Annotated in this window: 52 protein-coding genes, 1 tRNA gene and 1 pseudogene (1 of these 54 running past the window's edge); 24 read left to right on the top strand and 30 right to left on the bottom strand. The window is 60.1% G+C overall.

Annotation, left to right across the window (positions count from 1 at the left end):
- The 5 genes from HU755_RS17040 to HU755_RS17020 all read left to right on the top strand — a co-directional run.
- Nucleotides 1-988, top strand: the 3' end of a protein-coding gene (locus HU755_RS17040; protein ID WP_186634699.1) for a TonB-dependent receptor. Its footprint begins 1598 nt before the window's first position; the window shows 988 of its 2586 coding nt (coding positions 1599-2586); its start codon lies off the left edge, out of view; the stop codon is at nt 986-988.
- A 113-nt stretch (nt 989-1101) separates the two neighbouring features.
- Nucleotides 1102-1698, top strand: a complete 597-nt coding sequence (locus HU755_RS17035; RefSeq protein ID WP_186634696.1) for a biliverdin-producing heme oxygenase — start codon at nt 1102-1104, stop codon at nt 1696-1698.
- 166 nt (nt 1699-1864) lie between these two features.
- On the top strand, nt 1865-2254 hold the full coding sequence (locus HU755_RS17030) for a YbaN family protein (RefSeq protein WP_186634693.1): 390 nt from the start codon (nt 1865-1867) through the stop codon (nt 2252-2254).
- Between the two features lie 345 nt (nt 2255-2599).
- Nucleotides 2600-4738, top strand: a complete 2139-nt coding sequence (locus HU755_RS17025; RefSeq protein ID WP_186634690.1) for a methyl-accepting chemotaxis protein — start codon at nt 2600-2602, stop codon at nt 4736-4738.
- Nucleotides 4739-4939: 201 nt separating this feature from the next.
- The gene (locus HU755_RS17020; RefSeq protein WP_186634687.1) at nt 4940-6286 is read left to right on the top strand and encodes a CoA transferase; all 1347 of its coding nucleotides are present in this window, start codon (nt 4940-4942) and stop codon (nt 6284-6286) included.
- Between the two features lie 106 nt (nt 6287-6392).
- On the opposite strand, the gene arcD (HU755_RS17015) is transcribed toward HU755_RS17020, so the two are convergent.
- Nucleotides 6393-7820: an arginine-ornithine antiporter gene (arcD, locus tag HU755_RS17015; protein ID WP_186620631.1), complete on the bottom strand. Its 1428-nt coding sequence runs from the start codon at nt 7818-7820 to the stop codon at nt 6393-6395.
- 437 nt (nt 7821-8257) lie between these two features.
- On the opposite strand from arcD (HU755_RS17015), the gene arcD (HU755_RS17010) reads away from it, so the two are divergent.
- The 12 genes from arcD (HU755_RS17010) to HU755_RS16955 all read left to right on the top strand — a co-directional run bounded on the left by arcD (HU755_RS17010) (nt 8258) and on the right by HU755_RS16955 (nt 22969).
- Complete coding sequence (arcD, locus tag HU755_RS17010) at nt 8258-9685, top strand: arginine-ornithine antiporter (RefSeq protein ID WP_186547187.1); 1428 nt, start codon at nt 8258-8260, stop codon at nt 9683-9685.
- 35 nt (nt 9686-9720) lie between these two features.
- Nucleotides 9721-10977 (top strand): arginine deiminase, encoded by a 1257-nt coding sequence (gene arcA / locus HU755_RS17005; RefSeq protein WP_186634684.1) that lies wholly within the window; start codon nt 9721-9723, stop codon nt 10975-10977.
- 68 nt (nt 10978-11045) lie between these two features.
- Nucleotides 11046-12056 carry an ornithine carbamoyltransferase gene (locus HU755_RS17000; protein WP_186620630.1) on the top strand — a complete coding sequence of 337 codons (1011 nt, stop codon included), beginning with the start codon at nt 11046-11048 and terminating at the stop codon, nt 12054-12056.
- 192 nt (nt 12057-12248) lie between these two features.
- Nucleotides 12249-13178 carry a carbamate kinase gene (arcC, locus tag HU755_RS16995; RefSeq protein WP_186547184.1) on the top strand — a complete coding sequence of 310 codons (930 nt, stop codon included), beginning with the start codon at nt 12249-12251 and terminating at the stop codon, nt 13176-13178.
- A gap of 62 nt (nt 13179-13240) precedes the next feature.
- On the top strand, nt 13241-13603 hold the full coding sequence (locus HU755_RS16990; RefSeq protein WP_186634681.1) for a DUF5064 family protein: 363 nt from the start codon (nt 13241-13243) through the stop codon (nt 13601-13603).
- A gap of 210 nt (nt 13604-13813) precedes the next feature.
- Complete coding sequence (locus HU755_RS16985; RefSeq protein ID WP_186634678.1) at nt 13814-15322, top strand: sigma-54-dependent transcriptional regulator; 1509 nt, start codon at nt 13814-13816, stop codon at nt 15320-15322.
- A gap of 449 nt (nt 15323-15771) precedes the next feature.
- Nucleotides 15772-16155, top strand: coding sequence for a glycine cleavage system protein GcvH (gene gcvH / locus HU755_RS16980; protein ID WP_186634674.1), 384 nt, complete (start codon nt 15772-15774; stop codon nt 16153-16155).
- Between the two features lie 12 nt (nt 16156-16167).
- Entirely contained in the window at nt 16168-19020 is a 2853-nt protein-coding gene (gene gcvP, locus HU755_RS16975) for an aminomethyl-transferring glycine dehydrogenase (RefSeq protein ID WP_186634670.1), read from the top strand.
- Nucleotides 19021-19224: 204 nt separating this feature from the next.
- Nucleotides 19225-20601 carry an L-serine ammonia-lyase gene (locus tag HU755_RS16970; protein WP_186634667.1) on the top strand — a complete coding sequence of 459 codons (1377 nt, stop codon included), beginning with the start codon at nt 19225-19227 and terminating at the stop codon, nt 20599-20601.
- A gap of 41 nt (nt 20602-20642) precedes the next feature.
- Complete coding sequence (gene gcvT, locus HU755_RS16965; RefSeq protein ID WP_186634664.1) at nt 20643-21767, top strand: glycine cleavage system aminomethyltransferase GcvT; 1125 nt, start codon at nt 20643-20645, stop codon at nt 21765-21767.
- Nucleotides 21768-22171: 404 nt separating this feature from the next.
- The gene (locus HU755_RS16960) at nt 22172-22384 is read left to right on the top strand and encodes a cold-shock protein (protein ID WP_003175786.1); all 213 of its coding nucleotides are present in this window, start codon (nt 22172-22174) and stop codon (nt 22382-22384) included.
- 96 nt (nt 22385-22480) lie between these two features.
- Entirely contained in the window at nt 22481-22969 is a 489-nt protein-coding gene (locus tag HU755_RS16955) for an RDD family protein (RefSeq protein WP_186634661.1), read from the top strand.
- 138 nt (nt 22970-23107) lie between these two features.
- On the opposite strand, the gene nadA is transcribed toward HU755_RS16955, so the two are convergent.
- From nadA to HU755_RS16860, 19 genes are all read right to left on the bottom strand, one after another.
- The gene (gene nadA, locus HU755_RS16950; protein ID WP_186550570.1) at nt 23108-24166 is read right to left on the bottom strand and encodes a quinolinate synthase NadA; all 1059 of its coding nucleotides are present in this window, start codon (nt 24164-24166) and stop codon (nt 23108-23110) included.
- 271 nt (nt 24167-24437) lie between these two features.
- A tRNA-Lys gene (locus tag HU755_RS16945) sits at nt 24438-24513 on the bottom strand.
- Nucleotides 24514-24575: 62 nt separating this feature from the next.
- The gene (gene queC / locus HU755_RS16940; protein ID WP_186634658.1) at nt 24576-25268 is read right to left on the bottom strand and encodes a 7-cyano-7-deazaguanine synthase QueC; all 693 of its coding nucleotides are present in this window, start codon (nt 25266-25268) and stop codon (nt 24576-24578) included.
- 1 nt (nt 25269) lies between these two features.
- A complete protein-coding gene (queE, locus tag HU755_RS16935; protein WP_186634655.1) occupies nt 25270-25917 on the bottom strand; it encodes a 7-carboxy-7-deazaguanine synthase QueE in 648 nt (215 codons plus the stop codon).
- A gap of 166 nt (nt 25918-26083) precedes the next feature.
- Nucleotides 26084-26917, bottom strand: coding sequence for a tol-pal system protein YbgF (gene ybgF, locus HU755_RS16930; protein WP_186634652.1), 834 nt, complete (start codon nt 26915-26917; stop codon nt 26084-26086).
- A gap of 6 nt (nt 26918-26923) precedes the next feature.
- Nucleotides 26924-27421, bottom strand: a complete 498-nt coding sequence (gene pal / locus HU755_RS16925; RefSeq protein ID WP_003178634.1) for a peptidoglycan-associated lipoprotein Pal — start codon at nt 27419-27421, stop codon at nt 26924-26926.
- Nucleotides 27422-27473: 52 nt separating this feature from the next.
- Nucleotides 27474-28754: a Tol-Pal system beta propeller repeat protein TolB gene (tolB, locus tag HU755_RS16920; RefSeq protein WP_186621582.1), complete on the bottom strand. Its 1281-nt coding sequence runs from the start codon at nt 28752-28754 to the stop codon at nt 27474-27476.
- Nucleotides 28755-28771: 17 nt separating this feature from the next.
- Complete coding sequence (gene tolA / locus HU755_RS16915; protein WP_186621568.1) at nt 28772-29848, bottom strand: cell envelope integrity protein TolA; 1077 nt, start codon at nt 29846-29848, stop codon at nt 28772-28774.
- Complete coding sequence (gene tolR / locus HU755_RS16910; protein WP_160767866.1) at nt 29848-30300, bottom strand: protein TolR; 453 nt, start codon at nt 30298-30300, stop codon at nt 29848-29850. The genes tolA and tolR overlap by 1 nt, the downstream gene beginning before the upstream one ends.
- A gap of 23 nt (nt 30301-30323) precedes the next feature.
- Complete coding sequence (gene tolQ, locus HU755_RS16905; RefSeq protein ID WP_008080223.1) at nt 30324-31019, bottom strand: protein TolQ; 696 nt, start codon at nt 31017-31019, stop codon at nt 30324-30326.
- Nucleotides 31009-31476: a tol-pal system-associated acyl-CoA thioesterase gene (gene ybgC / locus HU755_RS16900; protein WP_090285611.1), complete on the bottom strand. Its 468-nt coding sequence runs from the start codon at nt 31474-31476 to the stop codon at nt 31009-31011. Before ybgC ends, tolQ begins: the two co-directional genes overlap by 11 nt.
- A gap of 127 nt (nt 31477-31603) precedes the next feature.
- Nucleotides 31604-32665, bottom strand: a complete 1062-nt coding sequence (gene ruvB / locus HU755_RS16895; protein WP_186621565.1) for a Holliday junction branch migration DNA helicase RuvB — start codon at nt 32663-32665, stop codon at nt 31604-31606.
- Nucleotides 32666-33274 carry a Holliday junction branch migration protein RuvA gene (gene ruvA, locus HU755_RS16890; RefSeq protein ID WP_186550556.1) on the bottom strand — a complete coding sequence of 203 codons (609 nt, stop codon included), beginning with the start codon at nt 33272-33274 and terminating at the stop codon, nt 32666-32668.
- Nucleotides 33275-33388: 114 nt separating this feature from the next.
- Nucleotides 33389-33916: a crossover junction endodeoxyribonuclease RuvC gene (gene ruvC / locus HU755_RS16885; protein WP_016773501.1), complete on the bottom strand. Its 528-nt coding sequence runs from the start codon at nt 33914-33916 to the stop codon at nt 33389-33391.
- A 152-nt stretch (nt 33917-34068) separates the two neighbouring features.
- A complete protein-coding gene (locus HU755_RS16880; RefSeq protein ID WP_034153419.1) occupies nt 34069-34815 on the bottom strand; it encodes a YebC/PmpR family DNA-binding transcriptional regulator in 747 nt (248 codons plus the stop codon).
- A 119-nt stretch (nt 34816-34934) separates the two neighbouring features.
- A complete protein-coding gene (gene aspS, locus HU755_RS16875; RefSeq protein ID WP_186550554.1) occupies nt 34935-36710 on the bottom strand; it encodes an aspartate--tRNA ligase in 1776 nt (591 codons plus the stop codon).
- A 99-nt stretch (nt 36711-36809) separates the two neighbouring features.
- Complete coding sequence (locus HU755_RS16870; protein ID WP_016773499.1) at nt 36810-37031, bottom strand: FmdB family zinc ribbon protein; 222 nt, start codon at nt 37029-37031, stop codon at nt 36810-36812.
- A gap of 129 nt (nt 37032-37160) precedes the next feature.
- Nucleotides 37161-37499 (bottom strand): ribbon-helix-helix domain-containing protein, encoded by a 339-nt coding sequence (locus HU755_RS16865; RefSeq protein ID WP_186634650.1) that lies wholly within the window; start codon nt 37497-37499, stop codon nt 37161-37163.
- 183 nt (nt 37500-37682) lie between these two features.
- On the bottom strand, nt 37683-38153 hold the full coding sequence (locus HU755_RS16860) for a Dps family protein (protein WP_007951212.1): 471 nt from the start codon (nt 38151-38153) through the stop codon (nt 37683-37685).
- A 311-nt stretch (nt 38154-38464) separates the two neighbouring features.
- Here HU755_RS16860 and HU755_RS27695 point away from each other — a divergent pair, with 311 nt between their 5' ends.
- Complete coding sequence (locus HU755_RS27695; RefSeq protein WP_186550550.1) at nt 38465-39067, top strand: cold-shock protein; 603 nt, start codon at nt 38465-38467, stop codon at nt 39065-39067.
- Between the two features lie 64 nt (nt 39068-39131).
- On the opposite strand, the gene HU755_RS16850 is transcribed toward HU755_RS27695, so the two are convergent.
- Both HU755_RS16850 and HU755_RS16845 read right to left on the bottom strand, forming a co-directional pair.
- Entirely contained in the window at nt 39132-39338 is a 207-nt protein-coding gene (locus HU755_RS16850) for a SlyX family protein (protein ID WP_186634648.1), read from the bottom strand.
- Nucleotides 39339-39341: 3 nt separating this feature from the next.
- Nucleotides 39342-39767: an HIT domain-containing protein gene (locus tag HU755_RS16845; RefSeq protein WP_186550546.1), complete on the bottom strand. Its 426-nt coding sequence runs from the start codon at nt 39765-39767 to the stop codon at nt 39342-39344.
- An 890-nt stretch (nt 39768-40657) separates the two neighbouring features.
- On the opposite strand from HU755_RS16845, the gene HU755_RS16840 reads away from it, so the two are divergent.
- Nucleotides 40658-41986 (top strand): OprD family porin, encoded by a 1329-nt coding sequence (locus HU755_RS16840; protein ID WP_186550544.1) that lies wholly within the window; start codon nt 40658-40660, stop codon nt 41984-41986.
- Nucleotides 41987-42104: 118 nt separating this feature from the next.
- On the opposite strand, the gene HU755_RS16835 is transcribed toward HU755_RS16840, so the two are convergent.
- Nucleotides 42105-42947 (bottom strand): mechanosensitive ion channel family protein, encoded by an 843-nt coding sequence (locus tag HU755_RS16835; protein WP_186621555.1) that lies wholly within the window; start codon nt 42945-42947, stop codon nt 42105-42107.
- A 164-nt stretch (nt 42948-43111) separates the two neighbouring features.
- Nucleotides 43112-43597 carry a YajQ family cyclic di-GMP-binding protein gene (locus tag HU755_RS16830; protein ID WP_008080210.1) on the bottom strand — a complete coding sequence of 162 codons (486 nt, stop codon included), beginning with the start codon at nt 43595-43597 and terminating at the stop codon, nt 43112-43114.
- Between the two features lie 139 nt (nt 43598-43736).
- Between HU755_RS16830 and HU755_RS16825 the strand changes: the two genes are divergently transcribed.
- Genes HU755_RS16825 through HU755_RS16815 form a run of 3 tightly spaced genes read left to right on the top strand, consistent with a single transcriptional unit; the run spans nt 43737 to nt 47315 of the window.
- On the top strand, nt 43737-44654 hold the full coding sequence (locus HU755_RS16825; protein ID WP_186634646.1) for a putative 2-dehydropantoate 2-reductase: 918 nt from the start codon (nt 43737-43739) through the stop codon (nt 44652-44654).
- A gap of 45 nt (nt 44655-44699) precedes the next feature.
- Complete coding sequence (locus HU755_RS16820) at nt 44700-46736, top strand: ATP-binding protein (RefSeq protein WP_186550536.1); 2037 nt, start codon at nt 44700-44702, stop codon at nt 46734-46736.
- A gap of 3 nt (nt 46737-46739) precedes the next feature.
- Nucleotides 46740-47315 carry a cob(I)yrinic acid a,c-diamide adenosyltransferase gene (locus HU755_RS16815; RefSeq protein WP_186634644.1) on the top strand — a complete coding sequence of 192 codons (576 nt, stop codon included), beginning with the start codon at nt 46740-46742 and terminating at the stop codon, nt 47313-47315.
- A gap of 121 nt (nt 47316-47436) precedes the next feature.
- Here HU755_RS16815 and HU755_RS16810 read toward each other — a convergent pair whose 3' ends face one another.
- The 4 genes from HU755_RS16810 to secA all read right to left on the bottom strand — a co-directional run bounded on the left by HU755_RS16810 (nt 47437) and on the right by secA (nt 53313).
- Nucleotides 47437-48384 (bottom strand): Nudix family hydrolase, encoded by a 948-nt coding sequence (locus HU755_RS16810; RefSeq protein ID WP_186634641.1) that lies wholly within the window; start codon nt 48382-48384, stop codon nt 47437-47439.
- Nucleotides 48381-49013, bottom strand: a complete 633-nt coding sequence (locus HU755_RS16805; RefSeq protein WP_186634639.1) for a glutathione S-transferase family protein — start codon at nt 49011-49013, stop codon at nt 48381-48383. Before HU755_RS16805 ends, HU755_RS16810 begins: the two co-directional genes overlap by 4 nt.
- Nucleotides 49014-49236: 223 nt before the next feature.
- Nucleotides 49237-50454, bottom strand: coding sequence for a bifunctional glutamate N-acetyltransferase/amino-acid acetyltransferase ArgJ (argJ, locus tag HU755_RS16800; protein ID WP_186634637.1), 1218 nt, complete (start codon nt 50452-50454; stop codon nt 49237-49239).
- Nucleotides 50455-50574: 120 nt separating this feature from the next.
- Nucleotides 50575-53313 (bottom strand): preprotein translocase subunit SecA, encoded by a 2739-nt coding sequence (secA, locus tag HU755_RS16795; protein ID WP_186634634.1) that lies wholly within the window; start codon nt 53311-53313, stop codon nt 50575-50577.
- A gap of 307 nt (nt 53314-53620) precedes the next feature.
- On the opposite strand from secA, the gene HU755_RS16790 reads away from it, so the two are divergent.
- Nucleotides 53621-54076: a DUF721 domain-containing protein gene (locus HU755_RS16790; protein ID WP_186550524.1), complete on the top strand. Its 456-nt coding sequence runs from the start codon at nt 53621-53623 to the stop codon at nt 54074-54076.
- A 25-nt stretch (nt 54077-54101) separates the two neighbouring features.
- On the opposite strand, the pseudogene HU755_RS27500 reads toward HU755_RS16790, so the two are convergent.
- Nucleotides 54102-54221, bottom strand: a pseudogene (locus HU755_RS27500) (metal ABC transporter ATP-binding protein); the annotation flags it as partial.
- Nucleotides 54218-55696, bottom strand: a complete 1479-nt coding sequence (locus HU755_RS16785; RefSeq protein ID WP_186550522.1) for a helicase HerA-like domain-containing protein — start codon at nt 55694-55696, stop codon at nt 54218-54220. The gene HU755_RS16785 and the pseudogene HU755_RS27500, both read right to left, overlap by 4 nt.
- Before the next feature lie 186 nt (nt 55697-55882).
- Between HU755_RS16785 and HU755_RS16780 the strand changes: the two genes are divergently transcribed.
- On the top strand, nt 55883-57671 hold a 1789-nt coding region (locus tag HU755_RS16780), incomplete at its 3' end, for a methyl-accepting chemotaxis protein (RefSeq protein ID WP_186634631.1).

The raw sequence follows: 57671 nt of genomic DNA, 5'->3' as shown, positions 1-57671 counted from the left end.
CCTGTTCGCCCAGGACCAGATCAGTTGGAACGACTGGACCTTCGTGCCGGGCCTGCGTTACGACTACACCCAGCTCAAGCCGCACATCACCGAGGAATTCCTCAACACCGTAAATGCCGACGGCAAAGGCACGGTCAGCGACAAGAACAAGACCTGGCACAAGGTGTCGCCGAAGTTCGGCCTGACCTACGCGCTGACGGAAAACTACACCTGGTACGGCCAGTACGCCGAAGGCTTCCGCACCCCGACCGCAAAGGCGCTGTATGGCCGTTTCGAGAACAACACCACCGGCTACACCGTCGCGCCTAATTCCGACCTTGAGCCGGAGAAAAGCAAAGGCTTCGAAACCGGTCTGCGCGGCAACTTCGAGCAAGGCTCGTTCGACATCGCGGTGTTCTATAACAAGTACCGCGACTTCATTAACGAAGATGCGGTCAAGCCCGGCGACGACCAACTGACCTTCCAGAGCAACAACATCAAGCGCGCCACGATCAAGGGTGCGGAAGTCAAAGGCCGCTTGAATCTGGATGCGTTCGGCGCGCCGCAAGGCCTCTACACCCAAGGCTCGATCGCCTACGCCTACGGTCGCAACAACGACAACGGCGAGCCGATCAACAGCGTCAATCCACTCACCGGCGTGTTCGGTCTCGGTTATGACCAGGACACCTATGGCGGCCTGCTGAGCTGGACCGTGGTGAAGAAAAAGGACCGCGTCGACGACAGCAATTTCAAGTCGCCGGACGGCGTCAGCAGCCAGTTCAAGACGCCGGGCTTCGGCATTCTCGATCTGGCCGGGTATTACAAAGTCAGCGACGACGTCACCGTCAGTGGCGGCATTTACAACCTGACCGACAAGAAATACTGGCTGTGGGATGACGTGCGCGGCTACGACAGCGTTGGCGAAGCCTCGGTAACGCAACCGGCCAACCTCGATCGCCTGACTCAACCGGGACGCAACTTCGCAATCAACCTGATCTGGGACATCTGATCCGGCCGGCCTCACTGCGCGTGTTCAGTTATTGCGCAGTGAGGTTTTTTTACGCTCCGGCGTCTACCCGTACGTCTTGTTATCAAGCGCCTCATCTATCAAGGACACCCCCCATGACTGCCTCGGAAAAAGCCCTGCGTTCGCAACGCCTGAACCAGATCACCCATGAGCCGCACAGCAAGCTCGATGCGTTGGTCAAGGCCCACGCGCCATTCGAAACCCGCGCCAGCTTCGCCCGTTTCGTCGTCGCGCAATACCTGTTCCAGTCGGAACTGGTCGAGCTGTACAACGACGCCGAACTGACCGCGATTATCCCGGACCTGCCGGCCCGCTGCCGCGCCGAAGCGGCCAGGGCCGACCTTGCCGACCTCGACACCGAAGTTCCGGCGCCCGTGGCCGGCGCGGTGAAAAACCCGAGCAAGGCGCGGGCGCTGGGCTGGCTCTTCGTGTCCGAAGGTTCGAAGCTCGGCGCAGCGTTCCTGATCAAACGCGCGGTGGCGCTGGAGCTGAGCGAAACCTTCGGTGCCCGTCATTTGGGTGAGCCGGAAGGCGGCCGGGCCGAGGGCTGGAAAAGCTTCGTGCGCACCCTCGACGCCTTGCCATTCACGGCTGAGGAAGAGGCCGAAGTGGAGCAAGGTGCGCTGGAGGCGTTCAACCGCTTTACCGTGCTGCTGGAACAGGCATACGCAACCGAAGCCGAACCTGCCTGACACACCGCAGTTTTCCTCTGTAGGAGTGAGCCTGCTCGCGATAGCGTCTTTTCATTCAACATCGATGTCGACTGATACACCGCTATCGCGAGCAGGCTCACTCCTACAGGGGGATTGCGCAAAGTCTGTAAGATCTCCGTTCCGCTTCAGAAGCCACCGCTGAGCCATGCCCGCACCCGCCACCTCAAAACTCGCCCGTCTGCTGTTCGGTCTGCTCGCCTATGTCAGCCTTGGCATCGGCCTGATCGCGATTGTCGTGCCCGGCCTGCCGACCACCGAGTTCATCCTCCTCGCTGCGTGGGCGGCGACCCGCAGTTCGCCGCGCCTGAGTGCCTTGCTGGAAAACCACCGCCTGTTCGGACCGATCCTCAGTAACTGGCGCAACGGCAGAATCATCGCGCGCAAGGCCAAGATCAGCGCCACCGCGAGCATGCTGCTGTGCGCGACGCTGATGCTGGTGACACTCGATCACGGCTGGCCGATCTACCTGGCGATTGCCGGGATGAGCCTGGGCAATCTGTGGATCTGGTCACGCCCGGAATGCATCACCCACTAGTTCAGCCAATTCCCTGTGGCGAGGGAGCTTGCTCCCGCTGGAGAGCGAAGCACTCCCCGGCATTTTGCCTGACAGACTTGGATTGCAGGTTTTGCGACGGCTGCGCAGTCGAGCGGGAGCAAGCTCCCTCGCCACAAAAAAGCCGTCAGAGCCCAGCGAAATCTCCCTGAATTTTTAATCGTTTTCAGCACTTTCCCCTGCGCAAACGTTTAGCGGCGACCGTCCGTCGGCAAGCGCCTCATGCCGTCTCGCTCGACGCCGATGAGCATTGAATGGCGCTGAATGGATTTGGCAAACCGGGCTCCTGGCCCAGGCCACCTGTTTATTCCATTCGTGAGATCGCCCATGTTCGACGCCGTTTCCATTCGCCTGAAAATTGTCCTGCTCTCCGGCCTGTGCCTGCTCGGTGTGGTGGCGCTGATTGTCGGCATGAACATTTACCAGACCAACCAGAACGACGCGCTGGTCAGCACCTCGAGCAGCAAGATGCTCACCGCCAGCGTACAGAACCTGCTGCAAGCCAAGGCCGCCGAGCAAGCGGTGCGGGTGCAGAAAACCTTTGGCGAAAGCCTGCTGGTGGTCACTGCCCTCGCCGACCAGATCAAAGATCTGCGGACGATGGCGGCCAAGCGTTCACTGGATGCTGGCGCCGTGCGTGAAGAGTTGAACCAGAGCCTGAAAACCGCCTTCGAGCGCAACGATAAAGTGCTCGGCATCTGGCTCGCCTTCGAACCCGACGGCCTCGACGGCAAGGACAGCGAGTTCGCCAACGATGCCGCGCGTCAGTCCAACGAAGCCGGGCGTTTCGCCTCGTACTGGAGCCGTGCCGGCGGCGCCGCGCTGAACACGATCATGGTCGAAGATGACCTGACCAAGACCACCCTCAGCGTCAGCGGTACGCCCTACAACAGTTGGTACACCTGCCCTCGCGACAACAAGCGCACCTGCCTGCTCGACCCGTATGCCGACACCGTCGGTGGCAAGGAAATGCTCATGACGACCATTTCCGTGCCGCTGCTGGTCGACGGCAAAGCCATCGGCGTGGTCGGTGTCGACATCGCCCTCGACGCCCTGCAAGCCGCCGCCGTCGATTCGCAACGCAGCCTGTTCAACAACGCCGGGCATATGTTGATCGTTTCCGGCAGTGGCGTGCTCGCTGCCGACAGCGCTGACGCCAGCCGGGTCGGCAAAAAAATCAGCGACACCCTCGGTGCCGATGGCAAGGATGTCCTGCAATTGGTTGGCAGCGGCACCGCGAAAATCCTTGAACAGGGCGAGTTGATTCGCGCCGTGTACCCGGTCGATCCGATCGGCAACTCGCGCGCCTGGGGCGTGGTCATCGACCTGCCCAAGCAAGTGTTGCTGGCTGACTCGGTCAAGCTGCAAGCGGTGCTCGACGACACGCAAGAGACCGGCGTGATCACCGCCCTGCTGGTTGCCGTCGCCGCCGGTGTGGTCGGTTTGTTGCTGATCTGGCTCACCGCCTCCGGCGTTACCCGCCCGATCAACAGCGTTGCCGACATGCTGAAAAACATCGCCAGCGGCGAAGGCGACCTGACCCAGCGCCTGAACTACAGCAAGAAAGACGAACTGGGCGAACTGGTGAACTGGTTCAACCGCTTCCTCGACAAACTGCAACCGACCATCGCCCAGATCAAGCAGAGCATCACCGAAGCGCGCGGCACCGCCGACCAGTCCTCGGAAATCGCCCGGCAGACCAGCGAAGGCATGCAGGTGCAGTTCCGCGAAATCGACCAGGTCGCCACCGCATCCAACGAAATGAGCGCCACTGCTCACGATGTCGCCAACAGCGCCTCGAACGCCGCCAACGCCGCCAAGGGTGCCGACCAGTCGGCCAAGGACGGCATGGCGATCATCGAGCGCAGCACCCGCGACATCAATCAACTGGCCGATGAAGTCAGCAAAGCGGTGAGCGAAGTCGAAGCACTGGCGGTCAACAGCGAGCAGATCGGCTCGGTGCTGGAAGTGATCCGCAGCATCGCCGAACAGACCAACCTGCTGGCGCTCAACGCGGCGATTGAAGCGGCCCGTGCCGGCGAAAGCGGCCGAGGGTTTGCGGTGGTGGCGGACGAAGTGCGCAATCTGGCCAAGCGCACGCAGGATTCGGTAGAGGAGATTCGTCTGGTGATCGAACGCATCCAGACCGGCACCCGTGGCGTGGTCGCGACCATGCATTCGAGCCAGACCCAGGCGCACAACAACGCCGGACAGATCCGCCACGCCGTCGATGCGCTGGGCAAGATCAGCGATGCGGTAACGGTGATCAGCGACATGAACCTGCAAATTGCCAGCGCTGCTGAACAGCAAAGCGCGGTGGCCGAAGAGGTCAACCGCAACGTCTCGGCGATTCGCACCGTGACGGAAACGCTCACCGGGCAAGCCACCGAATCGGCGGCGATCAGCAGCCAGCTCAACAGCCTGGCGAGCCAGCAGATGAAGTTGATGGATCAGTTCCGCGTCTGATTGCCAGAGCTGAAACACTACAAATCCCCTGTGGGAGGGGGCTTGCTCCCGAAGGCGGTTAGTCAGTGAAATGTGAAGTGACTGACACTCCGCCTTCGCGAGCAGGCTCGCTCCCACAGGGGAAAGGGTTCACATACCGGGTTTCATCTAAACCGCGGTTCTTTTGCACTATCATCGCCCTCTCGCTCCGGAGGGCCTTCGATGTCTGATCTGCTCACGTCCATTCAAGCCGCACTCGGCTTGTCGCGCACACCAATTCCTTTCAACGGTCACGGCGCCCTGCCCTCGGCCTTCGCCGTCACCGAACTGGCTTGCGCAAGTATTGCCGCTGCCGGGCAAGCCGTCAGCGAACTGCTTCATCAGCAGGTCGGCCACTTGCCGAGCGTGGAAGTCGACCGGCGGCTGGCCTCGTTCTGGTTCTCCACCTCGCTTCGCCCGATCGGCTGGCAAGTGCCGCCGCTGTGGGACCCGATCGCCGGCGACTATGCGACCCGGGACGGCTGGATCCGCCTGCACACCAACGCACCCCATCATCGCGCCGCCGCTGAACGCGTGCTCGGCGCCTGTGCCGACCGTGCGGCAATGGCGACGAAAGTGGCGCAATGGGCGAGCAAGGATCTGGAGCAAGCGGTGGTCGGGGCCAAGGGCTGCGCCGCCGAAATGCGCAGCTGGGCGCAGTGGCAGCAACATCCACAGGGACTGGCGGTGAATGCCGAACCGCTGGTGCACTTCATCGAGCAGCCGAACGAGACGCGCGCCGCGTGGCACGGTTCGAACGAACGACCTCTGGCCGGGATCAAGGTGCTCGACCTGACCCGCGTGCTCGCCGGCCCCACCGCCAGCCGTTTTCTTGCAGGGCTGGGCGCCGACGTGCTGCGCATCGATCCGCCGAGCTGGAACGAGCCCGGCGTCGTCCCGGAAATGACCGTCGGCAAACGCTGTGCGCGGCTGGATCTGCAAGTATCCGCGGATCGAGCCGTGTTCGAAGGTTTATTGAAAGACGCCGATATTTTGCTGCACGGCTACCGCGCCGATGCTCTGGAACACCTCGGTTTTGGTGTTGAGCGCCGCCAGCAACTGGCACCGGGGCTGATCGACGTCTGCCTCAACGCCTACGGCTGGAGCGGCCCGTGGCAGAACCGCCGGGGCTTCGACAGTCTGGTACAGATGAGCAGCGGCATCGCCGAGGCCGGCCAGCATTGGAAGCAAAGCGATAAGCCAACGCCGTTGCCGGTGCAGGCGCTGGATCACGCGACGGGGTATCTGATGGCGGCGAGTGCACTCAAGTTGCTGACGGAGCGCCTGGCTGAGGGTCGCGGAGGTTCGGCGCGGTTGTCGTTGGCGCGCACGGCGAAGTTGTTGATCGAGCATGGGCCGGGGACGCCTGAACCGTTGCGTGGCGAAGAGGCGCAGGATCAGGATTCGCTGATCGAGCACACCGCGTGGGGCCCGGCGCGGAGGTTGCGCATGCCGGTGCAGATCAGCGGGACGGTGTTGCGATGGGATTTGCCGGCCGCTGAACTGGGGTCACATCGCCCACAGTGGTGAATTTGAAACCGCTATCGCGAGCAGGCTCACTCCTACAGGGGTACGCGCTCCAAATGTAGGAGTGAGCCTGCTCGCGAAGGGGCCGGACCTGCCAAAGCAAACCCGCCTACAAACTCAACACCCCGCTATACAACCCATAAGCCGCCAGCCCCGCCCCGATCACCACGCAAGCGAAAATCCCCTTCTCCACCGTGGTAAAAACCGGCTGCCCCTGTTCATGCTTGGCCTTGGCAAACAGAATCACCCCCGGCGCGTACAGCAACGCCGACAGCAGCAAGTATTTCACCCCACCGGCGTACAACAGCCACACCGCGTAAACCAGGGCGATGCCGCCAATCAGCAGATCCTTGGTACGTTCGGCCGAGGCGTGCTCGTAGGTTTCGCCGCGTCCGCTCAACAGCACCGCGTACGCCGCCGACCACAGGTAGGGCACCAGAATCATCGACGAGGCCAGGTAAATCAGGCTGGTGTAGGTGCCCGCCGAGAACAGCGTGATCAACAGGAAAATCTGAATCATCGCGTTGGTCAGCCACAACGCGTTGACCGGCACGTGGTTCTTGTTTTCCTTCTTCAGGAACGCCGGCATGGTCTTGTCCTTGGCCGTGGCGAAGAGAATTTCCGCACACAGCAAGGCCCACGACAACAACGCACCGAGCAGCGAAATCGCCAGCCCCACGCTGATCAGCAACGCGCCCCACGGCCCGACGATGTGCTCAAGCACCGCGGCCAGCGACGGGTTTTGCAAATTGGCCAGTTCCGGCTGACTCATGATGCCCAGCGACAGCACGTTGACCAGCACCAGCAGCGCCAGCACCCCGATAAAGCCGATCACCGTGGCGCGGCCAACGTCGCTGCGTTTCTCCGCGCGGGCCGAATACACGCTGGCGCCCTCAATGCCGATGAACACGAACACAGTGACCAGCATCATGTTGCGCACCTGGTCCATCACCCCGCCGAACTGCGGGTTGCTGGTGCCCCAGATGTCGCGAGTAAAAATGTCAGCCTTGAACGCCACCGCGGCAATGACAATGAACATGATCAACGGCACAACTTTGGCGACGGTGGTCAGTTGATTGATCAGCGCCGCCTCCTTGATCCCGCGCATCACCAGAAAATGCACGGCCCACAGCAGCACCGAGGCGCAGCCAATGGCAATCGGCGTGTTGCCCTGGCCGAACACTGGAAAAAAATAGCCGAGGGTGCTGAACAGCAAGACGAAATAGCCGACGTTGCCCAGCCAGGCGCTGATCCAGTAACCCCAGGCGGATGAGAAACCCATGTAGTCGCCGAACCCGGCCTTGGCGTAGGCATAGACGCCTGAGTCGAGTTCCGGTTTGCGATTGGCCAGGGTCTGGAAGACGAATGCCAGGGTCAGCATGCCGATCGCGGTGATGCCCCAACCGATCAGGATCGCCCCGGCATCAGCGCGCGCCGCCATGTTCTGCGGCAGCGAGAAAATACCTCCGCCAATCATCGACCCCACCACCAGAGCGATCAACGCGCCAAGGCGCAGCTTCTGCGTCGGTTGCGACATGCAAATCTCCTCGAAAGAACCGCTGATGTTTATTTGTAACAACGACGGACTAAAACCCTGAGCGTAGATGACGTTTATCAGGTAATGCCCTTTTTTGCGCGCTTATATATAGCTGATGACGATAACGCGTAGCACATCCAGTCGGTTTTGTGCGCTGATCCTGATTAATCAATTCTGTACTGAAAACAGATGACGGACATTTGCCAAACGCTGAAAAGCAACTAGCGTCATAGTTCGAAAGCATTAACAGCCATTCGCAATTACGTAAGCGGAATGCCTCTGGCACGGGCCTTTCAGACGACCGTCTTATGCCTGCAACGGGTTCATAAGTCATTCATTAACAATGGAATGTGACCATGCACTGATCCATGTCAGCTATTCGAACAGACAACAGTACTAGGCTGTGAGCTCTCCTTTCCTGCAATGGAGTCATGCAAATGTCTGAAGCGCCCGGAAAACTAAGACTCGGTGCACTAGTCGCACTGGTAGTCGGCTCAATGATCGGCGGCGGGATATTCTCTTTGCCACAAAACATGGCCGCCAGCGCCGACGTCGGTGCCGTACTGATCGGCTGGGCCATTACCGCTGTCGGCATGCTCACCCTCGCTTTTGTCTTTCAGACCCTCGCCAATCGCAAGCCTGACCTGGACGGCGGTGTCTACGCCTACGCCAAGGCCGGTTTCGGCGATTACATGGGTTTCTCGTCCGCCTGGGGTTACTGGATCAGTGCCTGGCTGGGCAACGTCGGCTACTTCGTTTTGCTGTTCAGCACCCTCGGCTATTTCTTCCCGATATTTGGTGAAGGCAACACGCCGGCGGCGGTGATCGGCGCATCGGTGCTGTTGTGGGGCGTGCACTTTCTGGTGCTGCGCGGGATCAAGGAAGCGGCGTTCATCAACCTGGTGACCACCGTCGCCAAGGTCGTACCGCTGCTGCTGTTCGTGTTGATCGCCGTCTTCGCGTTCAAACTGGACATCTTCACCGCCGACATCTGGGGCGTGAAAAACCCCGATCTGGGCAGCGTGATGAACCAGGTGCGCAACATGATGCTGGTCACCGTGTGGGTGTTCATCGGTATCGAGGGCGCGAGCATTTTCTCGGCCCGCGCCGAAAAACGCTCGGACGTCGGCAAGGCCACCGTGATCGGCTTCATCACCGTGCTGCTGTTTCTGGTGCTGGTCAACGTGCTGTCGCTGGGCATCATGACCCAACCGGAACTGGCGAAACTGCAGAACCCGTCGATGGCCGCGGTGCTTGAACACGTGGTCGGTCACTGGGGCGCGGTGCTGATCAGCGTCGGTCTGATCATATCCTTGCTGGGGGCGCTGCTGTCGTGGGTGTTGCTGTGCGCGGAGATCATGTTCGCCGCTGCCAAGGACCACACCATGCCGGAGTTTCTGCGCAAGGAAAACGCCAACCACGTGCCGGTCAACGCCCTGTGGCTGACCAACGCGATGGTGCAGATTTTCCTCATCATCACGCTGTTCTCGGCCAGCACCTACCTGTCGCTGATCTACCTCGCCACCTCGATGATTCTGGTGCCTTACCTGTGGTCGGCGGCGTATGCCCTGCTGCTCGCGGTACGGGGCGAGAGCTACGCAGGTTTCGCCGCAGAACGGCGCAAGGATCTGATCATCGGCGGTATCGCCCTGATCTATGCGGTGTGGTTGTTGTACGCCGGCGGGGTCAAGTACCTGCTGCTGTCGGCCCTGCTCTATGCGCCCGGCGCGATCCTGTTCGCCAAGGCCAAGCTGGAACTCAAGCAACCGATATTCACCAACGTCGAGAAGCTGATTTTCGCCGCGGTGGTCATAGGCGCCGTGGTGGCGGCCTACGGCCTCTACGATGGCTTCCTGACGCTGTAACCCCTGATTGATTTGTCATCTGGAGGAACACGGAAATGACCACGGAAAAAGTGAAGTACGGCGTCCACTCCGAAGCCGGGAAACTGCGTAAAGTCATGGTTTGCTCCCCAGGTCTGGCCCATCAGCGGCTGACCCCGAACAACTGCGATGAGCTGCTGTTCGACGACGTGCTGTGGGTCGCCCAGGCCAAGCGCGACCACTTCGACTTCGTCACCAAAATGCGCGAGCGCGGCATCGACGTGCTGGAAATGCACAACCTGCTGACCGACATCGTCGCCATCCCCGAAGCACTGGACTGGATCCTTGAACGCAAGGTTACCGCCGACTCGGTGGGCCTGGGCCTGATCAATGAAGTGAAATCCTGGCTGCAAAGCCTGGAGCCACGGCACATTGCCGAATTCCTGATTGGTGGGGTTTCCGCCGATGACCTGCCGGACAGCTTCGGTGGCAAGACCATCCAGATGTTCCGCGACTTCCTCGGCCACTCCAGCTTCATATTGCCGCCGCTGCCCAACACCCAGTTCACCCGCGACACCACCTGCTGGATCTACGGTGGCGTGACGCTGAACCCGATGTACTGGCCGGCGCGTCGTCAGGAGACCTTGCTGACCACCGCGATCTACAAATTCCATCCGCAATTCACCAACGCCGATTTCGAAATCTGGTACGGCGATCCGGACAAGGATCACGGCAGCTCGACCCTCGAAGGCGGCGACGTCATGCCGATCGGCAACGGCGTGGTGTTGATCGGCATGGGCGAACGTTCGTCGCGTCAGGCCATCGGCCAATTGGCGCTGAACCTGTTCAAAAACAAGGCCGTGGAAAAAGTCATCGTCGCCGGCCTGCCGAAATCCCGCGCGGCGATGCACCTGGACACCGTGTTCAGTTTCTGCGACCGCGACCTGGTGACGATCTTCCCCGAAGTGGTCAACCAGATTGTCGCCTTCACCCTGCGCCCTGACGAAAGCAAACAGGGCGGCATCGACATCCGCCGTGAAGAAGGCAGCTTCCTCGACACCGTCGCCGCGGCGCTCAACCTGCCCAGGCTGCGCGTGGTGGAAACCGGCGGCAACAGCTTCGCTGCCGAACGCGAGCAATGGGACGACGGCAACAACGTGGTGGCGGTGGAACCCGGCGTGGTCATCGGCTACGACCGCAACACCTACACCAACACCCTGCTGCGCAAGGCCGGCGTGGAAGTCATCACCATCAGCGCCGGCGAACTCGGCCGCGGCCGCGGCGGCGGCCACTGCATGACCTGCCCGATCATCCGCGACCCGATTGATTACTAACCTCTGAGCCCTGGCCGGCACTTACCCAGTGCGGCCAGGGGGATAACCGACACCGAAGGAGATCCATCATGGCTTTTAACATTCACAACCGTAACCTGCTCAGCCTGGAACACCACACCCCACGTGAGCTGCGTTACCTGCTTGACCTGTCCCGCGATCTGAAACGCGCGAAATACACCGGCACCGAGCAACAGCATTTGAAGGGCAACAATATCGCCCTGATCTTCGAAAAAACCTCGACCCGCACCCGTTGTGCATTCGAAGTAGCGGCCTACGATCAAGGCGCCAACGTTACCTACATCGACCCGAATTCCTCGCAGATCGGCCACAAGGAAAGCATGAAGGACACCGCTCGCGTGCTCGGTCGCATGTACGACGCGATCGAATACCGTGGCTTCAAACAGGAGATCGTCGAGGAGCTGGCCAAATTCGCCGGGGTGCCGGTGTTCAATGGCCTGACCGATGAATATCACCCGACGCAAATGATCGCCGACGTGCTGACCATGCGTGAACACGCCGACAAGCCGATCCATGAGATCAGCTACGCCTACCTCGGCGATGCGCGCAACAACATGGGCAACTCACTGCTGCTGATTGGCGCCAAACTGGGCATGGACGTGCGCATCTGCGCGCCGAAAGCGCTGTGGCCGCTGGACGATCTGGTGGAACGTTGCCACAAGTACGCCGAAGAAAGCGGCGCGCGCATCACCTTGACCGAAGACCCGAAAGCGGCGGTCAAGGGCGTCGATTTCATTCACACCGACGTCTGGGTATCGATGGGCGAGCCGGTGGAAGCCTGGGCCGAGCGCATCCAGCAACTGCTGCCGTATCAGGTCAACGCCGAGCTGATGAAAGCCACCGGCAACCCGCGCACCAAGTTCATGCACTGCCTGCCGGCGTTTCACAACAGCGACACCAAGGTCGGCAAACAGATCGCCGAGCAATATCCGCACCTGAAAAACGGCATCGAAGTGACCGACGACGTGTTCGAGTCGCCGGCCTGCATCGCCTTCGAGCAAGCGGAAAACCGCATGCACACGATCAAGGCGATTCTGGTCTCGACCCTGGCTGATCTGTAACGCCATTGCGCTTCCACTGAAGGAACAGGACCAAAATGTGGGAGCGGGCTTGCTCGCGAAAGCGGTACATCATTCAGCAGTGATGTCGACTGATCCACCGCCTTCGGGAGCAAGCCCCCTCCCACAAAGTCTGCTGTTCCGACAGGGAGATCGCGTCGTTTGCCATTCCTCTGCCTCAGAAGGACATGCACCATGCGTATCGTCGTAGCCCTGGGCGGTAACGCCCTGCTCCGCCGTGGTGAGCCGATGACCGCTGACAACCAGCGCGCCAACATCCGCATCGCCACCGAGCAAATCGCCAAGATCCATCCCGGCAACCAACTGGTCATCGCCCACGGCAATGGCCCGCAAGTCGGCCTGCTGTCGCTGCAAGCGGCGGCCTATACCTCCGTCAGCCCTTACCCGCTGGACGTGCTCGGCGCCGAAACCGAAGGCATGATCGGCTACATCATCGAGCAGGAACTGGGCAACCTGCTCGACTTCGAAGTGCCATTCGCCACTTTGCTCACCCAGGTTGAAGTCGACGCCAACGACCCGGCCTTCAAGAACCCGACCAAGCCGATCGGCCCGGTCTACGACAAGGCCGAAGCGGAAAAACTGGCGGCAGAGAAAGGTTGGGCGATTGCCCCGGACGGTGACAAGTTCCGCCGTGTAGTCGCCAGCCCACGGCCAAAACGCATCTTTGAAATCCGCCCGATCAAGTGGCTGCTGGACAAAGGCAGCATCGTTATCTGCGCCGGTGGCGGCGGTATCCCGACGATGTATGACGAGAACCGCAACCTCAAAGGCATCGAGGCGGTGATCGACAAGGACCTGTGCTCCTCGCTGCTCGCCGAGCAACTGGAAGCCGACTTGCTGGTGATCGCCACCGACGTCAACGCCGCGTTCATCGACTACGGCAAGCCAACCCAAAAAGCCATTGCCGAAGCCCACCCGGACGAACTCGAACGTCTCGGCTTCGCCGCCGGGTCCATGGGACCGAAGGTGCAGGCAGCCTGCGAATTCGCCCGCCATACTGGCAAGGTCGCGGTGATCGGTTCGCTGGCCGATATCGAAGCCATCGTGCAGGGCACCGCCGGTACGCGGGTCAGCACGGCGAAACCGGGTATCAGCTACCGATAACAATAATGACCGGGGCAGGCTGAAGGCCTGCCTCTCTCACATGCCTTGAAAGGAGTACCTCAATGGCCCAATTTGAACCTGGTCATTTGCACATCGAGCGGCACGCGTTGACGGACGATGACGTCAATTACAACGTGCACCTGGACTATGAAGTGTTCACCGATCCGCAGAAAGGCAAAGGGATTCAGTTCACCCTGCACGGCAGCATGCAGGGCAAGGACATGAAGGAGACGTTTTTCCTGCCCAAGGAAGAGGCCTACAACTTCGCCCGCGACGTGACGAGGATTGCCGAGAAATACGGGATTCCGAAGGCCCACAGCCAGATCGGCTCGGTGCACAAGCACTACGATCTGATGTTCGAGGATATTCGGCAGAAGTTGAATATGCACTCGGGGGATCCGGTCAATCCCGAGCATTTCGAATAACCACGAATTAACCACGTTCCCCTGTGGGAGCGGGCTTGCTCGCGAAGGCGGTGTATCAATAACGAAGATATCGACTGACACACCGCCTTCGCGAGCAAGCCCGCTCCCACAGGGGCCTTATGTTGTGACGAAAGTCCTCGCAGGTTTCACCATTAGCCCGCCCCAAGGCATACTTGCCTCCCTCCGCTCTGCAGAACACTGAACCGCCCCATGCGTATCCACGTCAGCTTCATCGACCGCGTCGGCATCACCCAGGAAGTCCTGGCTATTCTCGGTGGGCGCAATCTCAATCTGGATGCGGTGGAGATGATCCCGCCGAACGTCTACATCGACGCGCCGACCCTGAGCCCGCAAGTGCTCGAAGAACTCAAGGATGCGCTGTTTCGGGTTCTCGGCGTTGAAGCGGTGACCGTGGTCGATATCCTACCGGGCCAGCGTCGGCACTTGCAGCTCGACGCCTTGCTGGCGGCGATGACCGACCCGGTGCTGGCCCTCGACAGCGCCGGCAAAGTGCTGCTGGCCAACCCGGCGTTGATTGCGTTATACGGCCGCGAACCCGCCGGAGAAAGTGTCTCGGCGCTGTTCAACGAACCCGGCCTGCTCGACACCCTGCTCGAAAACGGCTTCCGCCTGCCGCTCCGTGAGATCACCGTCAACGGCCAGACCCTTTTGCTCGACGCCACGCCGATCACTGACGCCGGCGCCCTGCTGACCCTGTATCAACCAAACCGCATCGGCGAACAACTCTCGGCGCTGCACCACGACCATGCCGAAGGCTTCGACGCGCTGCTTGGCGAATCCCCGGCGATCCGTACCCTCAAGGCCCGCGCCCAACGGGTCGCGGCCCTCGATGCGCCGTTGTTGATTCAGGGCGAAACCGGCACCGGCAAGGAGTTGGTTGCCCGCGCCTGCCACGCGATCAGCGCCCGCCACAGTGCGCCATTTCTCGCCCTCAACTGCGCGGCGCTGCCGGAGAATCTGGCCGAGAGCGAACTGTTCGGCTACGCCCCCGGCGCTTTCACCGGCGCGGCGCGCGGCGGCAAGCCAGGTCTGATGGAACTGGCCAACCAGGGTACGGTGTTTCTCGATGAGATCGGCGAGATGTCGCCGTACTTGCAGGCCAAACTGCTGCGCTTCTTGAACGACGGCAGCTTCCGCCGCGTGGGGGGTGATCGCGAGGTGAAGGTCAATGTGCGGATCCTCAGCGCGACCCACCGCGACCTGGAAAAAATGGTCAGCGAAGGCTTGTTTCGCGAAGACCTGTTCTACCGCCTCAACGTGCTCAATGTCGAAGTCCCGCCGCTGCGCGAACGCGGCCAGGACATTCTGTTGCTGGCGCGCTACTTCATGCAGCAGGCCTGTGCGCAAATTCAGCGCCCGGTCTGCCGCCTCGCACCGGGGACTTACCCGGCCCTGCTCGGCAACCGCTGGCCGGGTAATGTGCGGCAACTGCAAAACGTGATCTTCCGTGCGGCGGCGATTTGCGAAAGCAGTCTGGTGGATATCGGCGACCTCGACATCGCCGGCACCTCCGTCGCACGCCAGACCGACAGCGATGTCGACAGCCTCGAACAGGCCGTCGAATCGTTCGAAAGAGAGCTGCTGGAAAAACTCTACGTCAGCTATCCCTCGACCCGCCAGTTGGCGAGCCGTCTGCAAACCTCGCATACCGCCATCGCCCATCGCCTGCGCAAATACGGCATTCCCAATAAACCCTGACTCCCCCCACATCCCTATTGCAGGAAATTCCCCATGTGGGAGCGAGCCTGCTCGCGAAAGCGGTCTATTAGCAAAATAGCTGGCGCCTGACACACCGTCTTCGCGAGCAGGCTCGCTCCCACAAGGTTTTTTGGTGTATTCGAAATCCGTTCAAAAGCGACCTCCATCTGTACTGAAAGCGCTACAGCGGAACGATATCGATACACCTTCCTCTGATCACCGCTGTGCAAGGCGTTGATCCCGTTCAGCTTTTTTCTTCGCACCGAGCTGTAGCGATTTCGCTACACCGCTCAATCTATCGATGTTCAGCAGAATCGTTAACTCGTTGATTAACAGAGAAAAATTAACCTTGGCCGCGTTCTTGCTAATCAATCCTCATAAATAAGGGCCTTCGCGCCCACGCTTTCCACCGCGTCCACCAGACGAGTCTGGCCCCTGAGGAGTTTCCAATGAGCGAGTTGCGTTTTACTGAAGATCACGAATGGCTGCGCACCGAAGCCGACGGCAGCGTTACTGTCGGCATTACCGCGTTTGCGCAGAACGCCCTGGGCGACGTGGTGTTCGTGCAACTGCCTGAATTGCAGCCCTACGAAAAAGGCGCTGAAGCCGCCACCGTGGAATCGGTCAAAGCCGCCAGCGGCGTATACATGCCCCTCGACGGTGACGTGCTGGAAGTCAATCCGGCGCTGCAAGACGCCCCGGAACTGGTCAACGAAGATCCGCTGGGCGAAGGCTGGTTCTTCCGCTTCCAGCCAAGCGACGCTTCGGCAGTCACTAAACTGCTCGATCAGGACGCGTATGACCGTCTGATCAAAGCCCAAGCCGAAGCCTGAGGAGTAAACGCCATGACCCAAGTCAACCTCGGCACCGCCAACGAATTCATCGCCCGCCACATCGGCCCGCGCGCCGATGACGAGCAAGCCATGCTCAACAGCCTCGGCTTCGACTCGCTCGAAGCACTGAGCGCCAATGTCATCCCGAAAAGCATCAAGGGCACCAGCGTGCTCGGCATGGACGAGGGCCTCAGCGAAGCCGACGCCCTGGCGATGATCAAAGCCATCGCCGGCAAAAACCAGCTGTTCAAAACCTACATCGGCCAGGGCTACTACAACTGTCACACGCCATCGCCGATCCTGCGCAACCTCTTGGAAAACCCGGCCTGGTACACCGCGTACACGCCGTACCAGCCAGAAATTTCCCAGGGCCGTCTCGAAGCGCTGTTGAATTTCCAGACCCTGATCAGCGACCTCACCGGCCTGCCGATCGCCAACGCATCCTTGCTCGACGAAGCCACCGCCGCTGCCGAGGCCATGACCTTCTGCAAACGCCTGAGCAAGAACAAGGGCAGCCACCAGTTCTTCGCCTCGATCCACAGCCACCCGCAAACGCTCGACGTGCTGCGCACCCGTGCCGAGCCGCTGGGCATTGACGTGGTCGTGGGCGATGAGCGCGAACTGACTGACGTCACACCATTCTTCGGCGCGCTGCTGCAATACCCGGCGAGCAACGGCGACCTGTTTGATTACCGCGAACTGACCGAACGCTTCCACGCCGCCAACGCTTTGGTGGCCGTGGCCGCTGACCTGCTGGCCCTGACCCTGCTCACCGCACCGGGCGAGTTCGGCGCTGACGTGGCCATCGGTTCGGCGCAGCGCTTTGGCGTGCCGCTGGGCTTCGGTGGTCCGCACGCGGCTTACTTTTCGACTAAAGATGCGTTCAAGCGCGACATGCCGGGCCGTCTGGTTGGTGTCTCGGTTGATCGGTTCGGCAAACCGGCGCTGCGTCTGGCGATGCAGACCCGTGAGCAACACATCCGCCGCGAGAAGGCCACGTCGAACATCTGCACAGCGCAAGTGCTGCTGGCCAACATCGCCAGCATGTACGCCGTCTACCACGGCCCGAAAGGCCTGACGCAGATCGCCAACCGTGTGCATCACCTGACCGCGATCCTGGCCAAGGGCCTGACCGCGCTGGGCGCCAAAGTCGAACAAGCCAACTTCTTCGACACGCTGACCGTGGCCACCGGCGCACACACTGCTGCGCTGCACGACAAGGCCCATGCCGCACAGATCAACCTGCGCGTGATTGACGCTGAACGGCTGGGCCTGTCGGTCGACGAAACCACCACTCAGGCTGACATCGAAGCCCTGTGGAGCCTGTTCGCCGACGGCAAGACCCTGCCGGATTTCGCCGCCCTCGCAGCCATAGTAGAAAGCACCATCCCGGCCTCGCTGGTACGCCAGTCGCCGATCCTCAGTCATCCGGTGTTCAACCGTTATCACTCGGAAACCGAGCTGATGCGCTACCTGCGCAAGCTGGCGGACAAGGACCTGGCGCTGGACCGCACCATGATCCCGCTGGGCTCGTGCACCATGAAGCTCAACGCCGCCAGCGAAATGATCCCGGTGACCTGGGCCGAATTCGGTGCCCTGCACCCGTTCGCTCCGGCCGCACAAAGCGCCGGCTATCAGCAACTGACCGATGAACTGGAAGCGATGCTCTGCGCCGCCACCGGTTACGACTCGATCTCGCTGCAACCGAACGCCGGTTCGCAAGGTGAATACGCTGGCCTGCTGGCGATCCGTGCTTATCACCAGAGCCGTGGCGACGAGCGCCGTGACATCTGCCTGATTCCGTCGTCGGCCCACGGTACCAACCCGGCCACGGCACAAATGGCCGGCATGCGCGTGGTCGTCACTGCATGCGATGCGCGCGGCAACGTCGACATCGAAGACCTGCGTGCCAAAGCCATCGAGCACCGCGAACACCTCGCCGCGCTGATGATCACCTACCCGTCGACCCACGGCGTGTTCGAAGAAGGCATCCGCGAAATCTGCGCGATCATTCACGACAACGGCGGCCAGGTGTACATCGACGGCGCCAACATGAACGCGATGGTCGGCCTCTGCGCACCGGGCAAATTCGGCGGCGACGTATCGCACCTGAACCTGCACAAGACCTTCTGCATTCCGCACGGCGGTGGCGGCCCGGGCGTCGGCCCGATTGGCGTCAAGTCGCACCTGACCCCGTTCCTGCCCGGCCATGGCCAGATGGAGCGCAAGGAAGGTGCAGTCTGCGCGGCGCCGTTCGGCAGCGCGAGCATTCTGCCGATCACCTGGATGTACATCCGCATGATGGGCGGCGCCGGCCTCAAGCGCGCTTCGCAACTGGCGATCCTCAACGCCAACTACATCGCCCGTCGCCTCGAAGAACATTACCCGGTGCTCTATTCGGGCAGCAATGGTCTGGTGGCGCACGAGTGCATTCTCGATCTGCGTCCGTTGAAAGACAGCAGCGGTATCAGCGTCGATGACGTCGCCAAGCGCCTGATCGACTTCGGCTTCCACGCCCCGACCATGTCGTTCCCGGTGGCCGGCACGTTGATGATCGAGCCGACCGAAAGCGAATCCAAAGAAGAACTGGACCGCTTCTGCGACGCCATGATCCGCATCCGCGAAGAAATCCGCGCAGTGGAAAACGGCACGCTGGACAAAAACGACAACCCACTGAAAAACGCCCCGCACACCGCAGCAGAGCTGGTTGGCGAGTGGCCTCACCCGTACAGCCGCGAGCAAGCCGTGTACCCGGTGGCCTCGTTGATCGAAGGCAAATACTGGCCGCCGGTCGGTCGCGTCGACAACGTGTTCGGCGACCGCAACCTGGTGTGCGCCTGCCCGTCGATCGAAAGCTACGCTTAATGGAATGCGGGGCCGGATAACGGCCCCGATTTCAGCAACACCCTAGATCCCCCTGTGGGAGCGAGCCTGCTCGCGAATGCGTCAGGTCAGACAGCAAAAATGATGACTGACACACCGCATTCGCGAGCAAGCCCGCTCCCACAGGGAAATGCAGCAAGCCTGATATTCCGCCAATTCCCATAACAAGAAACCGGAGAACCACTCATGTCGTTAAGCGTGTTCGACCTGTTCAAGATTGGCATCGGTCCCTCCAGTTCCCACACCGTCGGCCCGATGCGCGCGGCTGCGCGTTTCGTCGAAGGTTTGCGCCGGGAAACCCTGCTGACCACCACCGCCAGCGTGCGGGTCGAGCTGTACGGTTCACTCGGCGCCACCGGCAAGGGGCACGGCAGCGACAAAGCCGTGTTGCTCGGTCTTGAAGGCGAGCACCCGGACACCGTCGACACCGAAACCGTCGCCGCGCGGCTGCAGGAAATACGCGGCAACGGTCGGTTGAATCTGCTCGGCGAACACAGCATTGCGTTCAATGAGAAAGAACATCTGGCGATGATTCGCAAACCACTGGCCTACCACCCCAACGGCATGATCTTCCGCGCCTTCGATGCGGCGGGCATTCAAATCCGCAGCCGCGAGTACTACTCGGTTGGCGGTGGTTTTGTCGTCGATGAAGACGCCGCCGGTGCCGACCGCATCGTCGAAGACGCCACGCCGCTGACCTTCCCGTTCAAAAGCGCCAAGGACTTGCTCGGCCATTGCAGCACTTACGGTCTGTCGATCAGTCAGGTGATGCTGACCAACGAAAGTGCCTGGCGTCCGGAAGCGGAAACCCGCGCCGGCCTGCTGAAAATCTGGCAGGTGATGCAGGATTGCGTCGCCGCCGGTTGCCGTAACGAAGGCATTCTGCCCGGCGGCTTGAAGGTCAAACGCCGTGCGGCGGCGCTGCATCGGCAATTGTGCAAGAACCCGGAATCGGCCTTGCGCGATCCGCTGTCGGTGCTCGATTGGGTCAATCTTTACGCACTCGCCGTCAACGAAGAAAACGCCAACGGCGGGCGCGTGGTTACGGCGCCAACCAACGGCGCGGCCGGGATCATTCCAGCGGTGCTGCATTACTACATGCGGTTTATCCCCGGCGCGAATGACGACGGCGTCGTGCGCTTTTTGCTGACCGCCGCCGCCATCGGCATTCTCTACAAGGAAAACGCCTCGATCTCCGGTGCCGAAGTCGGTTGTCAGGGCGAGGTCGGCGTCGCCTGTTCAATGGCGGCCGGCGCCTTGTGCGAAGTGCTCGGTGGCAGTGTGCAGCAGGTCGAGAACGCCGCGGAAATCGGCATGGAACACAACCTCGGCCTGACCTGCGACCCGATTGGCGGCCTGGTGCAGGTGCCGTGCATCGAGCGCAATGCGATGGGCTCGGTGAAAGCCATCAATGCGGTGCGCATGGCCATGCGCGGCGACGGCCAGCATTTCGTCTCCCTCGACAAGGTCATCCGCACCATGCGCCAGACCGGCGCCGACATGAAGAGCAAATACAAGGAAACCGCCCGCGGCGGTCTGGCGGTCAACATTATCGAATGCTGATGCTCGCGCATCGGCGGCTGCACATTTTTCAGGAGTTGAAGATGTCTACCGAATCACTGTCGAAAACCCCGCTCCATGCCCTGCACCTCGAACTGGGCGCGCGCATGGTGCCGTTCGCCGGCTATGACATGCCCGTGCAATACCCGCTCGGGGTGATGAAAGAACACCAGCACACCCGCGAACAGGCCGGGCTGTTTGACGTCTCGCACATGGGGCAGATCCGCCTGACCGGTGCCAACGCCGCCAAAGCCCTGGAAACCCTGGTCCCGGTGGACATCATCGATCTGCCGGTGGGCATGCAGCGTTACGCGATGTTCACCAACGAAACCGGCGGCATCCTCGACGACCTGATGGTCGCCAACCTCGGTAACGACGAGTTGTTTCTGGTAGTCAACGCCGCGTGCAAGGACCAGGACCTGGCGCATCTGCAACAACACATTGGCGCTCAGTGCACCATTAAGGCGCTGTTCGAAGAGCGCGCCTTGCTCGCCCTGCAGGGTCCGGCGGCGGTTACCGTCCTCGCCCGCCTGGCACCCGACGTGGCGAAAATGACGTTCATGCAGTTCAACCGTGTTTCGTTGCTGGGCGTGGATTGCTTTGTCAGCCGTTCGGGCTACACCGGTGAAGACGGTTTTGAAATCTCGGTGCCGGCCGCCGAGGCGGAAAAACTCGCCCGCGCCCTGCTCGCCGAACCCGAAGTCCAGGCCATCGGCCTCGGCGCGCGCGATTCGCTGCGTCTGGAAGCCGGCCTGTGTCTGTACGGCCACGACATGAACACCGACACCACGCCAATCGAAGCCAGCCTGCTGTGGGCAATCTCCAAGGCACGCCGCACCGATGGCCCGCGGGCCGGCGGTTTCCCGGGCGCAGCGCAGATCTTTGCCCAGCAACAGAACGGCGTCGCGCGCAAACGCGTCGGCCTGCTGCCGCAGGAACGTACGCCGGTGCGTGAAGGCGCAGAGATCGTCAACGAGGCCGGCGAAACCATCGGCAGCGTGTGCAGCGGCGGTTTCGGTCCGACCTTGGGCGGCCCTTTGGCGATGGGGTACCTCGACAGCGCCTACGTTGCTCTCGACACGCCCGTTTGGGCCATCGTTCGTGGGAAAAAGGTGCAAATGCTTGTAAGCAAAATGCCATTTGTTCCGCAACGCTACTATCGTGGCTGATTGACTGTTTCTATAAGTAACGCGATTGCGTTATGCATGCACTAATGTGTAACGCAATCGCCATAAAACAGTGCGTTTTTTAACAATCGAATCGAATATGAACGTTGCTTATAACGATTGAAAAAAGTAGAACCGAACAATCGTCTAAGGCCACACTAGTGGACTGACTAATTCCCGCCAAGCGCAATAAAACCGGGCCCCTCACAGGGGGTTGTTTTTTCTCCCGTAGTTGGCGTAGAGTTTATCCACTGTGTTTGCATGGGTCAGCTTTGAATCGTGACCTGGGCAGTAGCCTACAAGTTAGCTACATCCCGCTCGACGTCTTCTTACTCCTTGCAACCAGCTCCAGTACTCTTTCATGAGAAAGAGGCTGTCATCAATTTTTGCGTCAAAGGAAATAAGAAATGTCCCAACGTCAGAGCGGTACCGTCAAGTGGTTTAACGACGAGAAAGGTTTTGGTTTTATCACGCCTGAAAGCGGTCCGGATCTGTTCGTGCACTTCCGCGCCATTCAGGGCAACGGCTTCAAAAGCCTGAAAGAAGGCCAGAAAGTGACTTTCGTCGCTGTGCAAGGCCAGAAAGGCATGCAGGCTGACGAAGTACAAGCAGAAGCCTGATCTCAGTAACGAAAAAGCCCCTGATATTGATATCAGGGGCTTTTTTATGCGCGGGAATCCGTAAAATGGCGCTTCATTTTGCGTCCAGAGGCTGCCATGTCGAAAAACCAGCTCACTCCACAGGGCGACTTTCCTGCCGTTGGCCTTGGCCGTCGACTGGCGGCGGTGTTCTATGACTTCCTGCTGTGCACCGCCCTGCTGATCGTCACCGGATTCGTTTACAAGCTGATCCAGGCCGCGATCATCGGCGAAGAGCGCCTGCGGGCGATGACCGATGCCGGGCAGCTTGATGGTGATCCGCTGTACTCGACGGTGCTGCTGTTGGTGCTGTTCGGCTTCTTCGCCAAGTTCTGGACCCATGGCGGGCAGACGCTGGGCATGCAGGTCTGGGGCATTCGCGTGCAGAACACTGATGGCACGGCGATCAGCCTGTGGCAGGCGCTGCTGCGGTTTATGGTCTCGATCGCTTCATGGCTGTGCGTTGGGCTTGGGTTCTTCTGGTCGCTGTATGACAAGCAGAAGCGCACGTGGCATGACATCTATTCGGATACACGCTTGGTGCGAATCCCGAAAAAGAGCAGATAACCGCCTGACACTGAAAAGCAAATGTGGGAGCGGGCTTGCTCGCGAAGGCGGTGTGTCAGCCGACATTAATGTTTGCTGATACACCGTCTTAGCGAGCAAGCCCGCTCCCACATTTTGATTTGTGTTGGCTGGAAGACCTTAAGCGTTGCCAGCCAATTTCATCCGCGCCGCCTGGGTGAAGTCGAGCATGCGCTTCAACGGCCGGATCGCCTGGGGAATCAGCGCCGGATCGACAAAGATCTCGTTGCTACCTTCCTGCAAGCACTTGAGCGTGCGCTCAAGGGTGTTCATGGCCATCCACGGGCAATGTGCACAACTGCGGCACGCCGCGCCGTTACCGGCAGTAGGTGCCTCGATGAAGACCTTGTCCGGGCACAGCTGCTGCATCTTGTAGAAGATGCCACGGTCGGTCGCCACGATGAAGGTCTTGTTCGGCAGGGTTTGCGCAGCAGCGATCAGTTGGCTGGTGGACCCGACGGCGTCCGCCAGTTCGATCACCGATGTCGGCGACTCCGGGTGCACCAGAATCGCGGCATCCGGATACAGCGCCTTCATGTCCTCCAATTGCTTGGACTTGAACTCTTCGTGAACGATGCAGGCACCGTCCCACAGCAGCATGTCGGCGCCGGTCTTGCGCTGAATGTAGGTGCCCAGATGTTTGTCAGGCCCCCAGATGATCGTCTCGCCGTTATCCATCAGGCTCTCGACGATTTCCAGCGCGCAGCTTGAAGTTACCACCCAGTCAGCCCGAGCCTTTACCGCGGCGGAAGTGTTGGCGTAAACCACCACCGTGCGTTCCGGGTGCTGATCGCAGAACGCCGAAAACTCGTCGACCGGGCAACCCAGGTCCAGCGAGCAGGTCGCCTCCAGCGTCGGCATCAGCACGCGTTTTTCCGGGTTGAGGATCTTTGCGGTCTCGCCCATGAATTTAACGCCGGCAACCACAACGGTCTTTGCCGGGTGGGCATTGCCGAAGCGGGCCATTTCGAGGGAGTCGGAGACACAGCCGCCGGTCTCTTCGGCCAGGGCCTGAATCACCGGATCGCAATAAAAGTGAGCCACCAGCACCGCGTCCTGAGCCTTGAGCTCGGCGGCAATGGCAGAACGGTAATAAGCCTCTTCTTCGGCCGTCAGCGGTTTGGGCTGCTTGGCATCGAGGTGGGCTTGAACCAGAAGGCGTTCGGAAATCTGCGTCATGTTCGCAAGACCTGCAGGCGCTTTCGCGCGAAAGTCGAGTATACACCCGGCTCCGGACCGCTTGAGGGTACCGCCGGGAGAGTGAGTGTCATCAGGCACGGACAGCGTTGAAGCTGCGCAAGGCTACAGAATATCCCGTTGATACAAAAGATGATTCTGATCTGTGTCAGGCCGGGTGGCGCTGAAACGAAGGGCGTCTGAAATGCAGGCAAAAAAAAACCCGGAAATCCTCACTTTCGTGGGCCTTCCGGATTTTCTAAACCGCCAAATATGGTGGGTCGTGTGGGATTCGAACCTACGACCAATTGGTTAAAAGCCAACTGCTCTACCAACTGAGCTAACGACCCGCTGTGTGGTGGCGCGTATAATACTGATTTTTAAGGAATATTCAACACCTTTTTGAAAAAAATCAAAAATAAGGGGTTGGATCGCTCACACCCGCCGCTGCAAAGCCTTCTGCACGCAAGCGGCAGCTGTCGCATTTGCCGCACGCGCGGCCGTCATTGTCGGCCTGATAGCAGGAAACGGTCAGGCCATAATCCACGCCGAGCTTTACGCCGGCCTGGACAATCTGCGCCTTGCTCAGGTTCTGCAAAGGCGCCTGAATGCGGAAGCCGTTGCCTTCCACGCCTGCCTTGGTCGCCAGATTGGCCATGCGCTCGAACGACTCGATGAACTCGGGGCGGCAATCCGGGTAGCCGGAATAATCGACCGCGTTCACGCCAATGAAGATGTCGCGAGCACCGAGGACTTCTGCCCAGCCCAGCGCCAGAGACAGGAACACCGTGTTGCGCGCCGGCACGTAGGTCACCGGAATGCCCTCGCCCAACTCTTCGGGAATGTCGATACTGGTGTCGGTCAGTGCCGAGCCACCCATGCCGTTGAGATTGAGGCCGATCACCTTGTGCTCGACCACCCCCAGATCGCGCGCCACCCGAGCGGCAGCGTGCAGTTCGGCGTGGGAGCGTTGACCGTAATCGAAGCTCATGGTGTAGCAGGCGTAGCCTTCAGCGCGGGCCATCGCTACCACGGTGGCCGAGTCGAGGCCGCCGGACAGCAGGATGACCGCGCGTTTTTCGGTGGTGTTCAGTTGTTCAGTCATGTCAGCGCCCCGGCTCGTCATTCCAAAGATATTTGTGCAACTGCAATTGCAGGCGTACTGGCAGGTTGTCCGCCACTACCCAGTCCGCCAGATCCCGTGCGTTGAGATCATGGTGACTTGGCGAGAACAGGACTTCGCCGGCACGTTGGTCGAGACCGTACTGAATCAGCTTGGAGACGGCCCAGTCATAGTCTTCCCGCGAGCAAATGACAAACTTCACCTGATCGTTGCGGGTCAGCAGTTCGATATTTTCGTAACGGTTGCGATGGGCTTCTTTGGAGCCCGGCGTCTTCAGATCGACCACACGACTGACGCGCGGATCGACCGCCGAAACGTCGAGGGCGCCACTGGTTTCCAGCGAGACCTCGTAACCGGCATCACACAACTGCTTGAGCAATGGAATGGCGTTCGGCTGTGCCAGCGGCTCACCGCCGGTGACGCAAACGTAGCGCGGACGAAACCCGGCCACTTGTTCAAGGATGTCGTCGAGGCTGCGAACGGTGCCGCCGCTGAACGCATAGGCGCTGTCGCAGTATTGGCAACGCAAAGGGCAACCGGTCAGGCGCACGAAAACCGTGGGCAGCCCGGCAGTCCGCGTTTCCCCCTGCAACGAGTAGAAAACTTCGGTGATTCTCAATGTGTCTTGCATAGTCGCCACGGGCGTAACAGCTAAACAGGCTGTCCGCCTCCGTCAGGCACTTCAGGCAATCCCGCCAACGCGTAGACCGCCAGAAGCGTGTTTCAGAAAAAGGGCGTGAATTCTAACGAAAAAACCCGCGACAAGCGCGGGTTTCTTCGTGAAGGGTCAAACAGCCTTACATGCGCTGCAGATCGCGTTGAGCCAACTGCGCGGCGGAAGTGCCCGGATACTGGGCGACCACCTGCTGCAAAATGCCTTTGACCTTGTCGGTATGACCGAGGCGGCGCTCGACATCAGCCAGCTTGTACAGCGAGTCCGGCACTTTGTTGTGCTTGGGATAGAGCTGCGAAACCTTGGCAAAAGCCTGACCGGCGCCTTGCAGATCGCCTTTGGCCAGGTTCACTTCGCCCAACCAGTACTGGGCGTTGCCCGCGTACTGGCTGTTCGGGTACTTGCGCAGGAACGCGGCGAAAGCCTGGCTGGCCTTGTCGAAATCCTTGGCCTTGATCAGGTCGAAAGCGGCATCGTAATACAGCTTTTCCTTGGCCGGATCAGCCGGTTCGCTACTCGCTGCCGGCGCCTGGGCAGCCGCCCCGGCTCCTGCAGCAGCACCGGCAGCAGCACTTGCATCGCCACCGGCAGAAGAATTCTCAGGAGTCGCGGCTGGTGCAACGCCGGATCCTATGCGCCGATCAAGATCCTGGTATCGCTCCAGGGATTCCTGCTTCATGCGCGCAACCTGATTCTGCAGTTCTTCGATCACGCCTTGCTGGCGCGAGATCTGATCCTGCATCTGTTGCAATTGGTTGAACAGCATGCCTTGTGCCGAGGCAGGGGCCGAAGCCGCTCCCCCGGCATAGGCGCCGTTCGTACCGTAACCCGCAGGCGGATAACTGCTCCCGCTATTGTTATAACCGGAGTTGTCATCGACCACAGGAACCGCAGCCCACGCCGCAAGCGGCGCGAGGCTGAGAGCCAGAACAGTTACAGCACGACGGCACGTTCGCATATCGAATTACTTACGCAGTTCGACGCGACGGTTCTGGGCCCAGGACTGCTCGTCGTTGCCGGTAGCAACTGGACGCTCTTCGCCGTAGGAAACCAGTTCCAGCTGAGCTGGGGAAACGCCTTGCAGTACCAGGTAGCGCTGAACGGCTTTCGCACGACGCTCGCCCAGTGCCATGTTGTACTCACGAGTACCACGTTCGTCGGTGTTGCCTTCCAGAACAACGCGAGCGCCGTTTGCTTTCAGGTCTTTGGCGTGAACGTCCAGAGCGCGCATGGCTTCTGGCTTCAGGTCCGAGCTGTCGTATTCGAAGTAGAAGGTGGTGATTGCGCGCAGAGCAGCTTCTTCGCTCAGGGAACCGTCAACGGCACCAGTGTTTGCGCCGTAACCAGCGTTTGGATCAACAGCGCCTTCACCGGCGTTGTCGCCGCCTTTGGACGAGCAACCTACAGCTACAGCCATGGCCAGAGCCAGCGCAGCAAATTTACCAAACTTCAGCATTTCCATCGTGAAACTCCTAATGAACCCCAGTGTGTTAAGTAAAACGTGTAGCGCCGCGTCAGTTCAGGTAAGGGGACCAGGACGGTTCTCTGACTTCGCCTTGAGCGGTAGGAAGCGGGAGCCTCACGCGTCCATTAATGGACACGAGCATCAAGACTCCCCGGCCCTGCTGGCGGGTGGCGTAGATTACCATGGTGCCGTTGGGCGCAACAGTAGGTGACTCGTCCAGAGTGCTATCAGTGAGGATCTTTACACTGCCTCGCTGCAGATCCTGAGCTGCCACCTTGAAATTGGTGAAGCCATCCTGACGGTGGATCATCACCAAAGTCTTTTCATCGGCCGAGAGTTTAGGGTTGGCGTTGTAGTTGCCTACGAACGTCACACGCTCGGCACCACCGCCACTGGCGCTGGTTTTGTAGATCTGTGGTTTGCCGCCACGGTCGGAGGTGAAATAGATGGTCGAGCCATCCTTGCCCCAGTACGGTTCGGTGTTGATGCCAGGACCTGCGGTCACGCGGGTGATCTGACGCGAACCGAGGTTCATCACGTAGATGTCCGGGTTACCGTCCTTGGACAGCACGAACGCCAGGCGATTGCCGTCCGGCGACCAGGCTGGCGCACCGTTCAGGCCTTCGAAGTTGGTGATCTGCTCACGGCGACCGGTATCAATGTTCTGCATGAAGATACGTGGGCGCTTCTGCTCGAACGACACGTAGGCGATACGCTTGCCATCCGGTGCGAAACGCGGCGACAGGATCGGCTCGCGCGATTGCAGCAGAGTTACGGCGCGTGCACCGTCATAGTCCGAACGCTGCAGGGTATAGCGGGTGTTCTTCTCGGAGAACCGCTCGGCCGTCACGTACAGCAGACGGGTCGAAAACGCGCCTTTGATACCGGTGAGCTTTTCAAACGACTGGTCGGAGATGTAGTGCGCCATGTCGCGCAGCTGTTCGGTGGTACCGGAAACGCTGCCATCGGCCACTTTCTGTTCGGTAGCCACGTTGAACAGTGCCCACTGCACCTGCAGGCGACCGCCCGCTGGAACAATGCTGCCGACCATCATGTATTGCGCACCGACAGCCTTCCAGTCACGGAAGATGATTTCGCTCGGCTGGCTTGGCTGGCTGATCATGTTCTGCTTTGGAATCGGCGAGTAGTAGCCCGAGTTGCGCAGGTCATTGCCAATGATTTCAGCCATGTCGTCCGGCAGGACGGCACCGCCCTGGAAGCCGAACGGTACAACGGCGATCGGGGTGGCCCGATCGCTGCCGCTGGTGACCAGAATGTTCTTTTCATCCGCCATCGCGATCCCTGCCATGCAGCAGATCACGACCAGCATTCCTCGAAGAAGGTTTCTCACAAGGCTAAATCCTCAGGTGTGAATGTCATCTTGAACGAACGATACGGAGCGAAATCGCTCGGCTTCATTCCCTGCATTTCTGTCAAACGTCCAATATTCTTGACCGCCGCCACTGCCGAAGCATCGAACGGACCGTCGCCACTGGATTTGGCCACGCTGACCGAGGTCACCGTGCCGTCCGGCAACATGCCGATTTGCAGCACGACCGTCATGCCTTTGCGTGCCGAAGGAGGACGCGCCCACCCTTCTGCCGCTCGTGCCCGAATCAGGTCATCGAAACTGCCCGCGACTTCGTCGCCCTGCTCATCGGCCAGGGCCTGCTGGCGCTGCGGCGTATCGGAAAGCAAATCTGCCAGGGCCTGAGCCTTTTTGTCTTCGGCGGATTTACGTGCCGCTTCCTGCGCTTTCTTCTTCGCAGCATCGGCAGCCGCTTTCTTCTTCGCGTCCTCGGCGACTTTCTTCTTCGCCTCGTCAGCTTCAGCTTTCTTCTTGGCGTCTTCGGCGGCTTTCTTCTTCGCGTCTTCGACGATCTTCTTCTTGGCTTCTTCGGCAGCGGCTTTCTTGGCCTCTTCCTCGGCAGCCTTCTTCGCTTCGTCTTCGGCTTTCTTCTTGGCTATATCAGCCAATTGTTTCTCTTCAGCCTTTTTGGCCTCGGCTTTCTTCGCGTCGTCGGCTTTCTTGGCTTCATCAGCCTTTTTCGCTTCGTCCGCTTTTTTCGCCTCGTCGGCCTTCTTGGCTTCCTCGGCCTTTTGAGCCGCTTCCTCTTTCTTTTGTTCCGCCGCCTTCACCGCTTCCTGCTCGATCTTTTTCTGTTCCATCTGTTCGACTTCGGTCTGGCGCGCGGCGGATTTCTTCGCCTCACCCGCAATCTTCTGATTGGTCTGGGTGGTCGCCTGACTTTTTGATTTCAGCTGGTACAGAGTCGCCTGGACGATCGGCTTGGCCGGCGGCAGTTCCGGCGTGAAGGCAAAGCTGACGAACAGCATGCCGAACACCAGCACGTGCAGGACAATTGCCAGAACACTAGGCCAGAAGTAGCTTTCCGAGGCGGACGGCTCTCGCTGTTGCTGCATCAGGGGGCCTCGGTAATCAGACCAACGTTACCGACCCCGGCTTTCTGCAACCCGCCCATGGCACCCATGACGGCGCCGTAGTCGACAGTCTTGTCGCCACGAATGAACACCTGGGTACGTTTGCCGCCCTCGGTGCCGGCGCGAATGATCTTGGTCACCGCGTCCGTCATTTGCGGCAGGGTCATGGCCCTGTCCTGTTGCTTCTCGGTGTCGACTTCGCTGCCAAGGTTCCAGTAATAGGTCTTGTCAGCCTTGATCGAAATGGTCAGGACCTGGGTGTTGTTGTCCTGCGGCAAGGCTTCGCTGGAAACCTTGGGCAAATCAACTTTCACGCCCTGATTGAGCATCGGCGCGGTCACCATGAAGATGACCAGCAGCACCAACATCACGTCGATGTAAGGCACCACGTTCATCTCGGCGACCGGCTTGCGCTTTTTGCGAGCTCGAGCGATTAAAGCCATCGGGAAATACCTGCTTATTCTTCGCTGGTGTGCACTTTGCGGTGCAGGATCGCCTGGAATTCATCGGCGAAGGTGTAGTAACGGCCCAGCAAGGTTTCGCTGCGGGCAGCAAAACGGTTGTAAGCGATGACCGCCGGGATCGCGGCGAACAGGCCGATCGCGGTGGCGATCAGGGCTTCGGCGATACCCGGGGCCACGGTGGCCAGGGTCGCTTGCTGAGCGCTGGCCAGGCCGCGGAAGGAGTTCATGATGCCCCATACGGTACCGAACAGGCCGATGTACGGGCTGACCGAACCGACAGTGGCGAGGAACGGCAGGCTCTGCTCGAGCTTCTCTTCTTCACGCGAGATAGCCACGCGCATGGCACGGGCCACACCTTCCATCACCGCTTCAGGATCGACACCTGGCTGCTGACGCAGGCGGGAGAATTCCTTGAAACCGGCACGGAAAATCTGCTCGACGCCCGAATCCGGATCCGGGTTGCTGCCCGCCTGACGGTACAGCTTGGACAGGTCGATACCCGACCAGAAGCGCTCCTCGAAGCTCTCCAGGGCGCGTCGACCGGCACGCAGCAAGTTGCTGCGCTGAAAGATCATGATCCATGAGGTCACCGATGCGGCCACCAGAGTCAACATTACCAACTGCACCACGATGCTGGCATTGCTGACCAGGCTCCACATGGAGGAATGGTCGACGACGTTAGCTTCCACGCTTTATCTCCTGCTTTGAGTGTGTACCCGGGCCGACCGCGTCGGCGAAGGCCGCACGCAGGTCTTCGGGAAGGGCCCGGGGTTTCAAACTGTCGGTGCGCACGCAGGCCACCAAAAACTGCCCTTCACAGAGCAGCACATTATCCGTGGCCCGCCTGACCTGCTGTTTGAAGCGCAGGCTGGCACGGTTCAATTCGGTTACATCAGCGCTTACCAGCAGCTCGTCGTCCAGTCGCGCCGGCGCGTGGTAGCGCGCTTCGCTGGAATGCACGACGAACAACAGGTCCTCTCCGGCAAGCGCAGATTGGGCAAAGCCCAGTTCGCGAAGCCGCTCGGTTCGGGCCCGTTCCATAAACTTGAGGTAATTAACGTAATACACGATGCCGCCCGCATCGGTGTCTTCGTAATAAACGCGACAACGATGTGCGAACGGCCCAAGCCCGTTTTGCGCGCGCATACTCTAGTGCTTACTCCTCAGGTTGCCAATCCGGCCAGGCAACTGTTTTTCATTGATTCGAGGCTTTACCGTAAAAGTACCGTCGTCTGACAGTACAAACCCTGAATAAATCGACAGCAAATGTGTATCAGTCGTCCGCAGCATCGAGAAACTCGTCTGCCACGGGCATTTCGCCCATTCGTGACGGAATGTTTAAACCGAAATGCAGATAGGCGTGTCGCGTCACCACCCTGCCCCGCGGCGTGCGCATGATGTAGCCCTGTTGAATCAGATACGGTTCCAGCACGTCTTCGATGGTATGGCGCTCTTCGCTGATCGCGGCGGCAAGACTGTCGATCCCGACCGGCCCGCCATCGAACTTCTCGATCATGGTCAGCAGCAGACGCCGGTCCTGATGATCGAAACCGTGTTCATCGACATCCAGCAGGTTCAGCGCCAGGTCCGCCACCGCTTTGGTGATGTGGCCCTTGGCGCGGACTTCAGCGAAGTCGCGCACTCGACGCAGCAGGCGGTTGGCGATCCGTGGCGTACCCCGGGCGCGACGAGCGATCTCGAACGACCCCTCCGGATCGAGCGGCAAACCAAGAATGGCCGCCGAACGACTGACAATCGTCGCCAGATCCGCCGTGCTGTAGAACTCCAGGCGCTGGACGATACCGAAACGGTCGCGCAACGGATTGGTCAGCATGCCGGCCCGGGTGGTCGCGCCGACCAGGGTGAACGGTGGCAGATCCAGTTTGATCGAGCGCGCCGCCGGCCCTTCGCCGATCATGATGTCGAGCTGAAAGTCTTCCATCGCCGGGTACAGCACTTCTTCCACGATCGGCGACAGACGATGGATTTCGTCGATGAACAACACGTCGTGCGGCTCAAGGTTGGTCAGCAATGCCGCCAGATCACCCGGACGCTCAAGCACCGGCCCCGAGGTGCTCTTGATCGACACGCCCATTTCCTGCGCGATGATATTGGCCAGGGTCGTTTTGCCCAGCCCCGGCGGACCAAAGATCAGCGTGTGATCCAACGATTCGCTACGGCCGCGAGCGGCCTGGATGAACAGCTCCATCTGCTCGCGCACGGTCGGCTGGCCAATGTAATCGGCCAGGCTGACCGGGCGGATGGCGCGATCCTGGACTTCTTCGCGTTCGCGCGGGCTGTGCGCGGCGGCAATCAGACGATCAGCTTCAATCACTTAAATCATTCCCTTCAGGGCGCGGCGGATCATGTCTTCACTGCTCAGGTTTTTCTCTTTGATCGCGGAAATCGCCTTACTCGCTTCCTGCGGCTTATAGCCCAGGGAAATCAATGCACTGACCGCATCGTTCTCGGCGGTATTGACCGGCGCCGGGCCGTCCGGCTGATTCGGCACCAGCGCAAACATCGCCGGCGAGGTTTCCCAAGCCTTGAAGCGATCCTTGAGCTCGACCAACAGACGCTCGGCGGTCTTCTTGCCGACGCCCGGCACCTTGGTCAGCGCCGACGTGTCCTGGGACTGCACGCAACGAATCAGCTCATCGACTTCCAGGCTCGACATCAGCGCCAGCGCCAGTTTCGGCCCGACCCCATTGAGACGGATCAACTCACGGAAAAAGTCTCGCTCACGCTTGCCGGCAAAGCCATAGAGCAACTGCGCATCTTCGCGTACGACCAAGTGGGTATGCAGGGTCAGCGGTTCACCGACCGACGGCAGACGATAAAGGGTGGTCATGGGCACTTCCAGCTCATAGCCAAGGCCGTTTACATCCAGAATCAGGTGCGGCGGCTGTTTCTCAGCCAGGGTGCCGCGCAAGCGTCCAATCACGTTTTGAATCCTTGAGCGCTGGCCAGCCGTGGGCTGGCGACGATTGAATAGGGCTTGCGCGCCGACAACACAGGCATCGTAAAGCCACTTTCAGGAAAATTGATGCTGATGCTATCAGAGACGCAGGCGCCCGCCACGACTGCGTGCGGTTCCCAAGCCGTGCGGCAACAGACTGGAGCGGGTGTGGGCGTGACAAATGGCAATAGCGAGGGCATCCGAGGCATCGATTTGCGGTTTGCTGGTCAGCTTGAGCATGTGCATGACCATCATTTGCACCTGTTCTTTATTGGCAGCACCGGTGCCGACCACAGCCTGCTTGACCTGCGTGGCGGTGTATTCGGCGATTTCCAGGCATTCTTCTGCGCCGGCAACAATCGCTGCGCCGCGCGCCTGACCCAGCTTAAGCGCCGAGTCGGCGTTCTTCGCCATGAAGACCTTCTCGATGCCCATGGTCACCGGGCCGTAGGTCTTGATGATCTCGCGCACGCCGCGATAGACGATTTGCAGACGCTCATGCAGCTCGCCGGACCCGGTGCGAATACAGCCCGAGGCCACATAGATGCAGCCGCCCCGCCCGGTATCGCGAACGATCCCGTAACCGGTGATGCGCGAACCGGGGTCGATACCAAGAATTAGAGTCATAACGCCTGCAGTAAGAGCAAAAAATTCAGAACGGCGAATTACCCATGTGGGAGCGGGCTTGCTCGCGAAAGCGGGGTGTCATCCAGCAAGGGTGTTGCTGATACGCCGCCTTCGCGAGCAAGCCCGCTCCCACATTCAATCCTAGTCGCTGATCAGCCGAGCTGGGCGGCCACGTCTTCGGGGATATCCGCGTTGGAATAGACGTTCTGCACGTCATCCAGGTCTTCAAGCATGTCGATCAGCTTGAGCACTTTCTCCGCACCTTCCAGATCCAGTTCGGCGCTGGTGGTCGGCTGCATGACGATTTCCGCGTCATCACCTTTGAATCCAGCGGCTTCCAGTGCATTACGCACCGCATAGAAGCTGGTGAAGGAGGTAAACACGTCGATCGAACCGTCTTCGTGCGTAACCACGTCATCGGCATCCGCTTCCAGCGCTGCTTCGGTCAGCGCGTCTTCATCGACGCCTGGCGCAAAGCTGATCTGACCCTTGCGCTCGAACAGATACGCCACCGAACCGTCAGTGCCCAGGTTTCCGCCACACTTGCTGAAAGCGTGGCGCACCGCGGCGGCGGTACGGTTGCGGTTGTCGGTCATGCACTCGACCATCACCGCCACGCCGCCCGGGCCGTAACCTTCGTAGGTCAGCTCTTCGACATTGTCAGCCTCGGTGGCACCGGCACCGCGCGCCACGGCGCGGTCGATGATGTCACGGCTCATGTTGGCGCTCAGCGCCTTGTCCAGGGCCAGACGCAAACGCGGGTTGGAACCCGGATCGCCGCCGCCCTGCCGGGCCGCAACGGTCAGTTCACGGATCCACTTGGTGAAGATCTTGCCCCTCTTGGCATCCTGACGTTCTTTGCGGTGCTTGATGTTTGCCCACTTGGAATGACCTGCCATAACTCGCTCCGAATTCTCTTTGAAACCTTGCCCGCCCTGCTTGTGCAGCGCCAGCAATTAAAAAATCTCGACCTGAGAAAGAAAAAAGGCGCATCCGAAGATGCGCCTTCAGGCCCGTCTTACTCAGCCTTTGGCGTTTCGCGCAAACGAATGTGCAGCTCGCGCAATGCCTTGGCGTCCACCACGCCCGGTGCTTGCGTCATTACGTCGGCAGCACTCTGGGTTTTCGGGAAGGCGATCACTTCGCGGATCGACTGGGCGCCGGTCATCAGCATCACCAGACGGTCCAGACCGAAGGCCAGACCACCGTGCGGCGGTGCACCGTACTTCAGGGCGTCAAGCAGGAAGCCGAATTTCTCTTCCTGTTCCGCTTCATTGATGCCCAGCAGACGGAATACCGCTTGCTGCATTTCCTTGCGGTGGATACGGATCGAACCGCCGCCCAGCTCAGTACCGTTCAACACCATGTCGTACGCGCGGGACAGCGCGCCGGCCGGGTTGGCTTCGAGTTCTTGCGGCGAGCACTTCGGCGCGGTGAACGGGTGGTGCAGTGCGGAGAAGCTGCCGTCGTCGTTCTCTTCGAACATCGGGAAGTCGACGACCCACATTGGCGCCCACTCGCAGGTCAGCAGCTTGAGGTCGTGGCCGAGCTTGATGCGCAGCGCGCCCAGGGCTTCGCTGACGATCTTGGCCTTGTCGGCACCGAAGAACACGATGTCGCCATCGACTGCGCCAACGCGATCGAGGATCACGTTGAGCTTGTCTTCAGGGATGTTTTTCACGATCGGCGATTGCAGACCCTCAACACCGGCCGCGCGCTCGTTGACCTTGATGTACGCCAGGCCCTTGGCACCGTAGATGCCGACGAACTTGGTGTAATCGTCGATCTGCTTGCGCGGCATGCTCGCCCCGCCAGGAACGCGCAGTGCGGCGATACGGCATTTCGGGTCGTTGGCCGGACCGCTGAATACTTTGAAGTCGACTTCTTTCAACTGGTCGGCAACGTCAACCAGTTCCAGCGGGATACGCAGATCCGGCTTGTCCGAACCGTAGCGGCGCATGGCTTCTTCGAAGGTCATGTGCGGGAATTCACCGAATTCCAGACCCAGCACTTCCTTGAACAGGTTGCGGATCATCTGCTCGGTCAGGCCCATGATCTCTTTTTCATCGAGGAAGCTGGTCTCGATGTCGATCTGGGTGAATTCAGGCTGACGGTCGGCACGCAGGTCTTCGTCACGGAAGCATTTGGCGATCTGGTAGTAACGGTCGAAACCGGCCACCATCAGCAGTTGCTTGAACAGTTGCGGCGATTGCGGCAGGGCGAAGAACGAACCGGCGTGGGTGCGGCTCGGCACCAGATAGTCACGCGCACCTTCAGGGGTGGCACGGGTCAGGATCGGCGTTTCGACGTCGAGGAAGCCGTTCTCGTCGAGGAAGCGACGAATGCTGGTGGTCATGCGCGAACGCAGGCGCAGCTTCTCGGCCATTTCCGGACGACGCAGGTCGAGGAAGCGATAGCGCAGACGGGTTTCTTCGCCGACGTCGGAGTATTCGTTGAGCGGGAACGGCGGGGTTTCCGACTCGTTCAACACTTCAAGTTCGTAACCCAGCACTTCAATCATGCCCGAGGCCATGTTGGCGTTGGTGGCGCCGGCCGGACGCAGGCGCACCTTGCCGGTGATCTTCACGACGTACTCACTGCGCACGCGATCGGCAGCGGCGAAGCTCTCGGCGCGATCCGGATCGAATACCACCTGGGCCAGACCATCACGATCACGGATATCGAGGAAAATCACCCCGCCGTGGTCGCGGCGACGGTGAACCCATCCGCAAAGGGTAATTTCCTGGCCATCCAGGCTTTCGTTCAGTTGGCCGCAATAGTGGCTGCGCATCATGATAATGGTTCGCTTCTCGTCATTCGATATTCGGTGGAGATTCCGGCGCACTGAGGCGGTGCGGAAACTCACGCGTGTCGTTCGTCCAGGGATTGAACCCTAGTCAGCTTTGTCGCCACCGGCCAGGTTCTTCTTGGCTCCGGTCTTGAAATCGGTCTCGTACCAACCGTTGCCGCTGAGGCGAAAACCCGGCATGGACAGCTGCTTCTTCAGTTCGGGCGCCTGGCAGGCCGGGCAGTCGACCAGCGGTGCGTCACTGATCTTTTGGATGGCTTCCAACTGATGACCACAGGAAGCACATTGGTAATCGTACATCGGCATGGAGGTGTCTCGGCGATCAGGTTGCCGCCGCGCGCGGGGCTTTGCGGCGAAAGGGCGGGATTATATCGATTAAATGCCGCCTGTGCAGCCGTAAGACTGCACAGGCAGCGGCCTCGTTTGCAACCGTCGCTAGGGCGAATCGGTCGGCGTCGCTTGCCGGACGCCATTCATGACACACACCACTCGCACCAGCGCGCTGAAATTCTTCACCCCGCCATGGCGCAGATGCACTTCACGGTCGACGTGGGACAGCAGCGAGCTGATCGAACAGCAATTGTCTGCGGCCATGTTACCGAGGATGTTCCAGTAAACCTGCTCCAGCCGCAGGCAGGTCGCATAACCGTTCAGCCGCACGGATCGGGACAATGGCTGAATCAATGCCATGTCGAATGCGTGGATGAACGGATCGACTTTCAATTCATGTGGCAAGCCGACAACCCTGCCGCCTCGCCTGTCTCCTTCTACCATATCGCTGACACTCCTTTGCCATCTCTGCTTGTTTGAAAAGTCACATCCTGTGGCTTTCATAAAAGCGCAGACACAAAGTTATATCCAGACGACTAATTGACCGTCACCGTAGGATAAGCCGACGACACAGGTAAGATTGCGGACAGCGCGCGAGCCATGAACCTGATGGCCCGCGCGCCCGGCTTACGCTTCCAGCAGTGCGCGCAGCATCCACGCGGTCTTCTCGTGCACCTGCATGCGCTGGGTCAGCAGGTCAGCGGTCGGCTCGTCGCTGACCTTGTCGAGCAGCGGGAAGATGCCCCGCGCGGTGCGAGTCACCGCTTCCTGACCTTCAACCAATTGCTTGATCATGTCCTCGGCGCTCGGTACGCCCTCCTCTTCCTTGATGGAAGAAAGACGGGCGTAGGTGGCATAGGCGCCCGGTGCCGGGAAGCCCAGCGCGCGGATACGCTCGGCGATCGAGTCCACCGCCAGCGCCAGTTCGTTGTATTGCTCCTCGAACATCAAGTGCAGGGTGCGGAACATCGGACCGGTGACGTTCCAGTGGAAGTTATGGGTTTTCAGGTACAGCACGTAAGTGTCCGACAGCAGGCGTGACAGCCCTTCGACGATGGACTTGCGGTCTTCTTCACTGATACCGATATCGATTGCCATGTTTACCCCCTAAAGGCGATTGAATTCATCCAACAGGTGCAGACCCACTCTAGCAAGACTGCCGGCAGCCTGCCGACCCCAAACGGCCAACAGGCTGCGACAAATCGACCGACAGCGTGCCATTGGCCGGGCTGATTTGAGTAGCCGCAGGCTTTGCTGTTAAATAGGCAGTGTGTCGCCATGCCCCATTTTCCGGGGTGTTGCGCATAGGCTGATGCCGTGAACGTGTCCACCGCCTCTTATTTTGTTCCGAAGCGAACCGTGCGCCTTCAGCTCTTCCTTGTGAGCCGTCATAACGTGAGCCAATCAAAATGTTGAAAATCGTCCACCTGCTAATGGGCGCAGCAGCCTTGCTGCTGTCGTTCATACCCAGCCTGAAATCCGAAGCCGTTCCTTACCTGCAACAACCCGATGCACTTTACCTGGCCTTTTTCGGCCTGCTGAACCTGGTCATTGCCCCAGTGATTCCTTACTGGAACAAAGGCCCGCGCCAGCATCTGCAAAACCTGGTCAGCGCGCTGCTGGTACTGACCGTCGTCCTGCAAACCCTGACCCTGATCGCGCCGATGCCCGTCATTGCCGGCCAGCCTGCGGTGTTGTTCAGCCTGTTGATCGCCGTGGTTGCCGTGGTGCTGCACCTGGCCGTCAGCTTCTACAAGTCGTCGCCGGCGGCTGCGCCGACCCATTACGACATGAGCAACCGCGATACCGGCACCGTGAAGTGGTTCAACACCTCGAAGGGTTTCGGGTTTATCTCCCGGGATTCCGGTGATGATATTTTCGTGCACTTTCGCGCCATCCGTGGCGAAGGCCACCGCGTTCTGGTTGAAGGCCAGCGCGTCGAGTTCTCGGTGATGAACCGCGACAAAGGCCTGCAAGCCGAGGACGTCATCGCCGCCTTGCCGCGCCGCTGATCCAAGGCAAAAAAAACCGCGAGCAGCCTGGCTGTTCGCGGTTTTTTCATGCCTGTCGAATGGATCAATAATGCGGCGGCGGCGCGTCTTCTTCAAAATCACCGAACTGCCCGACCATTTCCTCCTGACGCTTGAGCAGCGCTTGCATCTGCAACTGCAGACGCTCAACCACTCGCTGCTGGGCCACCAGCACATCGTTCAATGCCTGAATGGTGTCGTCCTGAAAGGCCATGCGGCTTTCCAGATCGGTAACGCGTTGTTCCAGGCTCATGACTCAGCCCTCCACAAAAGTGAATTCTTCGGTCAGCACCAGACGCAGGCGTTCGCGAATGGCCGCTACCTGTTCTGCGCTGTACGGTTTGGCCGCATGCCTGCCCCAGACCGGCGCCGGCCAAGCGGCATCGTCCCGCTTGCGCACGATGACATGCATATGTAACTGACTGACAACGTTGCCCAACGTCGCGACGTTCAGTTTGTCGGCGTCGAACGAATCCTTCAGCAGTTCGGCCAGCGCGGTGGTCTCCTGCCAAAGCTGCTGCTGGTCAGCGACATCCAATTGAAACAACTCACTGATATCGTCGCGACGAGGCACCAGGATGAACCACGGGTAGTTCGAGTCGTTGGACAACAACAGCCGGCAGAGCGGGAAATCGCCGATGACCAGCGTGTCCTGTTGAAGTCGTGAATCTAAAGCAAACACAGTGTGTACTCCCGGCTGATCCTTTTACTCAGCTTAGCGGTCGCTCCCAAGAAGCGGCGCACCAAGCGACTGAACGGCAGCATACCTGCGAACGCAGCGACCTTCACCTCAACCGCACCCTCAAATCGCCGATGCCCCGACATGAAACATTTATCTCAGCAGCGCACCAACACGAGCCTTACCTTAAGTTTCGACTTGAGAAACAGGACGGAAATCCTTGAGGCGCGCCACCCTGGATCCTTCTCCGCCAGATTAACTCAGAGTCAGCTGTGATTTTTTTGCACCAAAACCGCACATCACGTCTACGCTCACTGGGTCGGGCATCCGCCAAATACTCACTGCGGGGTGAACCGGTAACGTTTTGGGTTGTCATGCGCGCCTTTGGTGCGCTGCAACACCATTGCGGGAACGCCGTCAAGCCCGCGACAAAAACAGGCCAGAGGCCCCGTTTTCACAAGGTTTTCACATATGCGGGCGCAACGCAGAAAAATAACCGCAGCGGTTTTGCGGTTTGTGCACGCTTGTTGCATTCATAACCGTATGGACTATAAGCGCACTGCTGGAAGCGGTCGCCCAGGTCCCATAAGAACAGTGGCAGGGTTGCCCGATGGAGATTCAAGTGTTTTGCCAGGGACTCTTTTTTACCGATGCAAAAAGGCCAAGAAACAGCGATAAAGTTGTCAGTCCGGCTGCATCGGTACTGTGAATTTGCGACATCCACCGCTTCCTTTGCGACAACCGCGTAAAGAAGCTGAAAGGTTGGTTTCGCAAGTATCGCCAACATTGTCGGCGTGATATAAGTTTGCGCCGACACAAAAAGAAAGAGCCGCCCAGATAATAAAACAGGTGGGACGGCAGTACTCTTCTAAAAACCAAAGGAGCAAATCACGATGCGCGTGATGAAGTGGAGCATGATCGCACTGGCAGTTGCAGCAGCCGCCAGTTCTCAGTTGGCTACGGCCGCCCCGTTTGTAAGTGATCAGTCTGAAGCCAAAGGCTTCGTTGAAGACGCCAAAGCCGATCTGTTGATCCGCAACTATTACTTCAACCGTGATAACAAGAATGGCGGCAACGACCAGAAAGACTGGACCCAGGGTATCTGGGGTAACTTCAGCTCTGGTTACACCCAAGGCACCGTAGGCGTGGGCATTGACGCCTTCGGCTACCTGGCAATCAAACTCGACGGTGGCGATGGCACCGGCGGCACCGGCAACATGAGCCGCGACGCCGATGGCGAAGTCAACGACAGCCAGGGCAAAGCCGGCGCTGCCGTCAAGTTCCGCGTATCGAAAACCGAGCTGAAAGTCGGTGACATGCAGCCGAGCACCTCTCCTGTGTTCGCTGTCGGTGGCTCCCGCATCCTTCCGCAAACTGCCAGCGGCTTCCAGCTGCAGAGCAGCGAGATCAAGGATCTTGATCTGGAAGCCGGTCACTTCTACTCCGGTACCAGCCAGGATCGTAACTCCCGCGAAGGTGGCCTGTACGCCAACTACGCTGGCGTTGAAGCCAACACCATCGACTACTTCGGCGGCAAATACGGCATCACCGAAAACCTGAGCGCCTCGCTCTACGGTGCCAAGCTCGAAGACATCTGGAACCAGTACTACGCCAACGTCAACCTCACCACGCCTTTCAGTGGTGACACTTCGTTGAACACCGACTTCAACATCTACCGCACCACTGACACCGGTGATGCGAAAGCCGGCGATATCAGCAACACCACGTTCTCCCTGGCGACCGCTCTTTCGTTCCTGAAAGCGCACACCATTACCCTGGGCTTCCAGAAGGTCAACGGTGACACCCCGTTCGACTACATCGGCGTCGGCAAGAACAACCGTGGTGGCGACTCGATTTTCCTCGCCAACTCGATCCAGTACTCTGACTTCAACGGTCCGAACGAGAAATCCGCTCAGATCCGTTACGACATCAAGATGGCCGAGTACGGCGTTCCAGGTCTGAGCTTCATGACCCGTTACGTGAAAGGTTGGGACATCGACGGCACCCACACCCCTTCGGGCAGCGCCTACGCTGGCCTGTATGGCGAAGATGGCAAGCACAACGAAACCAACCTGGAAGCCAAGTACGTTGTTCAGTCTGGCCCAGCAAAAGATCTCTCCTTCCGCATTCGTCAAGCATGGCACCAGGCTAACGCTGACCAGGGCGAAGGCGACATCAAAGAGTTCCGTCTGATCGTCGACTACCCGCTGTCGCTGTTGTAATCGCATCCAGTTAGTTTGCGATGACAAATAAAAAGGCCCATCTCAGGATGGGCCTTTTTTTATTGTTGCTGCGTTCACCTGCATTGACTGCCAGGTCAGGCAGTTAATTAGCAACCTATCATTTAGTTACCGGTTCCTGCATTACACGAATAACGCGCTGCGGAAAAGGAATATCAATTCCTGCAGCCTTCAAACGATCGCGCGATAGTTCATTGAACATGAACATCACATCCCAGTAATCGGCAGTTTTAACCCACACACGCAGGGAAACCGTGATCGAACTGTCGCCCAGTGTCGAAATCACCGCTTGTGGCTCAGGGTCCTGCAGCACGCGCTCGTCTTTGGCCAGGTCCAGCAGCACCTGCCGGGCCTTCTGCAGATCCGCCTCGTAATCGACACCGACATCGAACACAACCTTGCGGGTCGGCTGACGGTTGGTATTGGTGATAATCCCGTTCGACAGATTGCCGTTAGGCAGGATGATGGTCTTGTTGTCGCCGGTACGCAGCACCGTGTGGAAGATCTGAATGCTGTCGACGGTGCCCGCCACGCCCTGTGCTTCAATCCAGTCACCGATACGGAACGGACGGAACAACAGAATCAGCACGCCGCCGGCGAAATTCGCCAGGCTACCTTGCAACGCCAGACCAATGGCGAGACCCGCAGCACCGATGGCGGCAACGAACGAGGTGGTTTCCACGCCGATCATCGAGGCGACGCTGACAATCAGCAGCACCTTGAGAATGATGTTCGCCAGGCTGCTGATAAAGCCTTGCAGCGCCAGGTCGGCATTGCGCAGGGCCAGCAGGCCGCCGAGTTTTTGCGTGACCTTGTTGATCAGCCACCAGCCGATGGCCAGGGTAATCACCGCCAGCAGCACGCGGCTGCCGTATTCCATGATCATCGGGATCCACGCCTGGGATGCCTTGACCAGGTTGTCCACTTCAGCATTCAAGTCCATGTTCCATCTCCTGATTTTCCCCTTCCCGGGGGATACACAAAATAATATGGGAGCAAGCCTGCTCGCGAAAACGCTGTGTCATTCAACAAGAATTGACTGACACATTGCATTCGCGAGCAAGCCGAGGCGTCGGACCGTCGCTCCCACACAGTCACAAACCAAGCTTAGTCGCGGAAATTGTTGAACTGCAGCGGCATGCCGAATTCCTTGGCACGCAGGGCCGCGATGGCTTCCTGCAAATCGTCACGCTTCTTGCCGGTCACCCGGACCTGCTCGCCCTGAATGGCGGCCTGGACCTTGAGCTTGGCATCTTTGATGTGGCCGACAATCTTCTTCGCCAGCTCTTTGTCGATGCCTTCCTTGAGGATGGCGTCCTGCTTCATCAGTTTGCCGGAAGCGTAAGCGTCCTTGACCTCAAGGCACTGCACGTCGATCTTGCGCTTGACCAGCGCCAGCTTGAGGATTTCGATCATCGCTTCGAGCTGGAAGCCGGCTTCGGCGGTCAGGCTGACGGTCAGGTCCTTTTCCTTGAACTCGAAGCTGCCCTTGCCTTTCAGGTCATAACGACGATCGAGTTCCTTCACGGCGTTCTCGACCGCGTTGGTGAGTTCGTGTTTGTCCAGTTCGGATACCACGTCGAACGACGGCATGTAATCTCTCCAATAAAAAGGCGCGCTCGATGGGGCGGAGCGCGCTTGGCTTGCGGTTAAAATCGGGCTCATTATAACGGGACTTTTCCTACCCATACGGCGAGCCGCACATGCCTGTACGCAATCGAGCAAAAAACTGATGTCGACCCCCTGGCATGTTCTCGGCGCCGGCAGCCTCGGCACACTTTGGGCGACACGACTGGCCCGTGCGGGATTGCCGGTAAGGCTGATCCTGCGTGACCCGATGCGCCTGCGCAGCTATGAAGCCGCAGGCGGACTGACCCTGGTAGAAAACGGACAAGCCAACACCTATGCAGTTCCCGGCGAAACCGTGGACCACCCCGCACCGATTCGCCGCCTGCTGGTCGCATGCAAGGCCTACGACGCTGAAGACGCCGTTGCCCGGCTCGTGCCGCGCCTGGCACCCGATGCCGAACTGATCCTGTTGCAGAATGGCCTCGGCAGCCAGGACGCCGTGGCTGCACGAGTTCCCTTGGCGCGCTGCATCAGCGCCTCGAGTACCGAAGGCGCGTTTCGCGATGGCGACTGGCGTGTGGTATTCGCCGGCCATGGCTTCACCTGGCTGGGCGATGCCGGGCATCCCGTCGCGCCGGTCTGGCTGGACGACCTTGACGCGGCGAAGATCCCCCACGAATGGAGCACCGATATTCTCACGCGGTTGTGGCGCAAACTGGCGCTCAATTGTGCAATCAATCCACTGACCGTCCTGCACGACTGCCGCAACGGCGAGCTGCAACAGCACCAGTGCGAAGTCGCCACGCTGTGCGGTGAGCTTGCCGAGTTGCTCGAACGCTGCGGCCAGCCGGCGGCAGCCGACAATCTGCAACAGGAAGTTGAACGGGTGATCCATGCGACGGCGGCCAATTACTCCTCGATGTACCAGGACGTTGCCAACCGCCGTCGCACCGAAATCAGCTATCTGTTGGGGCACGCCTGCACAGTCGCCGCGCGTCATCAGATGAACCTGCCGCACCTCAGCCAATTGCAGCAGCGCCTGATCAGTCATCTGCGCAGCCGTGGATTGCCCAGCGACTGAGCAGCGGCTACGCTGGCGACTTGTTCCTTTGTTGCGATAAACCAGATGCCATTGCGCCAGCGCCTTGAAAACCTGCCGGTCGGCCAGAAATTGCTGGCTGCCCTGCTGGTGCTGTTGACCACCGTTCTGCTGGTTGCCAACCTGACTTTTATCAGCGCCGCCTATTACATTTCCCAGGAAAGCATGGCGCCCCAGGCCTTGCAGACCATCGGCCGGCTGATCGCCAATCCAAGCCTGGTCAGCGACGCCCTGCAATCGCCGCGCAACGCCGAGCGACTGCTCAAGGAACTCGACAGCTATTCGCCCCTGCGCGCTGCCGCCTTGTATGACGGCAAGGGCGAACGCCTCGCTCAGGTGCAGCATGGCGAAAAACTCAGCCTGCCAGCGCACTACCGGCATGTCGAAGCCTGGCAACTGACCGAGTTTCGCAGCAATCAGCTGATCACCCTGCCCCGCCCCGGCACCGAGCCTGGGCACCTGCTGCTGGTGGCGAGCAGCGAGTTGCCGATGGCGTTCTACACCGGCACCCTGACGGCCAGCCTCGGCATTCTGATTTTCAGTGTGTTGCTGTGGCTGGTGATTGCCCGGCAGATCAAACGCCTGATCACCCGCCCGATTCATCAGCTCGAAGAACTGTCACGCCAGGTCACCCGAGAAGAGAACTACGCCCTGCGCGCCGCCCGTGGCAACCACGACGAAATCGGCAGCCTCGCCGAGGCCTTCAATACCATGCTGTCGCGCATCGAGGCCCGCGAGCAGCAGCTCAAGCGCGCCCGCGACGACTCGCAAGCCGCCTACGATCAGGCTCAGGGCCTGGCCGAGGAAACCCGGCACACCAACCGCAAGCTGGAGCTGGAAGTCCAGGTGCGCAGCAAGATCGAGAAAAAACTCACCGGTTTCCAGAACTACCTCAACAGCATCATTGACTCGATGCCTTCGGCGCTGATCGCCCTCGACGAGCAGCTCTATGTTACCCAGTGGAATCAGGAAGCCAGTGCGCTTTCCGGCACGCGCCTGGACGAAGCGCTGAACCAGCCGATCTTCCTCGCCTTCGAACCGCTGAAACCGTTTCTGCCGCAGCTCAAGGAAACGGTCGAGCAGCACACCGTGGCGAAAGTCGAGCGGGTCACCTGGCTCAAGGGTGACGAACCGCGGCATTACGCGCTGACGTTTTATCCGTTGATGGGCGGTGCCGGGCGTGGGGTGGTCATCCGTATCGATGACATCACCCAGCGCTTGTCGCTGGAAGAAATGATGGTGCAGTCGGAAAAAATGCTCTCGGTCGGCGGTCTTGCCGCCGGCATGGCCCACGAAATCAACAACCCGCTGGGCGCGATTCTGCACAACGTGCAGAACATTCGCCGACGACTGTCGGCGGAGCTGCCGAAGAACCTCGAAACCGCCGAGCAACTGGGCATTGAACTGGACGCCGTCAACCGTTACCTGCAAGGCCGCGAAGTGCCGCAACTGCTTGACGGCATTCAGCAGGCCGGGGCGCGGGCGGCGAAAATCGTTACGCACATGCTCAGCTTCAGCCGCCGCAGTACCCGGCAAATGGCCCCGTGCGATCTGCCGGCGCTGATCGATCAAGCCGTGGAGATTGCCGGCAATGACTTCGACCTGGCGATCGGTTTCGACTTCAAGGGTCAGGCGATCATTCGCCAGTTCGACCCGGCCCTCGGCCCGGTGCCCGGCACCGCCAACGAACTGGAGCAAGTGTTGCTCAACCTGCTGAAAAACGCTGCGCAGGCCATTCACCAACGCGAAGACGACAGCGAGCCGGGGCGCATCATTCTGCGCACCCGACTCAATCCGCCGTGGGCCGAGATTCAGGTCGAAGACAACGGCATCGGCATGAGCGAAAACGTGCGCAAGCGCACCTTCGAACCGTTCTTCACCACCAAGGAAATCGGCCAGGGCACCGGGCTGGGTTTGTCGGTGTCGTACTTCATCATTACCAACAACCACAAAGGGCAGATGGAAGTGCAGTCAGCGCCCGGCCAGGGCACCTGCTTCACCCTGCGCCTGCCGCTGACGCAGCCAACGCCCGTCACCGCCGAAACCAATCAACTACCGAGGTAACCCATGGGCTTTCGCTTGTCGAAGATTTACACCCGCACCGGCGACAAAGGCGAAACCGGCCTGGGCGATGGCCGCCGCGTGCCCAAGGATCACCCGCGTATCGAGGCGATTGGCGAGGTCGATACGCTGAACAGTCAGGTCGGCGTACTGTTGGCCGGGTTGCTCGGCGAACGTGAGGCGTATCCCGGGCTCAATGAAGTGATCGAAGTGTTGGCGCCGTGTCAGCACCGCTTGTTCGATCTGGGCGGCGAGCTGGCGATGCCGGCGTATCAGGCGCTGACCGAGGCCGAAATCGAACGGCTGGAAGCAGCGATCGATGAGTGGAATGAAGAATTGGGGCCGCTGGAGAATTTCATTTTGCCGGGCGGTTCAACGCTGATTGCCCAGGCCCATGTGTGTCGCAGCCTGGCGAGAAGCGCCGAGCGACGCTGTCAGCACTTGAATGCGATTGAACCGTTCGCCGGGGTTGGGCTGGCGTATATCAATCGGCTGTCGGATTTGCTGTTTGTCGCGGCGCGGGTGATTGCGCGGCGGCAGGGGGTGGCGGAGATTTTGTGGCAGCCGGCGGCCAAGCCTTAAGATTCGTAGCGTTTGAAGATAGGCTATCGCGAGCAGGCTCACTCCTACATTCGACCGTATTCCAACTGAAGGAACGCGATCACTGTAGGAGTGAGCCTGCTCGCGATAGGGCCATCAGTTTTTACAGAGGATCAGGCCAGAACGCCCGAATCCCCGCCACACCCTGAGCCCCAACGCTCCAGGCCTGTTCCCGCTCCGCCGGTCCTACTCCGCCGAGCAGAAACACCGGTTTGCTGAATCCTTCGATCAGCGCCCCCGCCTGCTCCCAACCCAGCGGCTGTGCATCCGGGTGCGTCAGGGTCGGCTGCACCGGCGACAGGGTGACGAAGTCCACGCCCATTTGCTCGGCCAGCGCCAGTTCTTCAGCGTTATGGCAGGACGCCGCCAGCCAGCGCTCAGCCGGCAATGGACGCCCCGCCGCCGCGTATTTACGCAGTTGTGCAGCGGTGATGTGCCAGCCGGCCGAGGGGAAATCGCCGAGCCATTCGAACGGCCCCTTGATCATCAACTGTGCCTTGCCGGCACACAGGCCGACCGCATCGACCGCCAGATCGCGGTATTTCGGATCGTAGCCGTTCGGTGCGCGGAGCTGGATCAGTTTGATTCCGCCGGCAATCGCCTTCTGGATGCCGCGCAGCAGGGCCGGCGTTTCCAGATCGCCGGGAGTAATCAGGTAGTCGGCAGGCAGACGCGCTGCCGCAACGATCGGCTGATTGGCCGCCGGAAACTCATAGTTGACCAGCTCTCGCGCGGTGACCCACGCGAGTGGCTGGCCTTCCGCGCCGTGGGGTTCGCCGCTGAACGCCGAGACTTCCCAGACATCGAGCAAGACCTGTTTGTCCGGGTAATCGTGACGAACCTTGATCAGCGGGCGGGCTGCGCCGACGACGATCCCCAGCTCTTCGTGCAGCTCGCGAGCCAGTGCCGATTCAACCGATTCATCGGCCTCGACCTTGCCACCGGGGAACTCCCACAGACCACCCTGGTGCTGGGTGTCGGCGCGGCGGGCAATGAGGATTTTGCCACTGTCGTCACGAATGACGGCAGCGGCGACGTGGACACGTTTCACCGGTTCAATTCCTCCAGTCCTGCCTTTTGCCATGCCTTGAACGCGGGCCACTGGTAAAGGGTTTCGACATAAGCTTCGTCGATGGTCGGCAGCTTCACCTGATAGGTGCGCAGGCGTACGGCGATCGGCGCGAAGAAGGCATCGGCCAGACTCAAGCGGCCGAACAGGTACGGCCCCTCCTCCGTCGCCGCTGCACGGCATTCGGCCCACAGTGCGAGCATGCGCTCGATGTCGACCTTTACTTCCGGCGGCATCGGACTCAGCGCAGCATCGTGGCCAAGATGGAACGGCATATGGTTGCGCAGGGCGAAGAAGCCGCTGTGCATCTGTGCGCAGGCCGAGCGTGCTTGCGCGCGGGCGAAGATGTCGCTCGGCCAGAGCGACTCGGACGGAAACTGCTCGGCCAGGTATTCAGCAATGGCCAGCGAGTCGGCAATGACGCCGCGAGTGGTTTTCAGCAGCGGCACCTTGCCGGTCGGCGAATGCTCGAGCAGGCGCTCGCGGGTGTCGGGCTTGCCGAGCTTGATCACTTCTTCCGTGTACGGTGCACCGGTCAACTCCAGCGCCAGAGCCGCGCGCAGGGACCAGGAGGAAAGGAGTTTGTCGCCGATGATCAGGTGCAGGGACATGGTGTGGCGCCTTTTCGTCAGAGGAATGTTTCTGAATGTGTTGTGTCCGGACCGCCGCTTTCGCGAGCAGGCTCGCTCCCACAGGTTTTAGGGGTGTACACAAAGTTTGTGAACGCCCCTATCAATGTGGGAGCGGGCTTGCTCGCGAAGAGGCCGGCCCATTCAACATTGATGTTGCCTGAAACTCCGCCATCGCCAGAAGGCAACTCGGTCCCAGGTTAGATCAGGTGCGGTATTCAGCGTTGATCTTCACGTATTCATGCGACAGGTCGGTGGTCCAGATGGTTTCGCTGCAATCGCCGCGCCCCAGTTCGATGCGGATGGTGATTTCTTCCTGCTGCATCACCGCCGAGCCCTGGGCTTCAGTGTAGGTCGCGGCGCGGGCGCCACGGCTGGCGATGCACACCTCGCCGAGGAACACGTCGATCTTGCTCACGTCCAGATCCGGCACACCGGCACGGCCGACAGCGGCGAGGATACGGCCCCAGTTTGGGTCGGAGGCGAACAGCGCCGTCTTGATCAGCGGCGAGTGCGCCACGGTGTAACCGACGTCCAGGCATTCCTGGTGATTGCCGCCGCCGTTCACTTGCACGGTGACGAACTTGGTCGCACCTTCGCCGTCACGCACGATGGCCTGGGCCACGTCCATGCACACTTCGAACACCGCTTGTTTCAGCTTGCCGAACAGCTCGCCTTCAGCGCGGGTGATTTCCGGCAGCGCGGCTTTGCCGGTGGCGATCAACATGCAGCAATCGTTGGTCGAAGTATCGCCGTCAATGGTGATGCGGTTGAACGACTTGTTCGCGCCGTCGAGCATCAGGTTGTGCAGCACATCGCGCGAGACTTTGGCGTCAGTGGCGATGTAGCCGAGCATGGTCGCCATGTTCGGGCGGATCATGCCCGCGCCTTTGCTGATGCCGGTGACGGTGAGGGTCACGCCATCATGCTGAAACTGGCGACTGGCACCCTTGGGCAGGGTGTCGGTGGTCATGATGCCGGTGGCGGCAGCTTCCCAGTTGTTTTCCGACAGATCGTCCAGCGCCGCTTGCAGCGCGCCTTCGATCTTCTCGACCGGCAGCGGCTCGCCGATGACACCCGTGGAGTACGGCAGGATCTGGCTGGCGTCGACGCCGGTCAGTTCGGCCAGTTTCGCGCAAGTGCGCTCGGCCGCGGCCAGGCCCGGCTCGCCGGTGCCGGCATTGGCGTTGCCGGTGTTGGTCAGCAGGTAGCGCACGGCGTTTCGCACGCGCTTTTTCGCCAAAATCACCGGTGCGGCACAAAAGGCGTTCAACGTGAACACGCCCGCCACGGTCGAGCCTTCGGCACAACGCATCACGACGACATCTTTGCGCCCCGGGCGCTTGATGCCGGCCGAGGCGATACCGAGTTCAAAACCGGCAACCGGGTGCAACGTTGGCAAAGGACCAAGACCAACAGCCATGAATGCGCTCCTTACTCAATGATGTCAGCACCGCCACGGGAAAGGACGGTGGTGTAAATGGCAAAACGCCGCGACGGCAGAAGCCGGTCGCGGCGCGGGTGTTCAGCGATTGAAACGGGTTTACTGAATCTGCCCGTGGCAATGCTTGTATTTCTTGCCCGAACCGCAGAAGCACAGTTCATTGCGGCCCAGCTTCTGCTCGTTACGAACCGGGGCAGCGGCGGCGAGGGCCACATCGACCTCTTCACCCAGTGCTTCCGGCTGATCAAGCCCTGGCGCTTCGGCGTGTTCGAACTGCATGCGCGCGGCCAGTGCTTCGGCTTCCTGACGCAGGCGTTGCTCTTCGGCTTCCGGATCTTCACGGCGCACCTGAACGTGCGACAGCACACGGATCGAGTCGCGCTTGATCGAATCCAGCAGCTCGGAGAACAGCGTGAACGACTCGCGCTTGTATTCCTGCTTCGGGTTCTTCTGCGCGTAGCCACGCAGGTGGATGCCGTGACGCAGGTGGTCCATGGTCGACAGGTGGTCTTTCCACAGGTCGTCCAGTACGCGCAGGACGATCTGCTTCTCGAACGAGCGCAGCGCCTCGGCACCGGCCTGATCTTCTTTCTCGTTGTACGCCGCCATCAGCTCGGTCATGAGCTTCTCGCGCAGGGTTTCTTCGTACAGGTGATCGTCTTCGTCAAGCCATTGCTGGATCGGCAGTTTCACGCCGAAATCGCTTTCGATCGACGCTTCCAGACCGGCCACGTCCCACTGCTCTGGCAGCGATTGCGGCGGAATGTGCGCGCTGACGGTGGCGTTGAGCACGTCCTGACGGAAATCGGCGATGGTTTCGCCGATGTTGTCGGCGGCCAGCAACGTGTTACGCATGTGATAGATCACTTTACGCTGTTCGTTGTTGACGTCGTCGAACTCGAGCAGTTGCTTGCGAATGTCGAAGTTGCGGCCTTCCACCTTGCGCTGCGCCTTCTCGATCGCGTTGGTCACCATGCGGTGTTCGATCGCTTCGCCCGGCTGCATGCCCAGGGCTTTCATGAAGTTCTTCACCCGGTCGGAGGCGAAGATGCGCATCAGGCTGTCTTCCAGCGACAGGTAGAAGCGGCTCGAACCGGCGTCACCCTGACGGCCGGCACGGCCACGCAGCTGGTTGTCGATACGGCGCGATTCGTGACGCTCGGACGCGATCACCTGCAAGCCACCGGCTTCCAGCACTTGCTGGTGACGCTTCTGCCAGTCGGCCTTGATCTGGGCGATCTGCTCAGGTGTCGGGTTTTCCAGCGAAGCGACTTCCACTTCCCAGTTGCCGCCCAACAGGATGTCGGTACCACGACCGGCCATGTTGGTGGCGATGGTCAGTGCCCCCGGACGACCGGCCTGGGCGATGATCTCGGCTTCCTTTTCGTGGAACTTGGCGTTCAGAACCTTGTGTTCGATGCCTTCTTTCACAAGCAGTGCCGACATGTGCTCGGACGTCTCGATGGTCGCTGTACCGACCAGCACCGGACGCCCGGCCGCCATGCTTTCCTTGATGTCGGCCACGATCGCCGCGTATTTCTCTTCGGCGGTGAGGAAGACCAGGTCGTTGTAGTCTTTACGCGCCAACGGCTTGTTCGGCGGAATGACCATGACTTCCAGACCGTAGATCTGGTGGAATTCGAACGCTTCGGTGTCGGCGGTACCGGTCATGCCGGACAGCTTGGTGTACAGACGGAAGTAGTTCTGGAAGGTGGTCGAGGCCAGGGTCTGGCTCTCGGCCTGGATGTTCAGGCCTTCCTTGGCTTCGATGGCCTGGTGCAGGCCCTCGGAGAGGCGACGGCCCGGCATGGTACGACCGGTGTGTTCGTCGACGAGTACGACCTGACCGTCCTGCACAATGTATTCGATGTTGCGGTTGAACAGTTTGTGCGCACGCAGACCGGCATAGACGTGGGTCAACAGGCCCAGGTTGTGTGCCGAGTACAGGCTCTCGCCTTCAGCCAGCAGGCCGACGCGGGTAAGCATGTCTTCGATGAACTGGTGACCGGCTTCGTTGAGCTCGACCTGACGGGTCTTCTCGTCAACGGTGTAATGACCGGCCTTGGTGACTTCGCCTTCGACTTCTTCGACGTGCAGTTCCAATTGCGGGATCAGTTTGTTGATCTCCATGTACAGCTTGGAACTGTCCTCGGCCTGACCGGAGATGATCAGCGGGGTACGCGCTTCGTCGATGAGGATGGAGTCGACTTCGTCGATCACGGCAAAATTGAGTTCACGCTGGAATTTTTCATCCATGCTGAACGCCATGTTGTCGCGCAGGTAGTCGAAACCGAATTCGTTGTTGGTGCCGTAGGTGATGTCGGCGGCGTAGGCGGCGCGTTTCTCTTCCGGCGGCTGGAACGGCGTCACGACGCCGACGGTCAGGCCGAGGAACTCATAAAGCGGGCGCATCCAGTTGGCGTCACGGCGGGCCAGGTAGTCGTTCACGGTCACAACGTGCACGCCCTTGCCGGACAGTGCATTGAGGTAAACAGCCAGGGTAGCCACGAGGGTCTTGCCCTCACCGGTGCGCATTTCGGCAATCTTGCCTTCGTGCAGGGTCATGCCGCCGACGAGTTGCACGTCGAAGTGGCGCATGCCCATGACGCGCTTGCCGGCCTCGCGGGCGACGGCGAAGGCTTCCGGCAACAGCTTGTCGAGGGTTTCCCCTTTGGCGATACGGGCCTTGAACTCTGCGGTCTTGGCGCGCAATTGATCGTCCGAAAGGGCCACCATTTGCTCTTCGAAGGCATTGACGAGCTGCACCGTCTTGAGCATGCGTTTGACTTCACGCTCGTTCTTGCTTCCAAAAAGTTTCTTTAACAAAGGCGCAAACATATCGGCAGGATCTTCCACACTAAAGGGATGGAGGGCGGCCCCGTGAGTCGCCCGTGCAGCCCTCATGGCCGCATGCGAACGAGCATTCTACCCGGAAACGGTGGTGAGGAAAGTGGCGATGTTCCACGATGCTGGCACTGCGCTTTGACGGGGCTCACTTAAAATAGGGGCGTTTTGCTCAACTTCAACCCGCTCGGGCAAGAAGTTAGTCATTGATTTAATGAGCAAAGCAGGGACAAAAGCAATGGGCGAGTGGTTCCGTCGCTTTCTGCTACCATGGCGCCTCTGTTACTTCAGGTGTTCGATCATGGCATTTCGCCCTCTCACGGCCAGAGCACCCGCCGTTCTGCTACGCGAAGCCAAGCCGCTCAAAGCCATTCTCGGCCATGCCCAACGACTGGGGCATTTGCAGCGCCTGCTCGAAAGCCAGCTACAACCGGCCGCACGCGAACATTGCCACGTAGCTTCGTGGCGCGAAGGCAGTCTGCTGCTGATTGTCACCGATGGTCATTGGGCCACTCGCCTGCGCTATCAGCAAAAACGGCTGCAACGGCAACTGCAGATGTTCGACGAGTTCGCCAGCCTGACGCGGATTCTGTTCAAGGTGCAGCCGCCGACTGTCCAGCACGGTGCCGCCGGGCATACGATGGACCTGTCGACGGATGCGGCGGCGACCATTCAGGCGACGGCGGACGGGATCAGTGATCCGGGCTTGCGTGCGGCGCTGGAGCGCCTGGCGGCGCATGCCAAGGCCAAGACCTGACCTCTAGCCAAACATCCCCCATCCCCTGTGGGAGCGAGCTTGCTCGCGAATGCGCTGTGTCATTCAACGAATGGGTTATCTGACACGCCCCCTTCGCGAGCAAGCTCGCTCCCACAGTTTTGACCTCCGATTGTCCTGAGATCAGCGGCGTTTGCTGCCGCCGAGCAGGGAGCCCATCAAGCCGCGCACCAGTTGCTTGCCCAGGTTATTCGCTGCCTGGCGCATCGCTGATTTCAACGCCTGCCCTGCCGCGGTGCCGAGGAATTCTCCAGCCCTGTCAGCCAGACTCGGCTCTTGCTCAGCGGCAGGTGCTTCGGCCTCCGGTGCCAGCCCTTTGCGGCCCATCAGAATTTCATAAGCGGACTCGCGATCGATCGGCTTGTCATACCGCCCCTTGAACGGCGACCCGGCGATCAGCACCGTGCGCTCGGTTTCGGTCAGCGGGCCGATGCGCGATTGCGGCGGCGCGACCAGTACGCGCTGGACGATTTCCGGCGTGCCCTTCTCTGTCAAGGTGCCGACCAGCGCCTCGCCGATGCCCAGTTCGGTCAATACCGACAGGCTGTCAAAGGCCGGATTGGGCCGGAAGCCCTCCGCTACCGCGCGCAGGGACTTCTGCTCCTTGGCCGTAAAAGCGCGCAGGCCATGCTGGACGCGCAAACCGAGTTGCGCGAGGACATCATCCGGCAGGTCCGCCGGAGACTGGGTGACGAAATACACACCCACGCCTTTGGAGCGGATCAATCGCACCACTTGCTCGAGGCGTTCCTGCAAGGCCTTGGGCGTGTCACCAAACAGCAAATGCGCCTCATCGAAAAACAACGCCAGCAGCGGTTTGTCAGCATCGCCGCGCTCCGGCAACTGTTCGAACAGCTCGGCCAGCAGCCACAACAGGAACGTCGCATAGACCTTCGGCGCCTCGTGCACCAGACGCCGGGCATCGAGCAGGTGGATGCGCCCACGGCCATCGGCCGTCGGTTGCAGAATGTCTTCAAGTTGCAGCGCCGGTTCGCCGAACAAGGCTTCAGCCCCTTGCTGCTCCAGGGTCGCCAGACGACGCAACAGCGCCTGACTGGAGCCGGTGGTCATCAGCGCCGCGTCTTCGCCCAATAATTGCGGGTTGTCCTTGAGGTGATTGAGCAGCGCTTTCAGGTCTTTCAGATCGAGCAGCAACAACCCTTCGCGATCGGCGACTTTGAACGCCGCATACAGCGCCGACTGCTGGCTGTCGGTCAGCTCCAGCAGGCTGCCGATCAGCAACGGTCCCATTTCGCTCAGCGTGGTACGCAACGGATGACCGGACTCACCGTGGATGTCCCATAGCGTGACGGGATAAGCCTGAGGCGTGTGATTGAGCCATGGCATGCCGGCAATGCGCTCGGCGACCTTGCCTTGCGGGTTGCCAGCGGCGCCGAGGCCGCACAGATCACCCTTGATGTCAGCGGCGAACACCGCGACACCGGCGTCGCTGAACGCTTCGGCCAGACGCTGCAGTGTGACGGTTTTACCGGTGCCGGTCGCGCCGGCGACCAGTCCGTGACGATTCGCCAGGCGCATGGCCTGAGCGATCGGTTGCGCGGCCGGATCAGCGCCGATAACGAGTTGCGAGGAGTCAGGCATTTTCTCACCCAATGGTTAATCTTTGATGACACATGGCCGATAAATAAATTGGACAGACCCGTCTGAAATTCGGGTCGGACATTTCCCTAAGGAGAGCCGGAAATATCAGTTTTTCAACTTTGCCCATATTGCGCGCCTTTATAAAAGCACGCCCAGGACATTAAGACCTTAGCGGAACCCCAAGCCATGAACAAAAACCTGCGCTTCAGCCATAAGATTTTGCTTGCCGCCGCTCTCATCGTCATCGCCGCTTTCGCCTCGTTCACGCTGTACAACGACTGGTTGCAGCGCAACGCGATCCGCGATGACCTCAATAACTACCTCAACGAAATGGGCGAGGTCACTGCCGGCAATATCCAGACCTGGCTCAGCGGGCGCATTCTGCTGATCGAGAACGCCGCCCAAAACATTGCCATCAATCCCGAACCCGCCACCGTCGCCAGCCTGTTGGAGCAGAAAAGCCTGACCTCGACGTTCATGGCCACTTACCTGGGCGACGCCACCGGGCACTTCACCATCCGCCCGGACGTGAAGATGCCGGACGGTTTCGATCCACGCGTGCGCCCCTGGTATAAAGGGGCCGAGAGCAGCAGCACTTCGACCCTGACCGAACCCTACATCGACGCTGCCACCGGCCAGTTGATCATCTCGATTGCCACTGCCTCGAAAAAAGCCGGCCAGAGCGTCGGCGTGGTGGGTGGCGACCTGAGCCTGCAATCGCTGGTCGACACCCTGGCCGCGCGGGATTTCGATGGCATGGGTTATGTGTTTCTGATCAGCGCCGACGGCAAAATCCTCGTGCATCCGGACAAAGCGCTGGTCATGAAGTCGCTCAAAGAGGCTTATCCAAAGGACACTCCACGCATCAGCAGCGACTTCAGTGAAGTCAGCGTCGATGGCAAGACCCGCATCGTCACCTTCGCGCCAATCAAAGGCCTGCCGTCGGTGAATTGGTACATCGGCCTGTCGATCGATAAAGACCAGGCCTTCTCGATGCTCAGCGAGTTCCGCACCTCGGCGGTGATCGCGACCCTTATTGCCGTGGCGATCATCATTGCCTTGCTCGGCATGCTGATCCGCCTGCTGATCCAGCCGCTGCACGTGATGACCCGCGCCATGGAAGACATCGCCGACGGCGAAGGCGACCTGACCAAGCGCCTGACCATCCAGAATCAGGACGAATTCGGCATCCTTGGCACCGCGTTCAACCGCTTTGTCGAGCGCATTCACGGATCGATCCGTGAAGTATCGTCGGCCACCGGGCAGGTCAACGAAGTCGCCCTGCGCGTGGTCGCGGCGTCGAACTCGTCGATGTACAACTCCGATCAACAAGCCTCGCGTACCAGCAGCGTCGCCGCCGCGATCAATCAGCTCGGTGCCGCCGCCCAGGAAATCGCCCGCAACGCCGCGCAAGCGTCGAATCAGGCCAGCGATGCCCGCGGTCTGGCCGAAGACGGCCAGCAAGTCGTCGAGCGCAGCATCAAAGCGATGAATCAACTGTCGAGCATGCTCAGCGCGTCGAGCAGCAACATCGAATCGCTGAACAGCAAAACCGTGAACATCGGCCAGATCCTTGAAGTGATCACCAGCATTTCCCAGCAGACCAACCTGCTCGCCCTCAACGCGGCGATTGAAGCGGCGCGCGCCGGTGAGGCCGGTCGCGGTTTTGCCGTGGTGGCCGATGAAGTGCGCAACCTGGCGCACCGCACGCAGGAATCGGCGCAGCAGGTGCAGACGATGATCGAGGAGCTGCAGGTCGGCGCCCGTGAATCGGTAAGCACCATGAGCGACAGTCAGCGTCACAGCCAGGACAGCGTCGAGATCGCCAACCTGGCAGGCGAACGCTTGAACAGCGTGACCCAGCGTATTGGCGAAATCGACGGGATGAACCAGTCGGTGGCGACCGCGACCGAGGAGCAGACGGCGGTGGTCGAGTCGATCAACGTGGATATCACCGAGATCAACACCCTGAACC

Origin of the sequence: Pseudomonas sp. SWRI111 (assembly GCF_014268555.1) — a bacterium.
GTDB classification, from domain to species: Bacteria; Pseudomonadota; Gammaproteobacteria; order Pseudomonadales; family Pseudomonadaceae; genus Aquipseudomonas; species Aquipseudomonas hamedanensis.
The sequence above is the reverse complement of the archived record's forward strand: the minus strand, read 5'-3'. Positions and strand labels throughout refer to the sequence as shown.

What these genes read in the sequence shown, in the direction of transcription:
- HU755_RS17035 (WP_186634696.1), top strand. Translation starts at nt 1,102, where the DNA reads ATGACTGCCTCGGAAAAAGCCCTGCGTTCGCAACGCCTGAACCAGATC.
- HU755_RS17030 (WP_186634693.1), top strand. Translation starts at nt 1,865, where the DNA reads ATGCCCGCACCCGCCACCTCAAAACTCGCCCGTCTGCTGTTCGGTCTG.
- HU755_RS17025 (WP_186634690.1), top strand. Translation starts at nt 2,600, where the DNA reads ATGTTCGACGCCGTTTCCATTCGCCTGAAAATTGTCCTGCTCTCCGGC.
- HU755_RS17020 (WP_186634687.1), top strand. Translation starts at nt 4,940, where the DNA reads ATGTCTGATCTGCTCACGTCCATTCAAGCCGCACTCGGCTTGTCGCGC.
- arcD (WP_186620631.1), bottom strand. Translation starts at nt 7,820, where the DNA reads ATGTCGCAACCGACGCAGAAGCTGCGCCTTGGCGCGTTGATCGCTCTG.
- arcD (WP_186547187.1), top strand. Translation starts at nt 8,258, where the DNA reads ATGTCTGAAGCGCCCGGAAAACTAAGACTCGGTGCACTAGTCGCACTG.
- arcA (WP_186634684.1), top strand. Translation starts at nt 9,721, where the DNA reads ATGACCACGGAAAAAGTGAAGTACGGCGTCCACTCCGAAGCCGGGAAA.
- HU755_RS17000 (WP_186620630.1), top strand. Translation starts at nt 11,046, where the DNA reads ATGGCTTTTAACATTCACAACCGTAACCTGCTCAGCCTGGAACACCAC.
- arcC (WP_186547184.1), top strand. Translation starts at nt 12,249, where the DNA reads ATGCGTATCGTCGTAGCCCTGGGCGGTAACGCCCTGCTCCGCCGTGGT.
- HU755_RS16990 (WP_186634681.1), top strand. Translation starts at nt 13,241, where the DNA reads ATGGCCCAATTTGAACCTGGTCATTTGCACATCGAGCGGCACGCGTTG.
- HU755_RS16985 (WP_186634678.1), top strand. Translation starts at nt 13,814, where the DNA reads ATGCGTATCCACGTCAGCTTCATCGACCGCGTCGGCATCACCCAGGAA.
- gcvH (WP_186634674.1), top strand. Translation starts at nt 15,772, where the DNA reads ATGAGCGAGTTGCGTTTTACTGAAGATCACGAATGGCTGCGCACCGAA.
- gcvP (WP_186634670.1), top strand. Translation starts at nt 16,168, where the DNA reads ATGACCCAAGTCAACCTCGGCACCGCCAACGAATTCATCGCCCGCCAC.
- HU755_RS16970 (WP_186634667.1), top strand. Translation starts at nt 19,225, where the DNA reads ATGTCGTTAAGCGTGTTCGACCTGTTCAAGATTGGCATCGGTCCCTCC.
- gcvT (WP_186634664.1), top strand. Translation starts at nt 20,643, where the DNA reads ATGTCTACCGAATCACTGTCGAAAACCCCGCTCCATGCCCTGCACCTC.
- HU755_RS16960 (WP_003175786.1), top strand. Translation starts at nt 22,172, where the DNA reads ATGTCCCAACGTCAGAGCGGTACCGTCAAGTGGTTTAACGACGAGAAA.
- HU755_RS16955 (WP_186634661.1), top strand. Translation starts at nt 22,481, where the DNA reads ATGTCGAAAAACCAGCTCACTCCACAGGGCGACTTTCCTGCCGTTGGC.
- nadA (WP_186550570.1), bottom strand. Translation starts at nt 24,166, where the DNA reads ATGACGCAGATTTCCGAACGCCTTCTGGTTCAAGCCCACCTCGATGCC.
- queC (WP_186634658.1), bottom strand. Translation starts at nt 25,268, where the DNA reads ATGACTGAACAACTGAACACCACCGAAAAACGCGCGGTCATCCTGCTG.
- queE (WP_186634655.1), bottom strand. Translation starts at nt 25,917, where the DNA reads ATGCAAGACACATTGAGAATCACCGAAGTTTTCTACTCGTTGCAGGGG.
- ybgF (WP_186634652.1), bottom strand. Translation starts at nt 26,917, where the DNA reads ATGCGAACGTGCCGTCGTGCTGTAACTGTTCTGGCTCTCAGCCTCGCG.
- pal (WP_003178634.1), bottom strand. Translation starts at nt 27,421, where the DNA reads ATGGAAATGCTGAAGTTTGGTAAATTTGCTGCGCTGGCTCTGGCCATG.
- tolB (WP_186621582.1), bottom strand. Translation starts at nt 28,754, where the DNA reads ATGCTGGTCGTGATCTGCTGCATGGCAGGGATCGCGATGGCGGATGAA.
- tolA (WP_186621568.1), bottom strand. Translation starts at nt 29,848, where the DNA reads ATGCAGCAACAGCGAGAGCCGTCCGCCTCGGAAAGCTACTTCTGGCCT.
- ybgC (WP_090285611.1), bottom strand. Translation starts at nt 31,476, where the DNA reads ATGCGCGCGCAAAACGGGCTTGGGCCGTTCGCACATCGTTGTCGCGTT.
- ruvC (WP_016773501.1), bottom strand. Translation starts at nt 33,916, where the DNA reads ATGACTCTAATTCTTGGTATCGACCCCGGTTCGCGCATCACCGGTTAC.
- HU755_RS16880 (WP_034153419.1), bottom strand. Translation starts at nt 34,815, where the DNA reads ATGGCAGGTCATTCCAAGTGGGCAAACATCAAGCACCGCAAAGAACGT.
- aspS (WP_186550554.1), bottom strand. Translation starts at nt 36,710, where the DNA reads ATGATGCGCAGCCACTATTGCGGCCAACTGAACGAAAGCCTGGATGGC.
- HU755_RS16870 (WP_016773499.1), bottom strand. Translation starts at nt 37,031, where the DNA reads ATGCCGATGTACGATTACCAATGTGCTTCCTGTGGTCATCAGTTGGAA.
- HU755_RS16865 (WP_186634650.1), bottom strand. Translation starts at nt 37,499, where the DNA reads ATGGTAGAAGGAGACAGGCGAGGCGGCAGGGTTGTCGGCTTGCCACAT.
- HU755_RS16860 (WP_007951212.1), bottom strand. Translation starts at nt 38,153, where the DNA reads ATGGCAATCGATATCGGTATCAGTGAAGAAGACCGCAAGTCCATCGTC.
- HU755_RS27695 (WP_186550550.1), top strand. Translation starts at nt 38,465, where the DNA reads ATGTTGAAAATCGTCCACCTGCTAATGGGCGCAGCAGCCTTGCTGCTG.
- HU755_RS16850 (WP_186634648.1), bottom strand. Translation starts at nt 39,338, where the DNA reads ATGAGCCTGGAACAACGCGTTACCGATCTGGAAAGCCGCATGGCCTTT.
- HU755_RS16840 (WP_186550544.1), top strand. Translation starts at nt 40,658, where the DNA reads ATGCGCGTGATGAAGTGGAGCATGATCGCACTGGCAGTTGCAGCAGCC.
- HU755_RS16835 (WP_186621555.1), bottom strand. Translation starts at nt 42,947, where the DNA reads ATGGACTTGAATGCTGAAGTGGACAACCTGGTCAAGGCATCCCAGGCG.
- HU755_RS16830 (WP_008080210.1), bottom strand. Translation starts at nt 43,597, where the DNA reads ATGCCGTCGTTCGACGTGGTATCCGAACTGGACAAACACGAACTCACC.
- HU755_RS16825 (WP_186634646.1), top strand. Translation starts at nt 43,737, where the DNA reads ATGTCGACCCCCTGGCATGTTCTCGGCGCCGGCAGCCTCGGCACACTT.
- HU755_RS16820 (WP_186550536.1), top strand. Translation starts at nt 44,700, where the DNA reads ATGCCATTGCGCCAGCGCCTTGAAAACCTGCCGGTCGGCCAGAAATTG.
- HU755_RS16815 (WP_186634644.1), top strand. Translation starts at nt 46,740, where the DNA reads ATGGGCTTTCGCTTGTCGAAGATTTACACCCGCACCGGCGACAAAGGC.
- HU755_RS16805 (WP_186634639.1), bottom strand. Translation starts at nt 49,013, where the DNA reads ATGTCCCTGCACCTGATCATCGGCGACAAACTCCTTTCCTCCTGGTCC.
- argJ (WP_186634637.1), bottom strand. Translation starts at nt 50,454, where the DNA reads ATGGCTGTTGGTCTTGGTCCTTTGCCAACGTTGCACCCGGTTGCCGGT.
- secA (WP_186634634.1), bottom strand. Translation starts at nt 53,313, where the DNA reads ATGTTTGCGCCTTTGTTAAAGAAACTTTTTGGAAGCAAGAACGAGCGT.
- HU755_RS16790 (WP_186550524.1), top strand. Translation starts at nt 53,621, where the DNA reads ATGGCATTTCGCCCTCTCACGGCCAGAGCACCCGCCGTTCTGCTACGC.
- HU755_RS16785 (WP_186550522.1), bottom strand. Translation starts at nt 55,696, where the DNA reads ATGCCTGACTCCTCGCAACTCGTTATCGGCGCTGATCCGGCCGCGCAA.